Raw genomic sequence first — 57,671 nt, forward strand, 5'->3', positions numbered from 1 at the left:
GCTGATCGTGCCGCTCAGCAGGCCGTGTGCTCACCGAAGCGGTCCAGGGCGGCCCGCACGCGGGTGAGTTGTGCCGGGAGATCGGCTGTGGCGTCCGTCGACGTAGTGCCTCCGCCACCGCGGGCCGTGTTCCCGAGGCCCCGCTGCGCGTCCCCGCGCTGATCGTGCCGCTCAGCAGGCCGTGTGCTCACCGAAGCGGTCCAGGGCGGCCCGCACGCGGGTGAGTTGTGCCGGGAGATCGGCTGTGGCGTCCATGGTCATGCCCGGCTCGTCCGGTTCCAGCGGCTCCAGCGTCTCGAACTGCGAGTCGACCAGCCGGGCGGGCATGAAGTGACCGGTGCGACGGGACAGGCGGTCCCATGCGGTGTCCCGGTCCAGGGCGAGGTACAGGCACCACAGCCGTGCGCCCGCGGCCGTACGAAGCCCGTCGCGGTAGGCGCGCTTGAGGGCCGAGCAGGCCACGACCAGCCCCTCGCCGGCGTCGACGGAGTGACGGATACGGTCGGCGAGGGCCCGCAACCAGGGCTCGCGGTCGGCGTCGTCCAGTGCGCGGCCGGCGCTCATCTTGGCGACATTCGCGGCGGGTTGGAAGTCGTCGCCCTCGACGAAGGGCAGTCCGACCAGCTCGGCGAGCGCCTTGCCGACTGTGGTCTTCCCGGAGCCGGACACACCCAGGACCAGCACGATCGGCGGTCCTTGGGCGGCCCTGGCCCCGGTCACGGACGCTCGGGTTCCCGGCCGGCCGCCGTCTGCCGCAGATCCGCCTCGGTGAGGGGCTGGAGGATCCCGCGGGTGTCCAGCCGGTAGAGGAGGACGAGGAACGGTCCGACGAGTACCACCGCGATGACCGTGACCAGCATCAGCCAGCGCAGCGTCGTCGACGCGCCGGCCGCCTGGGACACGGTCAGCGAGGTCGGGATGAGATAGGGCCGCTGGGCGAGCCCCCACGCCACGACGACGGCGGCCACGCTCCCGACCGCGGTGATCCTCGCCCATCCCGTCGCCGTGCGGTACAGCAGCCCTGCGGTGATCACCGCGCAGGCGACGGCGACCAGGACCAGAACGAGACCGATTCCGCTGGTCAGCCCGTCGTAGACGTAACGCGCGTCGTCGTGGGTCACGGCGAGCCCGACGATCGCCAGCACCGCGACGGCGACGAGGCCGCACCACGCCCGCAGCCGGAAGTAGCCGACGAGGTCGGCGGCATCGAAGCGGCGGGCGTCGGCGGTGAGGAACACCGCTCCGAGGAACGCGGTCGCGGCGATGGTCAGCAGCCCGGCGATCACGGAGGTCCCGTTGGACCAGGCCTCGGCGGACGCCTTCGTACCGGGAGCCACCCGGCCCGTGGCGAGCCCCCCGACCGCCGCTCCGAGGAAGAAGGGCGTCACCAGCGAGGAGATGGCGAAGACAGCGCCGTAGACCCTGCGCCGGGCGAGACGCCGCGTGGGCTTGCGCAGGGCGAAACCGGCGCCGCGCAGGACGAGTCCCACGGCCGCGAGGGCCAGCGGGAGCCACATGGCCGAGAAGATCGTCTGGAACAGGACCGGGAAGCCGGTCCACATGATGACCAGGATGAAGATGAGCCAGACGTTGTTGGTCTCCCACACCGGTGCCATGGCGTGGTCGATGAGCCACCGGGGCCGCTTGCCGCGTTCGGCTCCGCCCGCGAGGAGGTCCCAGAACCCGGCGCCGTAGTCCGTGCCGCCGGCGCAGGCGTAGGCGGCCACTGCTGCCAGCAGCACCCAGGCGACGACGTCCTCGATCATCCGTGGCCCCCCTCGCCGTCTCCGGTCGTGGACAACGGGCGGGGCCCGTAGGGCGTGTCGCCCTCCAGGTCCTCGGCGGCGCGTCCCGCGAGAGCGTCCTCGTCGGCCCGCCGCCATCGGCTGCTCATCTTCAGCAGGATGGTCAGGAAGGAACCGAGGACGAGTACGTAGACCACCACGACGATGCCGAACATCGTCCACAGGGACGCCGCACGGGTGTCCGTCACCGCCTCCGAGACCCGCATGTGCTGGTAGACGATCCACGGCTGCCGGCCCACTTCGGCGGTGATCCAGCCGCACTCCACGGTCAGCAGACAGGCGGCGCCGGCAAGCGCGGCGCACCGGAAGAACCACGGCGATCTGGGCAGGCCACGGCGGCGCAGCCAGCACCAGCCGTACCAGAGCGCGAGCAGGATCAGCAGGCTTCCGATGGTCACCATGATGTCGAACGCCCAGTGCGCGATGGTGGCCTGAGTCGCCGTCGGGCGGTCGCTCGCGGGGACCGACGACAGTCCGGTGACCTTGGTGTTCGGGCTGAACCCCGCCAGGATCGAGTCCAGTTGGGGAATCTTGATCCCGCCGGAGATCGATCCGTCGGGATGCAGGCGCCCGAACATGTACTCCGGCACGTGGGTGTCGGTCTTCCAGACGATCTCGGTGGCCGCGAACTTGATCGGCTGCTTGTGGAAGACGGAGCGGGCGATCGAGTCGCCGAGCACGAACTGCACGGGCGTGAGAATCGCGGCGACCGAGAACGGCACGGTGAAGCCGAGCCGGTGGTAGCGGTCCCGGCGGCCCCGCAGCCAGCCGACCGCGTACACCCCGGCGACGACGTACCCGGCGGTCAGGATCACGCCGACCACGAAGTGCCAGTACTCGGGGCCGAACATCGGCGTGAAGACCGCCTGCCGCACGTCGACGTCCACGGGGTTGCCGGACTCGTCGAGCGTGAAGCCGCGCGGGGTGTTCATCCAGGCGTTCGCTGCCACGATGCCGAACGCCCCCATCAGGGCGGCCAGCGGCAGGGGCAGACCGAGCCAGAAGTGCGTCCACGGCTTGAGCCGGCGCCAGCCGTACAGGTAGATGGCGATGAGGATCGCTTCGAGGAAGAACGCCCACGCCTCGACACCGAAGCCGAGGCCGAAGACATCGCCCCACCGGCCCATCAGGCCCGGCCACAGCAGACCGAACTCGAAGGAGAGCACCGTGCCGGTGACGATCCCGATGGCGAACTGGACGGCCATCACCGCCGACCAGCGCCGCGCGAGCAGCAGGGCGACGGGATCGCCCTTGCGCAGCCCGCGGTAGTGCATCAGGAGAGTGATGGCGGGCAGGGCCACGCCGAAGGGCACGAGCAGGATGTGGGCGCCCAGGGTGAAGGCCATCAGCTCCCGGGCCGGCAGAAGCTGTGCGGGGCCGCCCGCCAGAAGGTCGTGGATCGCGCTGTTCACATGGGCCTCGGAGGCTCGTACCGGACGGCTGCGGGGAAGGCGGGTTCAGCCACCCGTGGCGAAACCGGGGAACAGCGTCATGCCGCCGTCCACGTAGAGCGTGGTCCCCACGACGTAGTCGAAGAGGTCGGATGCCAGCGCGGCCACCGCGTTCGCGATGTCGTCCGGGTCCCCGACACGGCGGTAGGGCACGAGTCGCAGAAGATCGGCCTCGGCCTCGGGGGTGTCCCAGGCGCTGCGGTTGATGGGGGTGCGAATCGCTCCCGGGGCGACGGCGTTGACCCGGATCCCGTGCGGCGCGAGTTCCTGGGCGAGGGTCGTCATCAGCATCTGCACCCCGCCCTTGGACGCGGCGTAGTTCGCGTGGCCCGACCAGGGAATGAGCTGGTGGACCGAACTCATGCAGATGACTTTCCCGGCGGAACGGGAGACCTCCGGGACGACACCACGCCGCATGAACTCCTTGGCCGCCTCGCGGGCGCACAGGAACTGTCCGGTCAGATTGACGTCCAGCACCTTCTGCCACTGGTCCACGGTCATCTCGGTGATGGCGGCATCGCGCTGGAGCCCCGCGTTCGCCACCATGACGTCGATGGTCCCGAACTCCTTGACCATGCGGGACACCATGTCGACGACCTGGTCCTCCTGCGACACGTCCGCCTCGTGTGCGTAGGCACGGACGCCGAAGGCCTCGATCTCGCGCACCGCCTCCTCCGCGGCGTCCCGCCCCGCCACGTAGTTCACCACCACATCGGCGCCCACCCGCCCCAGGGCGATCGCGGTGGCCTTGCCGATACCGGAATTCGCGCCCGTCACCAGCGCCTTCTGTCCTTTGAGGAGCGGGTAGGCAGGGGGCTGGCGACCGTCACTGCCGCTGGTTTCCACTCGTGTCTCCCTCTGAGTGCCGGTGCGGAAATCGAGTTATCCGCCCGACCACGAAAACACGGGTGAGCCAATACGGCTCGGTGGCGCGTCCCGGGTCAGCCGCCCGGGGCGCTGTCCCGCGCCGAACGGCGGAATACCCCTTCGCCGGGTTGCCCTGAACGGCGCGGTCGACTAATTAGGCGCGAGCCTCCCGGCCCTTTCCGACGCACAGCGCCCAGATGACGAAGGCATCCACGGCGATCAGCACGATGGACCAGACGGGTTGGTACGGCAGCCACATGAAGTTGGCGATCATCGCCAGGCCTGCCAGGGCGATTCCGACCACCCGGGCCCACGTCTGCCCACCGAACAGGGCGGCGCCCGCGAGGACCACCAGGACGCCGAGGACGAGGTGGATCCAGCCCCAGCTCGTCAGGTTGAAGTTGTAGGCGTATTCGTTGGTGGTGACGAAGACGTCGTCATGGGCTATGGCGGCGATTCCCTGGAATATCGCCATCAGCCCACCGAAGATCATCATGACCCCGGCGAAGCCGGTCCAGCCGGCCACCCACGCCCCTTCACCGATACTCCTTGCACCGTGTTCGTGCATTCCAGTCGTGGTCATTTCGGCTCCTCCCACGTAGACCTCGCCACTGTGATGTGGCCGCGGCCGATGGCCCATATATCAGCTTGGCATGAGAATCGCAGTCCGGCAGCACGCCGATATCCGCGCAGGGCTGCGCCGAGGCCGAGATGCGGGGAAATTCATTCGGTGATCCAATGGAAGGGACCGGTGTGCCCGAAATCGCGCGCCGGCCCGGGGAGCTGTTTGTTTTTTATGCCTTGTACGAGAAGGGAACCGCCGTGCCAGGTCTTATCCGCGGGGTCGCCCGCACAGCCGTGGTGGCCGGTACAGCGACCGCCGTGTCGAACCGTGTGTCCCGCCGCCAGCAGGGGCGCTGGGCCCAGCAGGACTACCAGGAGGCCCCGCCGCGGTCGGAGCCCCCTCCCGCCCAGCCACCCGCCGACATGACCAGCAAGATCGATCAGCTGAAGCAACTCGGGGAGCTCAAGAAGCAGGGTGTTCTCACCGAGGCCGAGTTCGAGGACCAGAAGAGCAGGATCCTCGGCTCCTGAGCCAGGGCTTCTGAGCCGGGGCTCCTGAACCGGGGATCCTGAGCCGGCGCCATGCGCTTCACGCCAGGCCGTTGACCAGCCCGGTGAACAGGGAGGGCAGGCGCGCCGCGGTGGGGACGATCAGGTGGGCGAGTCGGGGGCGGGCGCGCAGGCGTACCAGGGTGTCGGTGAGCAGGCGGTGGCGGCGTGAGGCCCTGCGCCAGGCCTGCTCGTAGTCCAGGGGCCGGTCGTCGCGGACGCAGCGAACCAGTTGGGCGGCACCGGCCAGGGCGAGGGAGATGCCTTCGCCGGTGAGCGCGTCGACGTATCCGGCGGCATCGCCGACCAGCAGGACCCGGCCCGCCACCCGGCCGCGGACGCGTTGTCGCAGGGGTCCGGCGCCGCGTACGGCCGAGGAGGCGCGGGTGGGCAGGCGGGCGGCCAGCGCTGGAAAGCCGGTGAGCTGCACGTCGAACGGTGCCCGCTCGCCGGTCAGGATGGCCACGCCGAGCAACTCGGGCCCCAGCGGGGTGACGTAGGCCTCGGCTCGCGCGGACCAGTGGACCTCGACGTGGTCGGTCCAGGGCGCGACGGTGAAGTGTCTGCGCAGCCCGTAGCGGGGTGGGCGCGGGTCGGGCAGGTCCAGGCCGAGGTGTCGGCGGACGGGCGAGTGCAGACCGTCGGCGGCGACGAGGTAACGGGCCGTCAGCCCGGCTGCGGTGACGCTGCCCGCGTCCTGCCGGACCGTCACCGCGTCGACCTTGACCGGATGCACCGGGACGCCCAGCTCCACCGCCCGCCGGGCAAGCGCCGCGTGCAGGTCCGTACGCCGTACGCCCAGGCCCGGTCCGTGGCGGAAGCCGGCCTCGGCGTGCCGGGTATCGCCCTTGGCGTCGAGGTACCGGATGCCGCGCAGCGGGTGCCCGGGCGGGGCGACGCCCAGTTCGGCGAGGGCCCGCACCGCGCCCGGCATCAGCCCTTCGCCGCAGGCCTTGTCGACCGGCGTCGGCCGGGGTTCGGCCACGGCCACGTCGAGTCCGGCGCGCGTGGCGTGGATCGCGGTGGCGAGTCCGGCCGGCCCGCCGCCGACGATCAGCAGGTCGAGCATGGCGAGGTCGCGGAGGCCTCAGGCGGGGCGGACCGGGCCAGTGCCGCGTCCTCGCAGCGGAGCCGGACGGCCAGCAGGGGCAGGTTGAGCAGGGTGAAGCAGGTCGCGGTCAGCCATGCCCCGTGGACCAGCGGCAGGGCGAGTCCCTCCACGACCACGGCGAGGTAGTTGGGGTGGCGCAGCAGCCGGTAGGGACCGGCGCTGACCAACGGCAGGCCGGGCACGACGATGACACGGGTGTTCCAGCGCGGTCCGAGGGTGCTGATGCACCACCAGCGCAGCGCCTGCGCCCCGAGCGTGAGGGCCAGCATCGGCCAGCCGAGCAGCGGCTGGAAGGGCCGCGGGGCGAGCTGGGTCTCGACGAGGCAGCCGACCAGCAGTCCGGTGTGCAGGGCGACCATCACCGGGTAGTGGCCGTCGCCGTACGACACGCCGCCGTGCGCGCGGCTCCAGGAGGCGTTGCGGCGCGCGACGACGAGCTCGGCGACCCGCTCGGCGGCCACCAGCAGGATCAGTACGGTGTAACCGGTCATTCCTCACCTACCAGCGCAGGAGCACGAGTTCGGAGCTGAAGCCCGGCCCGAGCGCCAGCATCAGGCCGGGGGTGCCGACCGGGGGCGGGCGCAAGGTCAGGGTGTCGCGCAGGATGTGCAGCACGGAGGCGGAGGAGAGGTTGCCGACCTCGGCGAGGGAGCGCCAGGTCAGCTCCAGCGGGTCGGGCCCGAGGCCGAGTGTCTCCTGGAGCGCCTCCAGCACCTTGGGGCCGCCGGGGTGACAGACCCAGCCGGTGATGTCGTCCGACTTGAGGTCATGTGCGGACAGGAAGGAGCGCACCTCCTCGCCCAGGTGGAGCCGGACCAGTTCCGGCAGGTCGTAGCCGAGCACGATCGTGAAGCCGCTGTCGCGGATGTCCCAGCCGAGGGCGTCCTCGGTACCCGGATACAGGCGGCTGCGCGTGGCGACGACCTGGGGTCCGGCGTACTCCTCGCGGCGGGGATGGTTCCGGCCGACGGCGACCAGAGCGGCGGCGCCGTCACCGAAGAGCGCACCGGCCACCATGTTCTGCGCGGAGGTGTCGCCGCGCTGCAGGGTGAGGGAGCACAGCTCGACCGAGAGCAGCACCGCGACCTGGTCGGGGTGGCCCCGCAGGTAGTCGTGGACCCTGGCCAGCCCGGCGGCACCGGCCGCGCAGCCCAGCCCGAAGACCGGTACGCGCTTCACGTCCGGCCGCAGTCCCAGGCGTCCGGCCAGCCGTGCCTCCAGTGAGGGGGCGGCGATACCGGTGACCGAGGTGGCGAAGACGAGGTCCACCTCGTGCGGGGCGAGCCCGGCCTGGTCCAGGGCGGCTCGCAGTGCCTCCTCGGCCAGCCGCAGGCCCTCCTTGATGAACAGGTCGTTGGCCTGGCCGAAGCCGTCCAGCTGGGCGTACCGCTCCAGCGGCAGGGCGAGATGGCGGGTGCGGACACCGGCCGAGGCGTGCACCCGGTCCAGCACACCGCGGTCCCGCTCCGGGGCCCCGGCTCCGGGCAGGCACCTCGCTGCGAGTGCGTCGGTGATCTCGCGCTGGTGGTATCGGTGGGCCGGCAGCACTCCATGGACAGCGGCGATACACGTCATTCGGCAAATATAGGGATGACCATGACGAAACCTCGCTCAGCGCGCATCGTCGGTATTTCGCGTGTGTGGCAGCGGAGGGAGCGAGCCGACCGCGCCTGGGGCCTGGCCGGCCGATCATGCGCAGACGCGGGGTGTGGCACGCACATCTGCCGCGTTGTCGTCGGTCGCCGACTCCCCCACGCTCGACTGCGCTCGAGCGGGGGACCCCCATCACCCCGCTCACCGGCACTTCGCAGGCACCGCCGCCTTCCTGCGACTTGATCGGCCGGGCAGGCCCTAGCATTCAGCGCGTGCGCAGCGTCGGAACCTCGGTGGCCGCCCCAGCCATGGCAGAGCCTCGCCGCGGTTGGCCCGGGCGGGCCGTCGGCCTGCTGCTGGCCGCTCACCCCGCGCCCTCGGCTGTCGTGACCGCGGTGGTCGCCGCGCTGGCCGCCGCGTCCGGGCGGGGCGGCGCCGGTACGGTGCTGATCGCGGCGGCGGTCCTCACCGGGCAGCTGTCGGTGGGCTGGAGCAACGACCTGATCGACGCCGACCGGGACGTGGCCGCGACCCGCCACGACAAGCCCCTGGCGACCGGAGCGGTATCCGCGCGTGCGGTGACGAGCGCGACGGGCTGCGCCCTCGCGGCATGTGTGCCGCTCTCCCTCGCGAACGGGTGGCAGGCGGGAGGCGCACACCTGTTGGGCGTGGCCGCGGCCTGGTGCTACAACCTCGGCGTGAAGCGCACCGCCTGGTCGTGGCTGCCGTATGCCGTCGCCTTCGGGCTGCTGCCCGCGTTCGTCACCCTGTCCCTGCCGGGTACCCCGTGGCCGCACTGGTGGGCGTCGGCCGGCGCCGCGCTGCTGGGGGTGGGCGCCCACGCCGCGAACGTCCTGCCGGACATCGACGACGACCTCGCGGCGAACGTCCGCGGCCTGCCCCAGCGCGGTGGCCACCGCGGCGCCCGGACGTTGGCGGCGGCGGCGCTGGCAGCGGGCTCGGCCGTGCTGGTCCTGGGCCCGGCCGGCCCCGTCGGCGTCCCCGCGCGAGCCGGGCTCGCGGCGGCCTGCGCGCTCTCGCTCACCGTCGCCCTGTGGCCGGCCGGGCGGAGCCGGGCGCCCTTCCTCATCTGCCTGGGTCTGGCCGCCTCCGGCGTCGCCCTGCTGCTTCTCAGCGGTGCGCGTCTCGCGTAGGCCTGTCCGGAGCTTGGCGGCGCTTGCGCCGGAGGAGGGCCAGGAACAGCCCCGCGGCGGCGGTGAACGTCGCCGTCGCCTCGGCGAGAGCGGACGCGGTCTTCTCCGGATACCAGAGCGGGTCGTACATGTCGGGCAGCGGCCCCAGGGTGCCGACGTCTACGTACCGGTAGAGCAGCACCGCGCCGAGGCCGGCCGCGGCCACCAGCAGCGCGTACGCCCATACGAGGGGCCGCGTGCCGAGAACGACCAGCAGCAGGGCCGCCAGTGCCGCGGCGCCGGCCTCGACGCGGAACAGGTCGCCCTGGCCGATCGTCCGGTTGACCTGGTCGTAGGTCGCGGCGAGGTCTGCGTGCACGTAGGCGTCCACCGCGAGACCGGCGGCTGTGAGCAGACGAAGAAGCCACAGGCAGGCGCTCAGGGCGGGTGTCCGCCGCGCCTGGGGCGGCACGTCCGTTTCGGATCCGATGACTGTCATCGATGCCTCCTCTGTCACCCCCCAAGGAGGGGTACGTGTCAGGACATCCCCTTGTTCATTCGCGTTTCGACCTTTTTGAACAGGTCTCGCTCACCGGGGCCGGAGTTCGACGAGGAGCCGGCCAGAGCTGGTGACGACGTCCATGCGGGCGATGTCCCGCACGCTGAGCGAGGACGATCCCGGGACACTGACCGCGGTGGCGTAGCCGGACGTCCAGCCGGCGGCCGTCTCGGTGTGGCCGTCGCGGGCGTGCACCACCAGGTGACAGACGGCCGGGGGCAGCCCTGTCAGACGGAGCCGGATCGACGTGCCCGTGGGGTCCGGGGTGAGCACAGCGGACGCGGTCACATGTGTGGCCGGGTCGGCGGCGGAGACCCTGACCGCCGAGGGGACTGCCGCCGGTCGCGGGTCCTGCGCGCTCAGGTAGATGCCGACACCCGAGACGGCGGCCGCGACCGCGAGCACACAGGCCACCAAGGCCCGGCGGACCCTTGTGCGCCGCACCACCCGGGACACGGCCCGAGCCACGCCGACCGACTCGGACGCCGCGGCCGGGGCGGTCCGGGCGGGAGGGGCGTGCGAGGTCTGCCCGGCCTGCGAGGTCTGCGAGGTCTCCGTGACCTGCGAGGTCTCCGCGGCCTGCGCCATCCGCCGCGGCTCCTCGAAACGCAGCTGCGGCAGGAGCCCGACCAGCGGCGCCAGCTCCATCAGCTGGGCACGACAGTCCGCGCAGTGGGCCAGGTGCCGCTCCACCGCCGGGCGCTCCGCCGACTCGAGCGCCCCCAGCAGGTAGGCGCCAAGAGCGAGGCTCTCGCGACACGCCATCGCGTCGTCACCCCATCTCCACCCCCCGCCCAAACAAATATGCGGACATACGTGAACCAATTGACACTAATCAACGTATCGAACTACAGACCCGTCCAACGACGGGCCGGTGGACCAGCCCTCCGCACACCTAGCGGCAGGGGGTTCCAGCGGAAAGAAGGACGTCATGAACCGCGCCGCCATCATCGCCGCGACCGCGACCGCCGTCGCCGCCTTCGCCGCCGGATGCGGAAGCTCCGGCACCACCAACTCATCACCTCCGCCCAGCAGTTCGGCGTCCGCCACCGCCGGATCCGCCGCGCTGCGGGCACACAGCTCTCCCCTCGGCAAGATCCTCGTCGACGGATCCGGCCGCACCCTGTACCTGTTCAAGGCCGACAGCGGCACCACCTCGCACTGCTACGGCGCCTGCGCCCAGGCATGGCCGCCCGACACCACCACCGGACGCCCCAGCGCCCAGGGCCTGAACGCCGGCATGGTCGGCACCACTGCCCGCAGCGACCACACCACCCAGGTCACGTACAACGGCCACCCCCTCTACCGCTTCGCCGAGGACGCCAAGCCCGGCGACATCACGGGCCAGGACAGCACGGCCTTCGGAGGCGAGTGGTACGTGGTCAGCCCCAGCGGCACCCCGATCACCGCCGCCGCACCCAGCCCCTCCTCGACAGACTCGGGAGGCGGCTACCACTACTGACCGCCGTAGGACCGAACCGTCACACAAAAGCCGTGAAGCCTTGGATTCAGGGCTCGAGGGCCCTGTTGACATGAGGGCGGTGCAACCTTCTGTTGAAAATTGTCTGGGACATTGTCCGACTGCGTTAGCTCCTGTAGCACTGTGCGCGGAGGCGTTCCCTCCATCCCCCCGTAGCACCGGGAGAGCGCATGCCCCAGTCCGTTCGGCACCGTGCACCCAGGCTGGGTCGCGTGGTCCTCACCGCATTCGTGCTGCTGTTGTCCGCCACGGCGAAGGCCGGGGCCAACGAGGTCGGCGCCGCCGACACCGCCACCACCGTCACCGTGGACGACTCCGTCCAGGGAAGTGGCCGGGACCAGTTCGACTACCACGGTTCCGGCTGGGGCCACGCGAGCGGCGAGGGCGCGCCCGCCAATCCCTACGAGGGCACCAACAGCTGGACCGAGACCACCGGCGACTCGGTCGACTTCGCCTTCACCGGCACCCAGCTCACCTTCCGCGCGGTCACCGACCCCGGCCATGGCATCGGCGCCGTCTCCATCGACGGCGGCACCCCCGTCGACGTCGACCTCTACAGCGCCGGCCGCACCGGCGACGTCCCCGTGTGGACCAGCCCCACGCTGTCTGACGGCCCGCACACCTTCACGCTCACGTCGACCGGCCGGAAGAACGCCGCCTCCAGTGGCACCGCGCTGACCGTCGACCGGATCGACTTCGTCGGTGAGGCACCCGTTCCGGGCAAGACCGACGTCGCGGTGGACGGCTCCGGCACCGGGCGCACCTTCGACGGCATCGGCGCCATCAGCGGCGGCGGAGGCAACTCACGGCTGCTCATCAACTACCCCGAGCCGCAGCGCAGTCAGATCCTGGACTACCTCTTCAAGCCGGGCTACGGCGCCGCCCTGCAGATGCTCAAGGTGGAGATCGGCGGCGACACCAACTCCACCGACGGGTCCGAGCCCAGCATCGAGCACACCAAGGGAACGGTGCACTGCGACAGCGGCTACGAGTGGTGGCTGATGGAGCAGGCCAAGAAGCGCAACCCGCACATCAAACTGTACGGCCTCGCCTGGGGCGCCCCCGGCTGGATCGGCAACACGAGCAACTCCTCCGGGGGCGGCGACTTCTGGTCCCAGGACATGATCGACTACCTGACCACCTGGCTGGGCTGCGCCCGCCAACACGGCCTGGACATCGACTACCTGGGCGGCTGGAACGAGCGCGGCTACGACATCGCCTGGTACGAGAAGCTGCACGCGACGCTCGCCGCCAAGCACCTCCCGGTGCAGATCGTCGGGGCGGACTCGGGCCTGGACGTCGCGGACGACATCGTCAAAGACCCGGACTTCGCCAAGTCGGTCGACGTCGTCGGCGTCCACTACCCCTGCGAGGGCGGCGACGGCGGCAGCGCCAACACCTGCGGCAGCTCGGCCAACGCGCAGGCCACCGGCAAACCCCTGTGGGCCAGCGAGAACGGCTCCCTGGACGAGAACACCGGCGCCGGCGCCCTGATCCGCTCCATCACCCGCGGCTACCTCGACGGCAAGTTCACCGCCTACCTCAACTGGCCGCTGCTGGCCGCGATCTACCCCAACCTGCCCTACAACACGGTCGGCCTCGCGGTGGCGAACCAACCGTGGTCCGGGGCGTACGACATCGGCACCAGCCTGTGGACGACAGCCCAGGTCACCCAAGTCACCCAGCCGGGCTGGAAGTTCGTCGACAAGGCGAGCGGCTACCTCGACGGTGACCGCACCAACGGCAGCTACGTCACCCTCAAGTCGCCGGACAACTCGGCGTACAGCACCATCCTGGAGACCTCCACCGCGAGCAGCGACCAGACCGCCGACTTCAACGTCACCGGCGGACTGCCGACCGGCACGGTGCACATCTGGGCCACCGACCTCAAGTCCGGTGGCACCTCCGGCGGTTTCGTGCACACCGACGACGTGACCCCCCAGAACGGGCACTTCTCCGTCACCCTCAAACCCGGTCAGGTCTACTCCCTGACCACCACCACCGGCCAGAGCAGGGGCAAGGCCGTCAGCCCGCCGCAGGGCCACCTCGCGCTCCCCTACAAGGACTCCTTCGAGCAGAAGACCCCCGGGCGGGAGGCCAAGTACCTCTCCGACATGCAGGGTTCCTTCGAGACAGCGCCGTGCGGAGGCGGACGCTCGGGCCAGTGTGTCCGGCAGATGGCCGCGCAGCAGCCCATCGAGTGGCAGGACGACAGCGACGCGTTCGCCCTCCTCGGTGACACCGACTGGAAGAACTACACGGTCAGTTCGGACGTCTACCTGGAGCAGCCCGGCACGGTCGAACTCCTCGGCCGGGCGGGCGAACAGCAGCGGCCGCAGTCCCACCAGGCGGGCTACTTCCTGCGGGTCGGCGACACCGGTAAGTGGTCGGTGGTCAAGAGCGACACCGGCGGCCGGCTGACCACACTCGCCGACGGCACCACCCGGGCGCTCGGCACCCGCAGCTGGCACAAGCTCGGCCTGAGCTTCAGCGGCACCACGATCACCGCGAGCGTCGACGGCAAGCAGGTCGGCGCGGTGGACGACTCCGCGTACGCCTCCGGGCAGGTCGGCATCGGCGTGGTCGGCTACCAGACCGACGAGTTCGACAACCTGAGCGTCACCCCCGTACGGCAGGCTGTCGAACCCCCGGCCACAGTCGCCGCGGACCTGCCGTCGACCATCCACCGGGGTGAGTCGGCCACCCTCAAGGCCACCTTCACCGTCCCGGCGTCGAGCGACGCGGCCACCGGCCTCACCCTGCGGCCCGGTGCCCCGGACGGCTGGACGGTCGCCGCCACCACACCGACGACGTTCTCGAAGGTCGCACCGGGCCACTCGGTCACAGCGAGCTGGACCGTCACCGCCCCTACGGCCGCGACCACCCCCGTGTCCGTCACCTTCTCGCCACTCGCCACCTACGTCCGCGGCGGCGTGCAGCACTGGACGTACGGCACCGCGAAGACCGAGGTGCCGATCCCGGCGCCCACCGGGAGCCCCTATCTGAGCGACCTGTCGTTCGTCTCCAGCAGCAACGGCTGGGGTCCGGTGGAACGGAACACCTCCAACGGCGAGCAGGCGGCGGGCGACGGACTGCCGATCACGATCCGCGGCACCGTCCACGACAAGGGTCTCGGTACCCACGCCAACAGCGACGTGGCGTTCTTCCTCGGCGGCGACTGCAGCCGGTTCACCGCCACCGTCGGCATCGATGACGAGGTCGCCCCGTACGGCTCGGTCACCTTCTCGGTGACCGCGGACGGCCGGACGCTGACCACGACCCCCGTCCTCACCGGCACCTCACAGCCCGCGCCCCTGGACGTCGACGTGTCCGGTGCCCAGCAGTTGCACCTGGCGGTCTCGGACAGCGGCGACGGCAACGCCCACGACCACGCGGACTGGGCCGACGCCCGGATCACCTGCGCGGGGTAGGGCGGGACAGCACGGCCCCGAGCGGGCGGCGGCCTTCACGGCGCCGCCCGCTCAGTGGTCGGGCACGGGGCGGACGGTGAGGATCTGCTGCGCGTGTCCGACCGGGCCGTTGATGTCGTGCAGGACGGTGCGGGTGAGGCCCTGGTCGGTGGGGCCGAACGTGACCGTGGTGTCCAGGCCGGTCCAGTGGCCTTCGGGCTGACGATGGAGGTGGACGCTCAGGTCCACGTTGGGGAACATCCAGGCGGTCGGCGGCTGTCGTACGGCGATGCCGTTGGCGGTGTCGACGAGGGCGATGTAGGACGCGAGCGGGCTACCGCACTCGCCGGCGACCAGGTCGAGGCGGGTGGAGATCCAGGCGGTCGTTCGACCCGGCTGGGGTGGCACGAGCGGGCGGACGTCCAGGGAGGCGATGTACCCCCAGGGCCACACCGGCGCCATCGACCACGGGGTGCGGCCGGGGCGGACGGTCTCTCGGGACCACCCTCCGAGGGTGCCCCGCGGGCCCTACGTCCGTTCGTTCCGGTCCGGGCGTACCAGGAGTCCGCGTTCCAGGGCCACGACCACCGCGTGCGTACGGTCGCTGACGTCGAGCTTGGCGAAGACGCGCAGGAGGTGGGTCTTCACCGTGGCCTCCCCGATGATCAGGCGCTTGCCGATCTCGGCGTTGGAGAGGCCGTCGGCGACCGCGTTCAGGACGTCCAGTTCCCGGCCGGTCAGGGACACGGGGGCGGGCCGCCGGATGCGTGCGACGAGGCGTTCGGCCACCTTCGGGGCCAGCACCGTCTCGCCCCGGGCGGCGGATCTGATGGCGTCGACGAGTTGCTCGCGGGTGGTGTCCTTGAGGAGGTAGCCGATGGCGCCGGCCTCGACGGCGCGCTCGATCTCCACATCCGTGTCGTACGTGGTGAGGATCAGCACCCGGGTCGGCGCCCTGCCTGCGACGATCTCCGCGGTCGCGGCGACGCCGTCGAGGACGGGCATGCGCAGGTCGATGAGCGCCAGGTCGGGAGCGAGGGTCTCGACGAGTTCGACGGCCTCCCTGCCGTTGCCCGCCTCCCCCACGATGGCGACGCCGGGTTCGGATGCCAGGAGGGCGACGACGCCCGCGCGCATCACCGTGTGGTCGTCCACCACGATCACGCGAATTCTGTCCTGCTCCGCCACGGCCGTCTCATCGGCTGTGGCCTGGTCGGTCGCATCGGCCATGTCAGTCCTGACTGTTCGTGGGGATCATCGCGAGGACGCGGGTTCCGTCCCCGAGGGAACTGGTGACGGCCAGGTCACCGTCGAGTTCGGCCAGCCGTTTGCGCATTCCGACGAGGCCGAAGCCGTCGGCTTCGTCGACCACGAAGCCCCGGCCGTCGTCGGTGATTTCCAGTTCGATGCCGTGCGGATACCGGGTCAGGACGACTCCCACCGTGGTGGCGGCCGCGTGCTTGCGCACATTGGCGAGGGATTCCTGGGTGCAGCGCAGCAGCGCGATGCGGGTCGTCTGGTCGCAAGTGACGTCCGCCAGTTCGGTGGTGACGGTGAGCCCGGTGTCCTGGACGAACCGGTCCAGGGTCCTGCGCAAGGTCATGGCCACCGAGCCCGCGGCGACACCACTCCGCGGAGCCGATCCGACCAGCACACGCGCCTCGGCGAAGTTCTCGCGTGCGGTCCGCGCGATCGACAGCAGCTGCTGGTCACACTTCTCGGCGTCCGTGGCGATGGCGGAGCGGGCCGCTTCCGCGAGGACGATGATGGAGGCGAATCCCTGGGCGAGCGTGTCGTGGATCTCGCGGGCGATGCGTTCGCGTTCGGCCACCGCCCCCTGCCGCTGGTGGGCCTCCGCCAACTCCCGCTGCGTGTCCTCCAGTTCGGTGGCCAGCTGCTCGGTGCGTGCGTTGTTCTGTGCGATGAAGCGGTGCAGCCAGAGGCCGAGGGCAACGGCCGCCGCATAGGCGAGAGCCGTGAACACGTTGTTCCCGCTGAGGAATTGATGGCTCCAGCCCTGTCGCAGGGTGCCCCCGAACACGGTGGTCGCCGCGCCGACGCCGCTCAGGACGATCGAGAGACGCGGGCCGCGCGCGAAGACCCAGAAGTGCGGAAGGGAAACGACGTAGAACGCGGCGGAACCTCCCAGCAGGTAGGAGATGCCTCCCATGACGAGCGAGAGCAGTACGAGGAACACCTCGGGGCGCAGTACGGGGTTGCGCGGCAGGGTGAGGACGATGGCGTAGCAGAGAGCGATCAGGGACAGCAGGCCCAACGACCAGTATTTCTTGGCCTCTTGTGCGTCCAGTACGGCGCCGGCCGTGGGCAGCAGGCCGAGAAGGACCCAGGAGATGGTGTTCCAGAGATGGAACATGCCGGAGGCGTGACGGTCGTCGGGCTGCGGCCGCTGATTCATTGACTCAGCTTACTTTTTGCAGGGAACGGGAGGCCTGGATGGTGCTCTGAGCCCGGTGAATCCCGTGTGACGGCCACCAGTTGGCCTCTCCGAGCAGCAGCATGAGCGCGGGCAGGATCAGCATCCGGATGACGAACGCGTCGAGCAGTACGGCGACCGACAGGCTGAAGCCGATCTGCTTCATCTCGATCAGGTGCAGGGCGGCGAAGCTGGCGAACACGGTCACCATCACGACCGCCGCGCTGGTGACCACGCCGGCCGAGCTGCCGATGCCCTCGATCACGGCCTTGCGGGTGGGCACCCCGTTCATGGCGGCCTCCCGCACCCGGCTGATCACGAACACCTGGTAGTCCATGGACAGGCCGAAGAGGATGACGAAGAGGAACAGCGGGACGCGGGACCCGATCGAGCCGGTGGAGTCGAAGTCGAGCAGCCCCTCGGCCCACGTGTGCTGGAAGACAAGGACCAGCACACCGAGCGAGGAGGCGGCCGAGAGCAGGTTGAGCAGAATGCCGACCACGCCGAGGACCAGCGAGCGGAACGCCCATACCGTCATGACGAAGGTGACCAGCAGCAGGGCCCCGATGATCAGCGGCAGCTTCTGCTCCTGGTGCGCGGGGTAGTCGGCGTAGCGGGCGACATCTCCGGCCACCGCGGTCTCTACGCCGGCGACCTCGCCGACGGTCTCGGGTACGAACCTGTCGCGGATGTCCTTGAGGGACGACTGGGCCTCATCGGTGCTCACGTAGTACGGCACTTGAAGCTGGAGCATGCTGATCCGCTGGTCCGGCGAGGTCGACAGCTGGGGGGTTCCGCTCAGCCGCGGGTCGTTCTCGACGTTCGCGGCGAGTTCGCGCAGGGCGGCGGTCACCTCGGGCGAGCGGTCGGCGTCCGCCCGTACGACGATCTGGTGCATGGACTTCAGCTCGGGGAAGGCCGCGTTGAGACGGTCGTACGTCTGCATGGCGACGATGGCGCGCGAGTGTGTCTCACGGCCCATGTCGGTCAGATTCAGGCCGAGCACCGGGGCCGCCAGGGCGAGCATGGCGAGGACGGTGCCGGTCAGGATGGCGGCGGGGTGCTTGCTGACGGGGCGCAGTATCGCGGTGGTGAGGCGGCCGGGACCGGTCTTGGGCTGCTTCCGGGGCCGTACGGCCTGGCCGCGCTTCGCCGCCCGGGCCTCCCCCCGTACCGCGCGGCGCTCCGCTCGTCGGCCGAGCTTGGCGAGCAGGGCCGGCAGTACGGTCAGCGAACTGAGCACGGCGACCAGGGTGACGACGATCGCGCCGGTGGCGATCGAGGAGAAGATCACGTCGTCCGCGAGGAACAGGGTGGCGCTGGAGACGGCGACGGCGAGGCCGGAGAGCACGACCGCGCGTCCCGAGGTGGCGGCGGCCAGCTCCACGACGGCCTGCGGGCTGAGGCGGCCGCCCGACCTGGCCCGCTCCTCCCGTTCCCGCTTGAGGTAGAAGAGGGTGTAGTCGACGCCGACGGCCAGACCGATCAGCAGGATCACATTGGTGCCGATGCCCGCGTCCGGGAAGACGTGCGACGCCAGCATCGACAGGCCGATGGCCGCGGCGATCGAGGAGAGCGCGAGCAGCAGCGGTACGAGCGCCATCACGACGGAGCTGAAGACCAGCAGCAGGGTGATCAGCGTGACCGGCAGCGCGATCACCTCGGTGCGGGACAGGTCGTCACCGCGCAGCTTTTCGACGCCCTTGCTGATCGAAGGGGATCCGGTCTCCTCCACCCGCAGTCCCGGGTTGGCCTTTCGCACCTCGGCGGTCTGCGCGAGCAGCGCGTCGACGTGCTTCTTGCCTTCCAACTCCGGGCCCTTCATGGTGACGTCGACCCGTACGGCGGTTCCGTTCGCCGCACGCACCGGGGTGGCCACCGAGCGCACCTCGGGCAGCCCCCGCATCCGGTCGGCGACGTCCTTGGCGGCGGCGTCGGCCGCGGTCAGGTCGAGCCGGCCGGTCCCGGGTCGCGCGGTGATCAGGACGCGTTCGACGGGGCGCGGCTGCAGTCCGCCCTCGGCGGCCATCGCCTCCGCCCGGCCCGCCTCACCCACGCCGAAGTCCTCCGCGGTGGCCGGGTTGCCTCCGACCGTGATGCCCACGCCCAGGCAGAGGACCACGAACAGGAGCCAGCAGACGATCGCGCGCCACGGGTGTCCGGCGCTCCAACGAGCCATGCGTACAGGGAGATTCTTCATGGCATTCATGCTGGTCGTCGGGTGTTCGCGCCGACAGCCTCGACAGGTTGAACCTGAGGTCCACCAACTGGTGGACCCGGCCGGATCGGCGCACCGAACTGCGGCACGATAATTCGAACGGACTTAACATGTCCGGGCTTTGCCCAATTCTGGCTCATTGCTTGTTTACTGCCCAGGCTATTTGTGATCCGGCGATCCGGTGATCGAAAAGACGCGGGGCATAGTTGCAGGTCAGTAGCGCGGCGACGGCCGGATCTTCTCCCGTTCCCCCAACGTTCAATTCGGCGTTCCTGCTTGCGCTTTATGCATTCCCTAAGGTCCCTGAAGGCTGTGAAAGAAGGGACCCATGGACACACTCCTTTCAGTCCGGGCGCGCGGGATCACCAAATGTTTCGGCGACGTCGTCGCACTCGACGGCATCGACCTGGATGTGACCCAGGGTCAGATACACGGTTTGGTGGGGCCGAACGGCGCCGGCAAGACGACGTTGCTCGGCCTCCTGCTGGGCCTGGCCGTCGCCGACAGCGGTCGTCTCGAGATCCTGGGTACGCCAGTCGGACGGGCGCTCGACGCTCCCTTCGGTGTCGCCGGTTTCGTGGACGGGCCCGGACTCTATCCCTCGCTCACCGCGAGGCAGAATCTCGCCGCGCTGGCCGATCTGCGCGGTGGCGACCCACGGACAGCGGGGATCGACGACGTGCTCGACCAGGTCGGGCTCACCGAAGTCGCCGACGACCGGGCCCGCGGCTTCTCCCTCGGGATGCGCCAGCGGCTCGGGCTCGCCGCCGCCCTGCTGACCAAGCCCCGGCTGCTGGTGCTCGACGAACCTGCCAACGGCCTCGACCCGGCGGGGAAAAGGCACGTTCACGGTGTCCTCGGCCAACTCGCGGCGGACGGCACCAGCGTCGTGCTCTCAAGTCACCGCATGGACGACCTGGAGGCGCTGTGCTCCGAGGTCACCATCCTCGCGACCGGACGAGTCGTCTTCTCCGGACCGCTCGACAAGCTGGCCACCGAGAACCGTGAACTCGACTACCGGTTGCTCACCTCCGACGCGCGGGCCGCCCGCCGGGAGGCCGCCGGCACGGCCGGGATCCATGTCGTGGACGGCGCCGGGGCACGGCACGGCGCCGGCGAGGGCCTCGTCGTACGGGCACTGCTGCCCGCTCTCGACGAACTGGTCAAGCGGCTCGTGCACGCGGACATCGCGGTGCGCGAGCTCACCCCCGTGGTGTCGCCGCTCGAGGCCGCGTTCCTCGCCCTCACCGAACAGCAGGAGACCGGCAGATGACCGCGACCGTAGTCAAGGACCGGGTCAACGAGCGTGCTGCCGTTGCCAGTCGCGTCACCGTACGGCGCGGCTACCGCTTCGAGCTGGTCAAGCTGGTGTCGCAATGGCGGATCCGCCTGCTCGTCCTCGCCTGCTGGATCGCGCCGGCGTTCTTCGTCGCCGCGGTGAGCCGGCAGAGCACGCTCCCCACCGACACCCTCTTCGGTCGCTGGATGCACGCCACGGGGTGGGCCGGGCCGTTGGTGATGCTCGGTTTCGCGGGCACCTGGGCGCTGCCGCTGCTGACCTCGGTGGTCGCGGGTGACGTGTTCGCCTCCGAGGACCGGCTCGGCACCTGGCGTCATCTGCTCGTGGCGGTCCGGTCGCCTCGACGGATCTTCGTGGCGAAGGCACTGGCCAGCCTCAGCGTCATCCTGCTGCTCGTGGCCGGGCTGGCCTGTTCCAGCGCGGTCGGCGGGGTCGTCGCGGTCGGCAACCAGCCGTTGGTGGGCCTGGACGGCCACCTGCTGGCGCCGGCGGACGCCGCCGGAAAGGTCCTCCTCGCCTGGGTCTGCGTGCTCGCCCCGACCCTGGCGCTGGCCGCGATCGGACTACTCGGGTCGGTCGCGCTGGGACGGTCCCCGATGGGACTGCTGCTGCCGGCGCTCGTCGCGCTCGCGATGCAGATCGCCCAGATGCTGCCGCTGCCCGTCGCGGTCCGCCTCGCCCTGCCCGGCTACGCGTTCATCGCCTGGAAGGGCCTGTTCACCAGCCCGGCACAGCTCGGCCCGCTCCTCATCGGCATCGTTGTCAGCCTGGTGTGGGCCGGGCTCGCGACCGCGCTGGCCTATCTGCTCTTCCTGCGGCGCGACTTCACCGACCTGACCTACGACGGCTCGGGGCGCCGCGCGATCACCACCGGACTGCTGCCACTGGTCGCACTGGTCGCCCTCACGGTCACGGTCGTCGCCGTGGCGACCCCGTCGGCGGGTTCCGGGATCCGGCAGAACAAGGTGCAGCGGTCGGTCGCCACGGCTTTCGCCCACCTCTACCGCCTGCAGACCGAGCAGCTGGACCGCCCGGACGTGACCGAGGCGCAGCTGCGGGCCACGGCGGCGTGCAACAAGAGCGCCGGCCACGTCACCGCCGAGGGACCGGGCAACGACTGGCGCTGCGTCGTCTCCTGGCATCTCCCCGACGTCGAGGCCGTCGGCACGGCCGTCTACCAGCTCGACGTCACCTCCGACGGGCGGTTCGTCGCCGACGGCGACGGGCCGAAGGAAGTGAACGGCTACTTCCTGGTGCGGACCCCGATCGGGGACGCACCCAACCCGCTCTGGCAGTTCGACGGCAACGTCGAACTGCTCGCCACCACCCCGAAGGGATAACTCCATGCAGGTCACACGCCGTCGCAGGCGTGCCGAGAAGGAACGTTTCAGCCTTCTCGGCAGACGCCTCGGCCGCCGGATACCCCTGCTGACGACGGGCACCACCGCTGTCGCCCTGGTCGCCGCCGGCACCGCTTTCGCCCAGACGAACCAGTTCGGCACCGACCAGGTCGGCCAGGTCACCGATCGCGGCCAGGTCATCTCCAGCAACCAGTACATCGCTCCGTACGGCGATCGCCTCGTCGTCAACAACGGCAAGATCATGTCGTCCTCGGTCAGCCCGGACGGCACCCACCTCGCGGCCGCGGTCACCGACGGTGGGGCGGCGTTGTCCATCGTGGACCTGAAGAGCTGGAAGGTGCAGCAGCTGGTCAGCGCCTCCGCGTCTTCGAACCCGCGCATCAGCAACACCAGCGTGGGCCAGGAGGGCCCCACCTACTCGCCCGACGGTACGCAGCTGTGGCTGGGGCAGACCGACGGCTACACCAGGTTCACGGTGAACCCCGACGGCAGCGTCGCCAACCCGACGTCCGTCAGCATTCCGGCGGACGGGGCCAAGCACGCTCTGGTGGGCGAGGCGGTGTTCTCGCCCGACGGCTCCACCGTGTACTCCGCCGTCAACGGCCAGAACCGCGTGGTCGCCATCGACGCCTCGACCGGGACCGTCCAGCGGAGTTGGGCCGTGGGCAACGCCCCGCGTGACATGGTCAAGGTCGGCGACAAGCTCTACGTCAGCAACGAGGGCGGCCGTCCGGCGAAGCCCGGCGACACCACCATCAACTCGTACGGCACCCAGGTGCCGGCCGACCCGAAGACGGCGGCCACCACCACGGGCACGGTCAGTGTCATCGACCTGGCGAACCTGTCCGCCGCCGTCGGAAGCATCAACGTCGGTCTGCACCCGACCGCGTTGTACGCCAAGAAGGGCGCACTGTTCGTCACCAACACGGCCACCAACGACGTGTCGGTCATCAACACCGCGAGCGACAAGGTCGTCCAGACCATCGCCACCCAGCCGTGGCCTGAGGCGTCCGTGGGCTACGAGCCCGACGCGGTGACACTCACCGACGACGGTCATCTGCTGGTGACGCTGGGCCGTGCCAACGCGGTCGCCGTCTACCGGTACACGAGCCCGCAGGAGCCGGTCAGTTACGTCGGTCTGCTCCCGACGGACTACTTCCCCGCGGAGATCGCCACCGTCGGCAACCAGGTCGTCGTCTCCAACACCCGTGGCATCGACGCCCGCCGTCCCACCACCAGCGCCGGGCACGCCACGCACGACACCACGTCCAGCCTGCAGCGGTTCACGCTGCCGAGCGACAGCGTCATCAAGTCCCAGACGGCCAAGGTCTTCCAGCAGAACGGCTGGACCGGCGGCTCGGTCACGCGGGCCGAGGGCACGAGCCACGCGAAGCCGGTTCCGGTCCCCCAGCGGCTCGGCGACCCGTCGACGATCAAGCACGTCTTCCTGATCGTCAAGGAGAACCGGACCTACGACCAGGTCTTCGGTGACGTCCCGCAGGGCAACGGCGACCCGTCGCTGGCGGAGTTCGGCGAGAACGTGACGCCGAACCAGCACGCGCTGGCCGAGCAGTTCGGGCTGTACGACAACACGTACGACATCGGCACCAACTCCGCCGAGGGCCACAACTGGCTGATGCAGGCCGACGACCCGGAGTACACCGAGTCCTCGGCCGGTGAGTACCAGCGCAGCTACGACACCGAGGACGACGCTCTCGGCCACCAGCGGACCGGCTTCCTGTGGACCGGCGCGCAGGCCGCCGGGAAGTCCGTACGGGACTTCGGTGAGTTCCAGCAGTTCCTGACCAAGCCGGCGGACGCGAGTTGGCAGAACCTGTACTGCGACTCCAAGAACATGGCGGCGACCGGGCAGGGCACCGCCTACCCGCTGAACTCGTCCTCGCCGATCCCGTCGCTCAACAGCGTGTCGGTGCCCGGCTTCCCGAAGTTCGACACCAGCGTCCCGGACATCTACCGGTCCGAGATCTGGAAGCAGGACTTCGAGAAGAACGGGCCGGCGAACCTGAACATGTTCTGGCTCTCCAGCGACCACACCGGCGGCCCGGCGAACGCGCCCGCCCAGGTCGCGGACAACGACCTCGCGACCGGCAAGATCGTCGACGAGATCTCACACAGCTCGTACTGGAAGGACTCGGCGATCTTCGTCGTCGAGGACGACTCCCAGGCCGGCCTCGACCACGTCGACGGCCACCGTGCCCCGATCCAGATCATCAGCCCCTGGGCCCAGCACGGCACGGTCGACAACCACTACTACTCGCAGATCACCATGATCCGGACCATCGAGCAGATCCTCGGGGTCCACCCGATGAACCAGAAGGACAGCGCGGCCACCCCGATGCGTGGGGCGTTCACCCCGCGCCCGGACTACACGCCGTTCAAGGCGCTGCCCAACCGGACCTCGCTGACCGCGGGCCTGTCGACCCCGCCCGCCTGCGGCGTGGACACCCCGGCGCCGCAGGACCCGAACGCGGCCGCCGTGCCGTCGGCGAAGGTGCCGGCGGACAAGCAGGCGCTCGCGGCGCAGTGGGAGACGTGGAAGTCGAAGCAGCGGCTGACCGGTCCGAGCGCCGTGCCCGACTTCGCGAACCCCGCGCAGATGAACCACTTCACGTGGTACGAGACACACGGCTGGAAGAAGCCGTACCCGGGCGAGGACAAGATCTTCGCCCCGAAGGACGTGCCCGGCGCCTACATCCCGTCGTCGGAGTCCGACGGCTGACGCACGCTGATCACCACAAGGTCCCTTGGCCGGCGGTGACGCCGGCCAAGGGACCTGGGAGAAGAGAGCTCAGTCGTCCCGTCCGATGTTCTCGCTCGGCAGGAACGTCTGGCGGGCCCACAGGCCCAGCAGTGCCGTCCCGCCGACCAACAGCGGCACCGGGTCGCCGGCATGAGGTGCCAACGCGTATCCCAGCGCCGTGACCGTGCAGACGGTCAGGGGAATGAAGGCCGCGGCTCCCTCTATCCCCGAGCGCAGCGCGGGCCGACCCGCGGCCAGCACACTCGCCCCACCCGGCACCCATGGACTGACAGCAGCCACCAACAGCCCCGCGGTGACGCAGACGTCGGCCAGTTGGGAGGACATCGCCTCAGGCCCAGGTGCGCCGGCCGTCCACAGTCGCAGGCTGTCGCCGATCAACGTCAGGGAAAGTCCGGCGACGCCCACCCACAACGTGGCCCGCTGGTCGCCCCGTACGAGACGTAGCAGTGCGAGCAGAAAACTGAGGAACACGACTTCCGACGTCCACAGGACGCCGACCATTCCCGTCTCCAGCCGCCAGCCGTCACCGGCTCTCCCCAGGAGTACCCATCCCGCCAGGAACACGGCCCCGGCCGTGACGGCCCCGTCAAGCACACGCCGAAGCCACGCGTGCGGACCCGTACCGGCATCGGCCGCGACTACCAGACCGGCCGCCCCCAGGCCGACCGCCATGGTCACCCCGGTGAGCACCACCAAACCGACCGATCCCCGCACGTCCGGTTCCCGCGCCGGTTGAGCCGACAGCACGGCGATCGCCGTCCGGTAGGCACCCCCGGCGGCCGCGGAACCCGCCAACAGCAGCAGCCGCGTCCGCACCCGCCCCCGCGCGCCCCGGACGCGGAACAGGAGCGAGACCGTCAGCAGCCAGCAGCCGACCGACATCCCGAGAGCCATCATCCGTGCCGCCCGACTCTCGACGGCCCACCGTCCGCGCACCACACACCCGTACTGGTCCAACGGCAGCGACTCGTGTGGATCCTGCACACGTCCGGAACCCTCCCCAAGCCCAACATCAGGTGCGCCTTCAACCGCCCGCGCCCGCGATGCCTCCCGTACGGCCGCCGGAGCCGTGCACGACCGTATGAGACTCACCACCTGCACAAAGCAGAAAAGTCAGCTGATTCACTCGTGTTGCGTAAGTGGGTTTAGGGGTGCCGGTGCCGACATCGCGTCCACCGCCCGGCACATCGCAGTGATCTGCATCATCACAGCCTGTTTCCCGTGATGTCGGTCGGTCGGGGCGCGCTGGACAGGTCGGGCCGCGCTGGGCGCGTCGGCCGCGGTCGCCTTCGCCGCCCCGGACGTTCGTCGGTCGGCGGCGCGGGCCTGTCGGGCTCGACGTACTACACCAAGGGCGCCATCACCGCGCACTGGACGACCACCACGCCGGGCTCGCTGATCTCCAGGTTCGAGCTGCTGGTGGACGGGAAGGTCGCCGCCACCGCCTCCGGTACGGCCGCCTCGGTCGGCGCCGCCCTGCCCCTGGGCGGCCACACCGTCGCCGTACGGGCCGTGCACCAGTCCGGCAGGACCGCGACCACCGCCGCGCTGAGCGTGGTGGCGGAGACGACCGCGCCGACCTTCACCACCACGCCCAAGCTCTCCCTGCGGACCGGCACCGTGAACACGACCGCCGTCCCGGTGACCCTCGGATGGAGGGCCACCGACGACAAGGCGCTGAAGTCCGTGCAGTTGCTGTCCCCGACGACGGCCACCTTCGGCCCGACCACGACCAGCTCCAGCCGCACCGCCAAGTCCGGTGCCGCCTCCACCTGGTCGATGAAGGCGTCCGACCACGCGGGCAACACCCGCACGTCGTCCCCCTCCTTCACGCCGGTGATCCTGCAGGAGACCTCCGCCGCCAAGTCCGGTACCTGGACCAAGACCTGGTCCGGCAGTGCCAAGCACACCGTCAGGATCGTCGTGGTCGGCACCAGCGGGCGTCCCGCCATCACGACCGACGGCCTCGTCTACCTCAAGTAGCCGTCCTGTTAAGCCCCGTCGGCAGGTTCGATCCAGAGGTTCCTGAAGCGGACCTTGTTCCCGTGGTCCTGGAGCCGGATCGCGCCCGCCGCGGCCGATTCGGCGTCGCCACCGCCGGTCGGGCCGTCCACCGCGACGTTGTCGTGGACTGTCCTGCCGTTCCACACCACGGTGATCCTGGCGTCATCCGTCTTCTGGCCTGCGGCGTCGAAACGGGCCGCACGGAAAACGATGTCGTACGTCTGCCAGGTTTCGGGTGCGGTGGCGGCGTTCAGGTCGGCGGCCTTCTTGGTGTAGATGGCCGCGGCCTCGTTCGAGGCGAGTTTCTCCACCCCGAAGGAGTCCAGGATCTGGATCTCGTACCGCTCCTGGAGATAGATGCCGCTGTTGCCGCGGTCCTGCCCGGTGACGTCGTCCGGCAGCTTCGGCACCCGGAATTCGGCGTGCAGCCTGAAGTCGCCGAAGGACTGTTTGGTGCGGATGTCGCCGCAGCACACCTCGATGGAGTCCTCGGCGCTGTGCGGCCATTGGGCGCTTCGGCCGTCACTGTGCTGCCATGCGGTGGCGAGGCTGCCGCCGGAGAACAGGTCGATACGGCTGACCGGTCGGCGCACGTCGATCATGTCGAGGTTGACATTGCCGGTGTCCTCGGGCCGGTAGGTGTACGTGATGGTGTTGCGTCCCTTGCGGAGGGCGAGCCGCTCGGTCCGGGTGGACCAGCGGTTCCAGGCGCCGGTGGAGGGGAGGCTGGTCTGCCGCGCCTGTCCGCCGTTGACGCTGACGCTGATCGTCTTCGTGCCGGTGAAGGGGTTGGGGCCGTTGGCGTAGCGCAGGCCGATGTCGTAGCCGCCCTTCGCGGGTGCGTCGACCTCGAAGGTGGCGGTGGCGCCCTCGGCGTTGAATCCGTCGACGAAGCCGCCGCCGGTGTAGCCGGCATGCTCGGTGTCGATGTCCGCTCCGCCGGACAGACGTGCCGATTCGGCGTCGTACGAGGTGATGGGCTGCTCGGGACCGGGGCGTGCGTTCAGGGTGTACCAGGCCTCGGTGGACCAGAGTTGCTCACCGTCCACCGAAGCGAAGGGGCGCGGCGAACGCACATGCACCACCCGGTCGGTCTTCAGGCCGGGGATGGTGAGCCGGACCATGCGACGGTCGTCGGATATCCGGGCCGCCGCGACGGGAAGGGCCTCCTCGTCGACCTTGGGGCCCCCGTACGCCGGGGTGGGGGCGTAGCGCCACTGCTCGACCGAGTAGGCGCCGCTCGTCACGGCAGCGGCGGTCTCCTCCGACAGAGGCTCGGTGTAGGTGATTTCGAAGCCGTCACGGGTGGCCCGCATGGTCTTGATGTCGAAGACGCTCTTGCCGTTCGGCGTGAGTTTCTGAAGGCCGAAGCGGAGTTTGCCTTCCTGGCCCCAGTTCCCGTCGGCGCCCAGGCCGCCCGCGTAGATCGCGCCGTCCGGTCCGGTGCTGATGCGGGTGATGCCGGCCTCGAGGCCCTGTGTGTGCCGGAACACCGCGCCCTGGTATTCGCCGTCCACCTTCTCCAGGTCGGCGCGCTGGATTCCGCCGTAGGTGACATCGCCGAAGAGCATCTGCCCGGCGAAGGGCCCCTTCTTCAACAGCATAGGTGTGCTGGGTGAGTTGGCGATCTCGTTCTGCGGCAGCCAGAGCACCGGCTTGGTGACGGTGGCGTTCTCGAACGGGCCGTCCGGGTTGGTGTGGTGGTTGAAGAACCGGCCTGGCTTGATGTGAACCAGTTTGGAGGCGGGCAGCCAGCCGCCCTGGTTGTCGGTGACGAAGAGCTCGCCCTTGGGTCCCCGTCCGATCCCGTTCGGTGTGCGCAGGCCGCCGGCCAGGTAACTGACCTTTCCTGTCTTCTTGTTCACCTTGATGGTGGTGCCGCGGTTGGGGGCGGGCTGCGGATCGGTCGTCGCGCCGCCGTAGTTGATGGCGACGGACAGGTTCAGATAGAAGTTCCCGTCCTCGTAGAGCAGTCCGAAGGCGAACTCGTGGAAGTTCCCTCCGTACGGCCACTCGGCGACCTTGCGGATCTCGCCCGCGGTGTTGTCGCCGTCGGTGTCGGACAGCTCGGTGAGCTGGTGCTTCTCCGAGACGTACAGCTTTCCGTCGACGTACTTGATCCCCATCGGCTCCTTCAGGCCATCGGCGATCTTCTTGTAGGTGACCTTCTCCGGACCGGTGTCACCCGTGACGTTGTCGAGGATGTACACCTCTCCCTGCGTCTGGGTGCTGCCGCCCCACGTGGTCACGGCGAGCCGGCCGCCCGGCATCCAGTCCATCGCCGAGACCTGCGGCTCGAAGCCCTCGGGACGCAGATCGGTGAGGGTGTAACCCGGGTTGACCGAGGTCAACGGGAGGCCGTCGCCGGGGGTGTCATAGGTGCCCTCGCACTCCTTACGGCCGGGGGCGGTGACCCGGACGACACCGGCGTCGGTACTGAGAACGGAGTTCGGGACGAGGGTGAACTCGTCGGCGCCCGGCGGCTTCCACTGGAGGGTGACCTGCTGTCCGCCACCGCGGTCGAAGTGGTCGATGCGCAGGGCATGGTAGCCGGGGGTGAGCGTGACCTCGCCGTCCTTGGGCTCCGCGCCGTGCAGTCCGTCGTGGTCGATGACCTTCTCGTCGCCGAGGAAGAGGCGGGAGCCGTCGTCGCTGATCAGACGGAAGGCGTACGTGCCGTCAGCGGGAACACTGATGTTGCCGATGATCTGCGACACGAAGTTGTCGGTGAAGCCGAAGCCCTCGGTGGAGGACCAGTCGACGGTGGGGATCAGTCTGTCGACGTTGGGCGTCTGGGCGGGCTTGAGGTCGCAGAGCTCGCTCAGCGGGGACTGGAGGTCGAAAACACGGAGGGTGACACCGGGTTCCTGGGGCGGCAGATCCGCGTACGGCTTCTCCCCGGCGCCGGCGACGGGGGCCATGAGGCCGCCCGCGAAAAGGACCGTGAGAAGTAACCCGGCGGTTCTTCGTGCTCTACGGCGGCTACGGCGGTTACGACGGGGGCTCGGGGACTTGCGTGGCGTCACTCTTCCTCCTGCTGGGCGCTGCGAGGCGACGCGCCGGGGTGGCCGCGTCCGCGGAGTGGAGTTCGTGCACGTACGAGTGGTACGGCGGCGTTCCGCGGTGATGCACGCGGACTTCCGCACGAAAGCGACGCCCAGCGTACGAACGGCATACGAAACCGTCCATACTTTGTCCTCAGAAAGGAGAAACTGGTGGAGAGTGGGGAGCAGACGGCCCGGACAGCGCGCCCCGGTTCGCCTGCTCCGGGCCTGCCAGGATCAGGGACTCAGGATGTGGGGCCTCAGGATGTGGGGCCTCACGATGTGGGCCAATCCAGCTGCAGCCTCAGCCGTACCTCGGTCACGCTCACGTCCTGCGGAGCGCCGAACGCCCGAACCATCAAGCCGGCGTTGAGGTCGGTGACCTCCAGAGCCAAGTGCTCGGCCCCTACCCGCAGGTCGATCCTTGCCACGGGCTGGCCCGAGAAGTCCGGCATGCGGTGGATCCGCGCCGCCGGGTAGTTCAGGCTCGTCAGCTTGTTCCGCATCTCCTCGTACGTGGCTGTGTCCGTCCGTAAGAACGCCCCGCTGATGCGCAGTTGGTGCTTCTGGGCGGCGCACACCTCGCTCGAGGTCAGCGGCACCGGGTCGACCAGGATGGGCTGAGTGGTGTCGGGGGTCGGCTGCGCTGCCGTGGTGCCGGCCAGGGAAGTTGACGTCACGTCATCGACGCCGCTGGATACGTCCGGGTCACAGTTCTGCGAGAGGAGGCTCGCCATCTCGAGGAACCGTGCCTCCGCGTCGTCGTAGCTCGCCGCGACGGTGGTGACCTTGGAGGTCTGATCGGCGGTAGCGTTCTGCGCGCCGAAGCCTGCCAGGACGACGACGCCGCCGAGCGCGGCCGCCAGCAAAGGCTTCGGGAGGAAAAATGATCGCATATCCGTACCATGCAGGCTGCTGACGGCCACTCACATGAGTACCCGTACTCAATCCGCCGGAGCATCAGCTCAGCAGCGAGCCTCAGTGGCGGTGGTGGTGGCGGTGGCGGTGGTGGTTGTGGCGGTGGCGGCCCCCACGCGCGCGTCCCCGCGACCGCCGGGCGTCTCCTGGGTGCTGGACACAGCGCTGGATGCAGGCGGGTGATGGGGCGTCAAACGCCGTTGTCAGTGCCTCCCCATAAAATGAAGGCATCACTCGGGGAGCCTCGGAGGGGGAGCACAAACGTGTCCGCAAACAAGATTCAGCACAAGGTGAATCACGTCGCGCTGGTAGTGGACTGTTCGGGTTCAATGCGTCCGCACGAGAGTCAACTCATTCGGGTTGTGGACGAGTTCGTGGCGGGGTTGAAGTCCGAGTCCGACAGCCTCGGCCACGAAACACGGATCAGCCTCTACTCCTTCGACCACAGGGTGGAGAACCTGGTCTGGGACATGGACGTGAAGCATCTGCCGTCCATGCGAGGGCTGTACCAGGTCAACAATGGCGCTACGGCACTCATCGAGGCTTCTCTGAAGTCTCTGGACGACCTGGGCCATATCTGGGAGGAATACGGCGAACACAGCTTCCTCCAGATCGTCGTGACGGACGGTGAGGAGAACGCCTCCGGCGGCGACAGGCGGCACGACGGCGACATGACCATCCTCGGCCCCTGGCTCGACAAGATCACGGCGAAGATGAACGGGCTTCCGGGCCACTGGACTTCCGCGATCCTCGTTCCGAACTCCCTGGCCAAGCGCACCGCCCAGAACTACGGATTCCCAGCCGGGAACATCGCCATCTGGGATGCGGATTCCCAGAAGGGCGTCGAGGAGGCGATCGGCACCGTGCGCGCCGCCGCCACCAGCTTCCTCCGCGGGCGTGAGCAGGGGGTGCGCGGCACGAAGAACCTGTTCGCCGTCGGCCAGGACATATCGGTTGACGAGGTGCGAGCGAACCTCGAACCGATTCCGGCTGACAGGTACCGGCTCCTGAAAGTCGACAAGGAAGTCGAGATTCGCCCCTTCGTCGACTCTCATCCGGGAGTGACGTACGAACGTGGTTCGTGTTACTACCAGCTGGGCGCCCGGGCTCAGGTTCAGCAGAACAAGGAAGTCATCGTGGTCGAGAAAGACACCGACCGCGCCTATACGGGCGACGCGGCACGCAGCCTTTTGTTCGGTACGGGTGTCCAGGGAACCGTCTCCGTGAAGGCGGGGAACAACCCCAAGTTGGAGGTCTACGTTCAGAGTCGTTCGGTGAATAGGAAACTCAAGCCCAAGACGCGTCTGCTCATCATGCTCTGAAATCAATGAGCGAAGAGCGGGGTGGCCCGGCTGGGCGGACCGGCCTGTCGCGGGACGGCCGCGGACACCGCGGAGGCGCCGTGCCGGGCCTCGTCCGCGGCGATGAGCGCGCTCGCGGTCAGGGGCGGGCCGTCGTTGTCGGACGCGGCGGCCATCAGCCGGGCCGCCGGCTCCGCTCCGGTCTCCGGCGGGATGATCAGCAGGTCCCAGCGGCCGGTGCCGTAGGAGAGCAGCAGCAGCTTGTGCGGGTCGATTTCCGGGGTGAACCAGCCGACCTTGACGGTGTGGCCGTCCACGGGAATCTGGCGCGGGATGACCGGCCACCACATCGGGTTGACGGCAATGCGAGTGATGCGCCCCCACAAGGGGTCCAACACGTCGGTCAGCGAGGGCAGTTCGCTCAGCAGGTCTCGGGAGCGGGGCCACCAGGCACCGTCGAGGAGTCCACGGGAGGTGCCGTCGGTCTTCAGGGCGAGACGCGCGGCCGGGGCTGCGACGGGCTCGGGGTGCGGCAGGGGTGAGTGCAAGGTCGCCGACATGGTGCGGACCCGTCTCCGGGCCGCCTCCACGGCGACCCGGGTTTCATCTCTCGCCGAGAACGACCCGGCGTGAAAGCCGGTGTGCGAAATGCCCTCGGTACTGTCGACACTACTCCGTGCTCGGCCGCGACGCGCAGTAGTGGCCGACTAGATGCGGAGCAGTCGCTGGGTGATCTCCCGGTACTGCCTCAGTGTGTTCCGGAGTTCGTCGGACTGTGCGTCGGGGTCCTGGTCCTGCCAGTCGGCGCGCAGGAGACGCCGTCGTTCCGCGAGGGCGTTCACGAGCTGGGCGGTGGCTTCGTCGTAGGCGCTCTCGGCCTCTTCCAGCGCCTCGTGCGGGGTGTCGGCGAAGGTGTTGATGGCGTGCCGGAGACGCTGGACGATCTTGTCCTGTTCGCCCGACGAGAGCAGCGGCTCCGGGCCCGGGCTGCGGCGCCCGGCCGAGCCCGGGGTACGGCCCGCGGACTGCTGGGCGCGCGCCTGGTCGTACATCATCGGGGGCCGCTTCCGTTCCGCCTGAAGGCGGCCTTGGTCTTCTCGACGGCCTGTTCCATGCTTCCGGAAACCCGGTCGACCCTGCCTCGGCGTTGCAGTCGCCTGTTGCCGGTGACCCGGCCTAGCTCTTGCGTGATCCTGCCCTTGATCGTCTGCGCCTGGTTGCTGATGGTCCGTAGCGTCATGCCGGCCTCACTGTTGTCCGGTGGGTGGGTTCTCGCGGGGTCTGGGCGAGGCGGTCGGGGAATGCTTCGCCGTGAGTTCCGGAGTCGCATGGCCCTGCACCGTGCTGCCGGTCCGGGTCCGGCGACGGCCCGTGTCAACGCGGTGGCCACACGATCCGGGCCGCCTCGTCACGGCCGGGGCGGTGACTCCGATGGTCACATCTCCACCGCCAGTCGGCCGAGCTGTTCGGTGCCGGCGTCGTACGACGTGGAGGGGTCGTCGCCCTGTTCCGCCGCCATGAGAGCGGTAGCCGTCGACTGCGGGGCGGTGGTCGCGCTTGCGGCGGCCATCAGCCGGTCGGCCGAGGTGGCGTTGGTCTCCGGCGGAATCACCAGGAGGTCCCAGCGGCCCGACGTTCCGGACAGCAGCAGGATCTTGTGCGGGTCCAGTTCGGTGGTGAACCAACCGACCTTCACCACATGGCCGTTGACGAAGATCTTGCGCGGGATGATGGGCCAGTAGCGGGGGTTGACCGCTATACGGGTGATCCGTCCCCACAGCGGGTCCAGTACGTCGGCCAGCGTGGGGAGTTCGTGGCTCAGGTCACGTGAGCGGGGCCACCAGGCGCCGTCCAGCTCGACCTGTCCCGGGGAGGGGCTCACGGGCTTGAGGGCGAGGCGTGCGGCCGGCTCCCTGAAGGGCACGGCGCGTACCGCCTGATGGTCGGTGATCGCGGACATCATGCGAACCCGTCCCCGGACCTCTGCGCGTGGGCAGCTGTCCGGTGTCGTTGCTCACCAGGAACGACACCGGAATCGGGGCCGGTGCGCGAAGTGCTCCCGATGACCTCACGCTACTCCCCGAAGCGGCCGAACGGGCCCCTCCCGGAGATCCCCTCACTTCCGGCGGCCGTCCTTGCCCAAGCAGCGGCTGGCCTCCAGCCAGGATCGCGCCGGTTCTGCCGCACGGGTGGCGTCCACGGTGAGCTGGAGGCGGGTCCCTCCCCCGTTCCCCTTGGGCACTCATCCGCGGACCGGATCCTTCACCCTGCCCCGGTGTGCCCCCCGGGTCTCCGCGTGTGACCAGCGAGCTTTCCGAGATCAAGGGTGCGGCGAACTCTCCGGCGCGGTGTCCGCCCTGCGGCCGGGCGCGGCAGGCGACCGGCGCCCGCCGCGCGGCGACTCGGGACGGCGGTCGGAGGACGACTGCACGCCGGATGCCCCGCTCGCTACGGTCGCGACGCCGCCCGGGGCGCCTCGTGAGCGTGCGGATACTCCGCGGTGCGGTTCTGGAAGGCGAGCACCTTGAGGTTCTGGACGACGCCCTGGCGGATCTCGATGGCGCGCCGGATCGTCTCGTTGACGTCCCAGGCTTCGGGGCCTTGGAGCACGACGTCCAGATACGGCAGGAGGGCCTCGCTGTTCTCCCAGGTCGCGGAGTTCCACAGGTAGGAGGGGCTGTGGTCCACCCCGTAGTACCTGACCTGGTCGCCGACGGTGAACATCGGGTCGGTGAAGGTGGTGGGCCGGGCCCAGTCGAAGCCCATGCCCTCGTCGCAGGAGACGTCGATGACCAGGGTGCCGGGGGCCAGCTTGGGCAGGTCCTCGTCTATCAGGAACATCAGCGGCGCGTCGGTGTCCTGCAGCACGCAGTTGACGATGATGTCGTGCCCCGCGAGGAACTCGGCCAGCGGCAGCGGGCCGTCCTCGGTGAGGGCGACACTGCGTCGCGGGTCGAGGGTGTCGTCGGCCTTGTCGTGGTCGAAGTGGACGATCCGCGCGGAGTGGATGGGGGAGCTGACGGCGGTGACGCCACGCGCGGTGAGCACGTCGACGTCGTGCACGCCCAGGGCGCCGAGCGCGGTCACCGCGCCGCGGGCGGTCGCGCCGAAGCCGATGACGACCGCGCGCTGCCGCCGCCCGTAGTCACCTGTCACGCCGGTCAGCTGCATGGCGTGCAGGACCGAGGAGTACCCGGCCAGCTCGTTGTTCTTATGGAATACGTGCAGGTTGAAGGAGCCGCCGCGGGTCCAGTGGTTCATCGCTTCGAAGGCGATCAGGGTCAGCCGCCGGTCGATGGCGATCTGGGTGACCTTCTCGTCCTGGACACAGTGCGGCCAGCCCCACAGAACCTGCCCCTCGCGCAGTTCCGCCAGGTCTTGGTGGAGCGGTTTGGCCAGCAGGATGACATCGCAGTCGGCGATGAGTTCCTCACGCGTGCGGATGCCGGCGACGAGCGGGGCGAGCTGACTGTCCGGGACGCCGAAAAACTCTCCGTAGTTTTCCTGGACGTAGATGCGCTTGCGGAGAGCGGCGTCGATGCGGTCGAAATGAGCAGGGTGAACGGGCAGACGATGCTCGTTCTCCTTGCGGGTCTGCGACATGATTCCGAGCGTGAGCTGCTGCAAAATGCCCCTTTGATTACTCCTTTTTTAGCACACCGGGGCAGTCCGGTAGCCGGTCGCGGCGGGCGGGGCCAGGGGCGGCGCACGGGCGGGAGCCGGGTCCGGGCGACCCCGCGTGGCTGGTCAGCTCTGTCGGATGCGCCCTTGGTCGACGCTCGCGCGGGCCTGAAGGCGCTGCGCCCCGAGGGCAGACATGCCGACCGACCCTGGTGATGAGTTTTCGCGCCCGCACCCGTCACACCTACGTCACACCTACGACGGGACACGACGAGGCGGAAGGATGACGTGATGAGTACGGACACGCGGCTGGAGGAGCTGGGCGTGAGCGGGCTGGACGAGGTCGACGAGCCGACGTTCTCGGCGCTGGCCGAGCGCCACCGGCGGGAGCTGCACGTGCACTGCTACCGGATGCTCGGGTCGTTCGAGGACGCCGAGGACACCGTGCAGGAAACGTTCCTCCGTGCCTGGCGGCGGCGGGAGACCTTCGAGGGACGGTCGACGTTCCGGGCCTGGCTGTACCGGATCGCCACCAACGCCTGCCTGGACCTGCTCGCCAAGTGCCGCCCGGAGCCCGCGACCGGCGGCGAGGTGTTGTGGCTGCAGCCCTACCCGGACCGGCTGCTCGACGAGCTGTCCGCGGGCGACGCGGACGAGCCGGAGACCGTCGCCGTCGCGCGGGAGACGATCGAGCTGGCGTACCTGGTCGCAGTCCAGCACCTCGCGCCGCGCCCGCGGGCCGTGCTGATCCTGCGGGACGTGCTCGGCTGGCCGGCGAAGGGCGTCGCGGAGCTCCTCGGGGACTCCGTCCACTCCGTGAACAGCGCGCTGCAGCGGGCCCGCGCCGGCATGCGGGAGCACCTGCCCGCCGAGCGGCAGGACTGGACCGGCGGCGAACAGGACGCCGGGACGCGCGAGCTGGTGCGCCGCTTCACCGAAGCCAGCGTCGCGACCGACGTCGACAGGATCGCGGCCATGCTGCGGGACGACGTCCGGTGCTCGATGCCGCCCACGCCGGGCCTGAACGTCGGCCGCGACGCGGTGGTGAACGACTGGGTCGAGAGCGGCTTCGAGGGCATGAAGGGCCTGCGCGCCGTCCTCACCTCCGTGAACCGGCAGCCCGCCCTTGCCTTCTACCTCTGGCGGAAGCAGGAGGGCGCGTACCTGCCGCTGACGATCGACGTCCTGCGGATCACCGGTGGGGCGATCACCGAGATCGTCATTTTCCACGACGACCAGTTCCCGCGGCTCGGGCTGCCGGAGCGTCTGCCGGCGGACGGCACGGAGTAGTCCCGGTGTGGACGCTCGCGCTTCGCGGTGGCGCGCGTGTCGCGGTGGTCGCGGCGCAGTGGTGCGACGCGTTCGGCATCGTCACCCGCGGGCGGGTGCAGCTGGAGCTGCGCGACGGCGAGCCCGGGCCGGTCCTCGGACGCGGCGCCGGGTTCTGGCTCCGCGGCACCGGCGTCCGCGCCCTGCGGAACCCCGGCCGTCGCACGGCGAGGGTGCGCGTCGTCACCCCCAGGGCCAGGACCGTCACCTGCCGGTCGACACACCCGTACGCCAGTTACCGACTGATGGAGGAACGACATGAGCAGCATGAATGACACCGGGGTCGTCGCAGGCCCGGCATCGGGCCGGACCAGCCGCACCCACCGACTCCGCGGGCTCGCCGGCACCGGCTTCATTGCCGCGCTCGCGGCGATGGTGGCCACCACCCTCGCCGCTGCGCTTGCCCAGGCCGTTGGCGTCGACTTCGAGGTCCCCGATGGTGGCGAGACGATCCCGTTGTCCGGGTTCGCCGTGGTGACCGGCTTCTTCTCGGTCGTGGGCATCGTCATCGCAGTCGCTCTTCTTCGTTGGAGCGCTCGCCCCGTCAGGCGATTCGTGTGGACGGCGGTGTCGCTGACCGCGATCTCGTTGGTCCCGCCCCTCCTCTCCGGGGCAGACACCGCCACCACCACCGCCCTCCTCGGGCTACACCTCGTCCCCGCGACGGTGATGATCCCCGCCCTGGCGCGGAGCCTCCGCACCCGGACCGATTGACGATCCCGCAACGGGACAACGCGCGGCGCAAGGGCGTACGCGAGCGCGGTGATTCGATGAGGTCACGACATGGGTTGCGCTTCGATGACGGCGAATGTTCCGGCGGGAGTCACGAGTTCGACCGGGATGTTGCCGCGACCGGGCGTCGGCCTCAAAGGCAGGGATGGCCTTTCAGCGCGCCCGGCGCAGGAACTCGACGACCAGGTCCGTCGTCGCCTGGGGCTGCTCTTCCGTGATCCAGTGCCCGCAATCCGGGATGACCGCGTCTTCGACGTCGTCGGCGACACACCGCAGCACCTCGCCGATCCCGGGGCCGAAGGTGGCTTCGCCGCCGAAGGCCAGGACCGGCATCCGCAGCTTGCCCTGCGCGAGGAACTTCTTGTTGTCGGCCGCGTCCTGACTGAACGCCAGGAACTGGGCGAAGCTCGCCCGCATGGCGCCGGGTTGCGCGTAGAGCGCCGCATAGTGCTCGCGCTTCGCTTCGTCGAACCGCTCCGGGACCACGGAGAGTTCGTTCCAGAAGCGGTCGAGATAGACGCGCTCGCGGCCGGCGACCAGGCGCTCCATGTCGTGCCCACCGAAGCCGAAGTGCCACATGGCCGGATCCTGTGTGATCTGATCCCAGGGGCCGATGCCGGGCAGCGGCGCGTCGATCGCCACCCATCGGCTCACGCGCTCGGGGTGGGTGGCGACAGCCGCGAAGCCGACCATGATGCCGATGTCGTGCGTCACCAGTTCGATCGTCGGTACGTCCAGGGCGTCCAGGACGCCCCACACGTCCGCCGCCTGGTTCTTCTTGTCGTAGCCGCCGTCAGGCTTCGACGAGAGGCCCAGCCCGCGCAGGTCGGGCGCGATCACCGTGTGGTCTTCGATGAGTGCGTTCGCCAGATGACCCCACATGTCGCCCGTTGTGCCGAAGCCGTGCAGCAGAACGACCGCCGGCCCCTGTCCGCCGACGCGTACGTGGATCGTGGCGCCGTTGGTTTCGATCTCACGCGACTGCATACCGGCCGGGAAGGGTGGATGCCGTCCTGACGACTGTCGTCGTTCATCGCTCTACTCCGGGCTTGAAGGGAACTTGAAAGGAACACCGCTCCGACCGCGAGGACGGCCGGAGGGACAGAGCCGCGGTGGGCCCGGAAGCCCCGCCTGGACGGCAGGGCCCCCTGGCTCTCCGCGCCACACCAGCGAAACTAGCCGACCGGTCATCTATGCACTACCCACGTGCCGGACGCCCTTCCCACGGGGCAGGCCGCTGACCTGCGATGGAAGGAAGGGGCTATCAGCAGGGAGGAAGCTGGTCGTGATGTCGTCCCGCCGGACATCTCCCCGCAGGTGTCATGGAGCGATGCCACCTGGGCGTGGCAGGGCCGGCGCCTCCACCGGAGTTCACTTGCTCATGTTCGCCGCTACTGCTCGTTGGCGGCGAGGTCGGCCACGGGTACGGCTGCCTGGGCCTGCTTCGGCCGGGTGGCCATGGCCCTCAGCGTCTCGAAGGCGGACGCCGTCGGGCTGGCCGGTTCGGCTTGGTAGACGACCAGTTGCTGGTGCGGGGCCCCGTTGACCGTGAAGGCCGCGAATTTGATGTGCAGGTCTCCGACCTGGGGGTGCTTGAGACGCTTGCCTTCCTGGGACTTGCCCTTGACCTCGTGCATCTGCCAGATCTCGGCGAACTCCTCGCTCTGGGCGCTCAGTTGCGCCACGACCTCGGCGATGCGTGCCGATTCGGGATCGTGGCCGTAGGCGGCCCTGATTTCGGCGACACAGGAGTGCGCGGCTCGCTCCCATTCCTGGTAGAAATCGCGCCCTGCCGGGTCGACGAACACCATGCGGGCGAGGTTGTCGAACCGGTCGAACCCGCTATGGAGAGCCGCGGCGAGGGAGTTGCCGGCCATGATGTCGAGGGCCGGGCCGACGACGAAGGCCGGAGTGTGATCCCATCCGTCCATCAGCTGCAACAACTGCCGGCTGACATCCGTCTCGCCCCAGTCGCGCGGGCGCTGCGAGGCGGTGAGGCAGAGGCGGTTGAGATGGTCGGCGGCCTCCGCGTTCAGTTTCAGCGCCTGCGCCACGGCATCGAGGACCTGCGGGGACGGGCTGTTCTCGCGCCCCTGTTCCAGCCTGATGTAGTAGTCGGAGCTGACGCCGGCGAGCAGCGCGACTTCCTCTCTGCGCAGTCCCGGCACCCGGCGTCGCCCGTATTCGGGCAGACCGACGTCGTGTGGCTTCAAGGCTTCTCGGCGGGCTCTGAGGAAATCACCCAAAGGTGTCCCATTGCTCATGCGGCAAGACTAGATGGTTTTCAGCCGACGAGATGTGCCGGTTTCGCACTATGACAACAGGTCGAAGGTCCTTCACACAGGGTGATTCTCTGTCTTGTTTGTTCCCGCCGTCCGGCACGTACGTTCGCCCCCGGCGAAGCCGCGATCCTGGGTGTAACGCACCCACCGTCGGCAGAACTCTTCCCGACGTTTCCCGCCTAGCCTTGGCAGCATGGACAACGACACGCGCCCTGACTCGGTTGGAGGGCTGGGTCAGTTCCTCCGCTCCCGCAGAGAACGCCTCAGCCCCGCCGCGGCAGGACTGTCCGGCGCGGGCCGGCGAAGGGTGCCCGGCCTGCGGCGTGACGAGGTCGCGACACTCGCGGGTGTCAGCCTGAGCTACTACAGCCGACTCGAGCAGAGCCGTGAACTCAGCCCCTCGTTCCGGGTACTGGAGGCCATCGCCCGCGCACTGCAACTCGGAGAGGAGGACAAGGGGGAACTCTTCCGGCTGGTCCAGCCGACAGCCCGCCGCACGAAGTCCCCCTTCCGGGTCGAGCGAGTCCGCCCGCACCTGCGGCAACTGATCGAAAGCTGGACCAGGACGCCGGCCTTCATCATCGGACACGCCCAGGACCTGCTGGCCACCAACGCATTGGCCGACGTTCTCTACCGTGACTTCGCGCAGCACGACAACGTGCTCCGGATGCTCTTCCTGGACCCCGCGGCGAAGACCTTCTACCGGAACGCGGAGCGGGCCCGGCATCGCGCGGTCGCCGACCTTCAGCAGGCCGCCGCGAGCACCCCCGAGGATCCCCGCATCCTGGAGCTCGTCGGCGAACTGTCGGTGCGCAGCGGCGAGTTCCGTTCCCTGTGGGCACGCGAGTACGCCCGGGTCCCACCGTACGACGTCAAGCAGGTGTATCACTCCGTCGTGGGAGACCTGGAGTTGCGGCACGAGGCCCTCACCATCCGCAGCGCCCCTGGACAGCAGCTCATCCTTCTGCAGGCCGAGCCGGGCTCCCTCTCCGCCGACGGACTGGCCCTGCTGGGCTCCATCAGCGCACCCGAAGTACCTCACCAGCAGAATCCCGCACGCGGCGCCTGAACTCCGGCCGGGAATTCACCGGAATGACGCACCAGGCCTCGCCCGCGATGGGTCCTCTTTTCTCCCTGCGGTTGAACTGGCGGGACAGTCGGCTGCGCTTCCCAGCGGGCCTCGACTCCGGGACCACTTGCCCGCGACAGGCTGTCGGCGGACTCCGGCAAAGGTGCCAGGAGGGCGCAGCCCAAGGCCGAAGTGCCCGTACGCTGCCGCGACTTGACTGCCCCTGGCCGCTGAAGCCCGCTGCGCAGCCTTCGGTGCTTCGCCCGGACATACGCCTCGTCTTCCTAGGTGTGGGACTCCCAGGAAAAGCGCAGCCTTCATAGCGCCGTAGCCGACCGGCACACTCGAATTCGTCAACAGGAAATCCCCGAAAAGGGGAAGCGACGAAAGAGGTTTTCCCCATGGCTACATGGTTTGTCACCGGCGCCTCCCGCGGAATCGGTGCGGAAATCGCCCGTGCCGCTCTGGCAGGCGGTAACAATGTCGTGGTCGCCGTACGGAACCCGGAGCGCGTGCCGGACGATCTGAAGAACTCCGACCAGGTCTTCGCGGTTGCCCTGGACGTCACCGACAACGACAGCATCCCGCGGGCGGTCGAGGCCGCAGTGGACCGGTTCGGCGGCATCGACGTCCTGGTCAACAACGCCGGCCGTGGCCTGCTCGGCGCGTTGGAGGAGATCACCGACGCGGAGGCCCGGTCACTGTTCGACCTCAACGTCTTCGGCCTGATCAACGTCACCCGCGCGGTACTGCCCATCATGCGCAAGCAGGGCTCGGGCCGGCTGGTGCACATCGGTTCCCGCTCGGGCTTCGAGGGCGAGCCCGGTGTCAGCCTGTACTGCGCGTCGAAGTTCGCCGTCGCCGGTATCAGCGAGGCGCTCTCCGCCGAGATGGCCCCGTTCGGGATCCAGTCGATGATCGTCGAGCCGGGCGTCTTCCGCACCGACTTCCTCGACGCCAGCTCCCTGTCGGTCGCCGCGAACCGCATCGCCGACTACGACGACACCCCCGCGCACGTGACGCTGGACTGGATCGACCGGGCCAACCACGCCCAGCTCGGCGACCCCGTCAAGGGCGCCGCCCTCATCGTCGAGGTCGCTGCCACCGAGAAGCTGCCCACGCACCTCTACCTCGGGCGCGACACCCTTGAGCGGCTCGACGTCAAGTACCAGCAGGTGCAGGACGACCTCGCCCCGTGGCGCGAGAAGTCCGCCGCCACCGCCCACGACGACGTCGCCTGACATCCCGCCGGGCGCCCTCGCCTTCGGGTGCCCGCGGCCCTCTCAAGCAGCCCGGCCGGGCAGGAGGACCTGGCCGGCCGGGCGTCGTGCCTACCCGACTCCCCCCTCCGCGCATTCCGATCAACGAGATTGAGGTTTTGTGATGTCTGCTGCCCTGCTCACCGGCACTCCCCTGGCCGGCCGTATCGCCGTCGTCTCCGGCGCCTCCAGCGGCATGGGCGCCGTCACCGCCCAACGCCTCGCCGAACTCGGCGCCACCGTGGTCGTACTGGCCCGGCGCAAGGAGCGCCTCGACAACCTGGTCAAGACCGTCGAAGCCGCCGGTGGCACGGCGCTCGCCCTGGCCGTCGACGTCACGGACCGCGACGCCGTCCAGAGGGCCGCCGACCAGGTCGCCGCACGTTTCGGCAAGGCCGACCTCGTGTTCAACAACGCCGGCGTGCAGCTCATCTCCGGCATCGAGGAGCTCAAGGTCGACGACTGGCAGCGCCAGATCGACCTCAACATCAGCGGCCTGATGAACGTCATCGCCGCGTTCCTCCCGCACCTGACGGACTCCGCCGCCCAGGGCAAGCCCGCCGACCTGATCAACACCTCGTCCATCGCGGCCACCCGCATCCTGGCGAAATTCTCCATCTACTCCGGCACCAAGGCGTACATCAGCCACCTCACCCGGCTGCTCCGCGTCGAACTCGGCCCCAAGATGGTCCGCGTGGCCACCATCGAACCCGGCATGGTCGACACCGAACTCCCCGACCACGTCGCCGACCCCGACGCCTCCAAGCTGATGGCCGACCTCATCCAGGACATCGACTGCCTGCAGTCCGCCGACATCGCGGAAACCGTCGCCTTCATGGCCGCCGTCCCGCGCCACGTCAACCTCACCGAGATCACCATCATGCCCACCGCCCAAGCCATCTGAAGTCCTTCCGGTCATGGCGGGGGAGGAACAGCCGGACGCTGTTCCTCCCCCGCCATGACGTGTTGGCGCGGCGCCCCGACGTACGGGGAACCGGGCCCCGGCGTTCTCAGGAGCAGCGTTCCTGGGAGTCCGGACAGGCTGGCACGCCTCGCTCGGCGAAGACCTTCTTGGCGACGAAGGTGGCATTGAGGGACTTGGGCATGCCGCAGTAGACGGCGGCGTGCAGCAACGCCTCGACGATCTCATCAGGCCGCAGGCCGACGTTGAGGGCCGCGTTGATGTGGACGTCGAGTTGCGGCTCGCAGCCGCCCAGGGCCGTCAGCATGCCCAGGGTGACCAATTGGCGGTCCCGCGGGGCCAGTTGTGGGCGGCTGTACATCTCGCCGAACGCCCAGGCAACGACCTGGTGTCCCAGCTCGGGGGAGATGTCGGCAAGCGAGTCGATGACCTTCTGTCCGCTCTCGCCGTCGATGCTCGACAGTACGGTCATGCCGTGGTCGAAACGCTCCTGCCGGTCCTTCGCGCTGTCATGGGTGCTCATGGCTCGCTTCCTCTTCCTGCCGTCGGGGGCCTGTGCGTTGATGTGCGGTCGTGCTGTCCCCTCGGGAGGGGGCGCGGGGGTCATTCGGCGCGGTGGTGGCGGAGCGCGGGCAGGGCCAGGAGGACGCCCACGACGAGTGCGGCGGCGACGACGCGGAGGATGCCGCCGAAGCCCAGGCCGGTCAGAGCTCCGGTGAGCTGGGGGCCCAGGCTGGCGCCGATGAACATGCTGCACCCGTAGAGGGCGACGGCCGCACCGCGTGCGTGCGGAGCGCCCGCGTTGATGGTTTCGACGACGGCGGGCGCCGCTGCCGCGATGGCTGCGACGAACAGCAGCAGGGTGATGGCCAGCGGCACGGTGTGGCCGCCCAGGAAGGAGCCGGCCGCGACGGTGAGGGCGGCCAGCACGAAGGCGAGGACCGTGCGCGGGGGTGCGGCCAGGCGCTGGAGCACGGGTGCGAGCACGGGGACGGCGACCAGGGCGGGGAGCGCGCTGACCCTCAGGGCGAGGATCGCGGAAGAGTTCCCGGCGATGCCGGGCGGTCCTGCGATGGCCACCGCCGTGTAGACGGCGACGAATGCGGACATCAGGGCCACGGTCGACAGGTACAGGGCGACCATGCGCGGCCGGCCCAGCAGCCGTGGCATCGCCGCGAACGCCTGGCGCAGCCCGCCGCCGGTACCGTGGCGGACGGTGGGCCGCAGGACACGGCGCACCGGGATCAGGCTCAGGGCCATGAGGGCGGCGCCGATCCAGAAGACCGCGCGCCAGCCGAGTCCGGCCGCGACGGCCTGGGCGCCGATCTGCAGGAGCACGGCGGCGGCGAACATGCCGCTGGTGATGCAGGTCAGGGCGGTGCCGCGGCGCTGTGGCGCGAGGTGGTGGACGGCGTAGGAGAGCGCGGAGGGCGCGAAGGTCGCGGCGGTGAGTCCCTGCACGCTGCGCAGGGCGATGGCCGTGGGGAGGTCGGGGGCGGCGCTGACCGCCAGGGTGGCGGCCGTGGCGGCCACGAGTCCGACGGTGATCACGGCACGCGATCCGTAGCGGTCCGAGAGGGGGCCGGCGAGGAGGAATCCGGCGGCGTAGGCGAAGCCGAACGCCGTCGCGGTCCAGGTGACCTGCTCCGGCGTGGTGCCGAGCGCGGTGGCCATGGGGTGCAGCAGGGCCAGGACGGTGTACATCTGGCCGACCATCAGGACGCCGAGTGCGGTGAGCAGGGCGATGGTCGGCGCGGCGGGGGCCCAGGTCGGCGGTTGGTCCGGTGTGCCGGCCCCGGCTGCGTGCCGGGGGGAGGTGGCGGAAGCGGGGTGGGACATGGGAACTCCAGGAAGGGGGCGTCTGGTTGCCGCCCCGCGTGTCTGCGCGCGGCACGATCGGCCGATGGGCGCCACCGGGCTGCGGTGGGTGCCCCGGCCGCGGGAGGAGCGGCCGGGGGGGACGATGGAGGGGACTGCTCAGGTGGCGGGACTGCTCAGGCGGCCGGGGTGTTCAGCACGTACTCGCGTGAGGCGTGCACCTTGCCGCGCAGGGAGGCCAGGTCGACGTCGAGGACCTGTCCGTCCCACTTGCGGGGCTCTCCGTTGATGAGGACGGCGCTGATGTTGCGGGCGTCGGAGCCCAGCACGATCGTGCCGATCGGGTCGTTGAGCGGCATGTTGTTGAGGTCCTCGGCCTGGATGACCAGCAGGTCGGCCTTCTTGCCCGGGGTGAGTGAGCCGGTGACGCCGGCCAGGCCGTTGGTGCGGGCGCCCTGGAGGGTGGCGAAGTCGAGGACGTCGTGGGTGGTGATGCGGGAGGGCTGCCGCCCGGTGCCGTAGACCGCGTTGACCGCGCGCATCCGCTGGATGGCGTGCAGGGCCCGCATCTGCGTGAACATGTCGCTGGCCAGGGCGACTTCGACATCGATGCTCAGTCCGGGGCGGATACCGACGGCGAGTGCCTCGTCGACCGCGGGGATCGCGGTCTCCAGGCCGATCTGCGCGTCGGACGTCGGGGCGAGGGCCACGGTGGTGCCGGTCTCCCCCATCGCCTTCCATGCCTCGGAGGTCAGTCCGGTGGAGTGGATGAGGGTGACATCGGGGCTGAGAACGCCGTCCTTGGCCCAGCGCAGCACCGCCTCGGAGGAGGACGTACCGAAGACGGCGTCCACGCTCACTCCGATGCCCAACTCTTCGGCGACACGGGCGAGTTCAGGGCCGTAGGCGAGCGCCGGTCCGGCGATCTCGTCGGTGGCCAGGGTCGCCAGGCGCAGCGTGAGCAACTGGTCGTCGCTGCTGAAGTACTGGTCCTTGACGCGGGTCAGGTCGCCGGGCCACTGCCGGTCCCACTCGCCGAAGTGCGGGCCCATGGAGGCGTGCACGCCGCGGATGCCGGTGTCGACGAGGGCCTCGATGGCGGCGTCGGAGTGCTCGGGGGTACGGGAGTTGTGGGAGAAGTCGAGCATGGTCGTGATGCCGCTGTCGATCGCGGTCAGGGCGGCAAGTCTGGTGCCGATGTACATGTCCTCGGGCCGGTAGACCGTGGCGTAGCCGGCCAGGGTGGCCATCACGTAGCCGCCGAGGTCGTCGACGTCCGGCATGATCCGGCGCAACTGGGCCTCCCAGGCGTGCCGGTGGGTGTCGACGAAGCCGGGGGCGAGCATCGTGCCGGTGGCGTCGACGACCACGGCATCCGCCGCGTCGAGGTCGCGGCCGACGGCGGTGATCGTGTCGCCCTCGACGAGGAGGTCGCCGCCGTCGATGACGCCGAGGTCGGCGTCCATGGTGACGATGGTCGCGCCGGTGAACAGGATGCGCCGCCGGTCGGCGGGCCGGCGCCGAAGCTCTTCGAGGACGGCGGCGCTGGTGGTGTCGTTGACGTTCATGAGAGGTCTTCTTTCGTACGGCGGACAGGGCCGGGAGGATGGGCTGTCCGCTGGAGAGGGCCGGGAGGATGGGCCGTCCGCTGGCGGTTTCCCCAGGTGTCGCGCGCCCAGGATCGGGACCGTGGGGGGCGCCGACCGGGGTAGGTCAGCCGAGCTTCATGACGTAGCCCGCGTGGTGGAGTTCGTCGCCCTGGAACTCTCCGTAGGCCCAGAAGCCGAGGTCGTCCAGGTAGTCGATGCGGTCGCCGTCGATCCAGTACCGGCCCTGGTAGGCGTGCGGTCGCCCGCCCCGGGTCTCGTCGTAGCGGCCGTCGGCGGTGAGCTCCTGGTGCAGGAAGTCGTTCCTGTCGATCCAGACACCGACGCGCGGGCTGCCGGTCAGGTCCGAGGAGGCCGGGATGCCGGCCTCGGGGGCAGTGGCCCGGCCCGGGACATCGGTGCCGCCCCACAGGACCGGCCGGCCGGCCGCGACGAGCGCGCGGACCTGCTCCGGCCGGGTCATGAGGGCGGCCACCGCGCTCGGCACGTCGGCCGCGAACTCGTCGGGCACCACCAGGAAGTCGGGGGTGTTGCCCGGGGTCAGTGTCGCGACGTACTCCGAGCGGTGGCCGCGGCCGCCGGCCGGCGCCACGGTGTCCACGACGGCGGGGGCGATGGTCAAGCCGGTGCAGTCGACGACGATGGCGTTGTCGTCCCCCGCGGCGGTGATGATGCCCGGGCCGACGCCCACGACCAGGGATCCGACGAACAGCAGGTCGGCGCCGGTCATGGTCCCGATCAGCGGGTCCATCGTCAGGATGCGGGCGTTGGTGAAGAGGACGGGACGCCCCTCGTCGTTCGAGAGGATCTCGTCGAGGGCCTCGGGGTTCCAGCGCACGGTGCCGGTGGTGCCGGTGGTGTCGGTGACGCTCATCGCATACTCCTCGGTGGAGTCGCCTCATCGATGTGCCCGCTGCGCGAAATGAGCGCCGATGCGGGTCCGAGGCGGGTCTTCGGCAGCTACGGCAGCTGCCTGACCACCAGGTTCGTCGCGCGGTGGAATCGGAACCAGGCCGCCGTATCCCTAGGTGCGGGGCACCCAGGAACCTCTCTCCTGGGGAGACGGCGGCCTGGTCGTCACCGGCCGCCGGGCCAACAGTAGAGCCATGACCAGCAACGACACGCCTCGCGACCCGCACCCGTACGTCGGGATGTGGGTGACCGCGGACGGATTCATCCGCCAGGAACTGCTGCCCGACGGCCGCTACGACGAGGCCCGCGGCAACCGCCGCAGCGCCTACACCGGCGGCTACACCGTCACCGGCAACCACATCGACTACGTCGACGACACCGGCTTCACCGCCACCGGCGACGTCCGCGACGGCGTTCTCTTCCATGAGCACCTGGTCCTCTACCGCGAGGGCGACGAGCGCACCCGGCAGTGAGCGTCATGCCCTGAGCGGCTGCGTCAGTCCCGCGCGATCACGACCACCTCGTCGCGATCCGTCCAGCGCCGTCGCTCGCTCTTGTCCGGGTTGATACGCACTCCGTGATCGGGAACGGCCGTGGCCCGGTCGTGGCGGCGGTAGCCGATGGCGCATTCGCCCCGCTGCCGTGCCGCTGCGACGACCGTGGCGAAGGACGCCTCACAGCCGGGCAGGACGTACGACGCCGCCGGCCGCAGGTGGACCTGACTGCCGGTGAGGGAGAACAGTTCCTCGAACACGGCGGCCAGGTGCCGGTTCTGGGAGATCTGGGCCATCAGCAGGCCGATGAGTTTCCCACTGATGATCACGTCGGCTCCGGGGCTGATGGGCGCGAGCGTCCGATTGCGGTCGTCGGTCATCTCGGTGACCACCGGCAGCTCCCGTCCGGTCTCCTGTTCCAGCAGGTGCAGAACGAGGAGCGTGACAAGGGTCCGATTGTCGGCCTCGCCGGGCTGCTGTCCCGGGACGGGGTCCGGGGCAAGCACGACGACACTGTCGTACGAGTCGATCTCCAGGCACCGAAGTGTCTCGGGCCGGGTGACGTCTCCAGGCCGGAAGGTGATGGTCAGCCGGGGTGCGAAGTGTGCACCGATCTCCCGGACCTGCTCGGCCGTCACCTCCTTCCGGTCCGCCACCACGGCGATGACCGAGCCGTGCACGGCGTACCGGCCCAACTGGTCGACTATGAGCGAGGCCCGCCGGTTCCAGCCGAGGATCAGGACCCGTTCGGGCCGGGCCTTCACCGGCTTCCAGGGCGTCATCACCGACTCGTCGACCAGCCCGTAGCAGTCGCTGAGCCGCGCGGTGTCGTCGTCCCGCGTGATCACGATCAGCCGGTCGTCGGGTTTGATCAGGGTCTGCGGCGGCGGGTTCAGCAAGGGCCTGCCGTCGCGCAGCAGGCCGACCACGCTGGAGGTGGCGTAGGCCAACAGTGTGTCGCCGAAGGAGCGGCTGGTCAGGGCCGGGTCGAAGGTGAGGTAGAACTCGTCTCCGGCGAAGTCCAGGAGGTCGCGGTACACCAGGGAGAGTCCGGGGCGGCGGGCGGACTGGACGATCAGCCGGGCGGTGATCGCGTCGCTCTCCAGGACGGTGCCGCGTGTTCCCGCGGCGAGGGAGGCCGCCAGCCGGTACCGGTCGTCTCTGACGGCGGCGACGACGGGCGGACCTTCCTCCTCGCCGAGTGCGGACCGCAGGGCCAGCAGCGTCTTGACCACTTCCGGGTCTGCTGACGGATCGTCGTGGGGCAGCACCAGCACCGCGCTCGCCGCGCCGGGGTTGGTCAGGGCGACCAGGGCGGGGTCGGTGGGGGGACCACTGCGGCAGATCAGCCGGGTACGGCCGGTGGTCCCCACCTTGCTGCTGAGGGCCTCCTCCATGGTGGTCTTGTTCCGGTCCGCCATGACGGCCACCGCGCCGTAGCGCTGGTTGGCGTTGGCGGCCACCAGTTCGCTCACCACCGTGAACACCTGCTCGGACCAGCCCAGCACCACCGAGTGCCCCTGCTCGATGACGGTGGAGCGGCCCCGCCGCAGTGCCTCGAGTCGCTCAGTGAGTCCGGTGGTGATCAGACCGACGAGGGTGGAGACGTACACCAGGGCGACCAGGGCGAGCAGTACCGACAACAGCACGCGCAGGACCGGGCCTGTCGCCCCGCCGAGCCGCAGTGTCTCACCGGTGAGGTGCCAGATCGCTGCCAGCCTCCCCGAGCGGGACGCGGGCGCATGTGGGTCCGTCCACACCAGCACGGCGCTCGCCGGGAAGACGATGGCGAGGCAGCCCAGGGCCAGCCAGCCGACGAGCGCGGAGGTGCCGCGGGCCAAAGTGGTGTCGAACCAGTAGCGTGCCCTGCCTTTGAGTGAAGCCGTTCGTGCCACGCCTGCCCCCTGTTCCGCCGAGGTTCCGGCGGCGGCAGCCATGCCGCTCCGGTCTGCCCGGCCGCTCCGGTCTGCCCCGCCGCTCCCCCACCGACCGCGCACGGCCACGCGGCCACGCGGCCACGCGGCCACGCGGCCACCTGGAGTGTGCCGACGCGGCGGCCGTGACACGCGGATCACCGTCTGTCTTTCATCCCTTCGGGGACGTCGCCGAAGGCGCCGCTCCGCGGACGTCCGACCGGGCGTCAGCGGTTTGACCTCGGCATCGCTCGTTCGGGGCAACGCCGCGACGCGGGTGGGCGGGTCGGGTCGGCCGACCGGTACAAGTGCGTCATGACTGAAGATCACGAAGCCGTCATGGCAGGTTCAGGCCTGTCCAGGCGCAGCTTCACAACGGCAGCGGGAACGGCTGCGGCGGCCACCGCTCTGGCCAGTGGCACGCCTGCCACGCCTGCCATGGCGATGCCCGTACAGGCCGTCCCGGCCGCACCGGCGCCCACCCGGGGCGCGGACTTCGACAGGTGCCTGGCTGTGGCCCGGGCCCTGCTGGTCGTGGACGACCACGACCGCCCCTTGGTCCCACGCTACGAGCGCGTACTCAAGGACGGACTGCCCGCTCAGCGAACGGCCGCGCCCAAGAAGGTGCTCGTCGTCGGGGCCGGCCCGGCCGGTCTGGTGACGGCGCTACTGCTGAAGCGGGCGGGCCACCACGTGACCGTTCTCGAGGCGAACGGCAACCGGGCGGGCGGACGCGTCAAGACCTTCCGCCGCGGCGGCCACGAAGAGGCAGCGCAGCCCTTCGCCGACCCCCGCCAGTACGCCGAGGCGGGCGCCATGCGACTGCCCGGCAGCCACCCGCTGGTGATGGGTCTGATCGACCAACTGGACCTGAGGAAGCGGCGTTTCCACTACGTCGACGTCGACGGTGACGGCCGGCCCGCCAACCGCACCTGGATCTACGTCAACGGCATCCGGATGCGGCGCGAGGAGTACGCCCGTACGCCTCGCCGTATCAACCGGTCCTTCGGCGTGCCGCGCGCCCGCTGGGACACTCCCGCCGGGGCCATCCTCCGGTCGGTGCTGGATCCGGTGCGCGACGAGTTCAGCACCGTGGACGCCGGCGGCAAGCGGGTCGACAAGCCGCTGCCGGAACGGGTGCAGGGCTGGGCCAGGGTCATCCAGCGGTTCGGCGACTGGTCGATGTTCCGCTTCCTGACCGAGCACGCGGGGCTGGACGAGCGCACGGTCGACCTGATCGGCACCCTGGAGAACCTCACGTCACGCCTGCCCCTGTCGTTCATCCACAGCTTCATCGGCTCCTCCCTCATCAGCCCCGACACCGCCTTCTGGGAGCTGGAGGGCGGCACGGCGGTGCTGCCGGACGCGCTGCTGGAGCAGGTGCGCGACACGGTCCGGTTCGACCGCCGGGTCACCCGCGTCGAGTACCACGATCCCGACCGTCCTTCCTCCGACACCCGGCACGTCGGCCGCAAGGGCCCTCAGGTGTGGGTGGACACGGTCTCCGAAGGGCGCGACGGCCCGGTGGTACGCGAGCAGTTCACCGCGGACGCCGCCGTGGTCACCGTGCCCTTCTCCGGTCTACGGCACGTACAGATCAGCCCCCTGATGTCGTACCGCAAGCGCCGCGCGGTCACCGAACTGCACTACGACAGCGCCACGAAGGTGCTGCTGGAGTTCAGCCGCCGCTGGTGGGAGTTCACGGAGGCCGACTGGAAGCGCGAGCTGGGCCGGATCGACCCGAAGCTGTACGACGCCTACCGCACCGGCCGCGCACCCGCCGACGGCAGCCTGCTCGGCGCCCATTCCTCCGTGCCGGGCGGCCACATCACCCCGGGCCAGCGCACCCACTACGCCGCCAACCGTGCCGTCTCCCGCGACCAGCCCGAGGCCGCGCACGTCGTCGGCGGCGGCTCGGTGTCGGACAGCGCCAACCGGTTCATGTACCACCCCTCCCACCCGGTCCCCGGCAGCTCCGGCGGAGTGGTGCTGGCCTCCTACAGCTGGGCGGACGACGCACTCCGCTGGGACTCCTTGGACGACGAGGCCCGCTACCCGCACGCGCTGTGCGGACTGCAGCAGGTCTACGGCCAGCGTGTCGAGGTCTTCTACACCGGCGCCGGACGCACCCAGAGTTGGCTGCGCGACCCCTACGCCTACGGAGAGGCGTCCGTACTGCTGCCCGGCCAGCACACCGAGTTGCTGCCCTCCATCCCGGTGCCCGAGGGCCCGCTGCACTTCGCGGGTGACCACACCTCCCTCAAGCCGGCCTGGATCGAGGGCGCACTGGAGTCGGCGGTCCGCGCCGCCCTGGAGGTCCACACCTCGCGACCTGTTCCTCGGCCCGCCTAAGGGCTCGCGGAAAAACTCTGAGACGCCGTCGAGCCCGAAGGGCCTCCAAGCAGGCTTCGCCGGAGGAGACTCGACGGCGTCTCCACTGGGGCATTCAGCCGGGCCCGAACTTGACTTTGTCTCAAGGGAGTTGGCAAGTGGAGAGGTAGTATCCGGTCGACCGGGTGGGTTGTCGGCGGCGCAGGTGCCAGAGGCGGGCCCGGGGAACCGCGTGACGTGAAAGTGGCATCGGTACAAGCATGCGACAGCCGGTCAGCGCGGTGTCCGTCGCGCAGGACGTGGCAAGGGAGTGCGGAGAAAGAACTCAAGGGGAGATCGAGGGCAAGGGGGAGTCGTGGCGTACGCGAGAACAGTGCGTGTCTGCGGGGTTCTCGCGGCGTGCGGGAGCTTACTGCTCGGGTGCACCGGCGGCGGTGACGGCGGAGGCGGTGACGAAGACACGGCCGAGGCGGCGACGCCGAAGGCCGGCCGGAGCACCGATGCGGACGCGGGAGCAGGGGGCGGGACGGGAGCGGACGGAGGGACGGGGGCGCCGCCGACACCGAGCTTCGACGCGGCGAAGCAGCCGAAGACCCGGGAGCAGGCGCGGGAGTTGATCCAGAAGGTGATTCCCGGTCCGGAGCAGTTCGGGCCGGGCGTGGTACGGGCGACGCCGCACGAGGGTGACCCCGCCCGCTGGGCGGTGCTGGGCGAGGACTGCGTGTGGCAGCAGCAGGAGCTGCCGAAGAACGTCCTGGCCTCACTGACCCGGCACTTCGAGTTACCCGCGGCGGGCGGCAAGGGGGCGATGCGGCTGTCGGCCACGGTCACCGTGCACCGTACGCCCATGGACGCCGCCTGGGAGCAGGCCCGGTTCCTGGAGGAGGCCCTCGGCTGCGAGGAGCAGCTGCTGCGGCCGGGCGAGCGCCTGACGAATCTGTATTCGTTGGGAAGCGTCTTCGGCGAGAGCGCCAACACGGACTACGACGACCGGGTGACCGAGAACGGCAAGTGCCGAAGTGACACCCGGGGCGGCCCGTATCCCTACACCTGGCATCAGGTGACGCTCGGACCGGTGGTGGTATCCGTCTCCGGGTGCGGGGGACGTGGGCACACTGCTGCGGACGTGTTGGACCCGATCGTCGAGGCGCATACCAAGGCGACGACGCGGGTGGATGGGGCGATCGGATGGGATGCCTCGGCGCCCTCCGACTCGCCGGAGGCGAAGGTCTCACCGGAGGCGAAGGTCTCGCCGAGCAAGTCGGTGCCGGGCACGACGGGGGGTGCGTGATGGAGCGGCTGGTTCCGTCCGATCCGTCGCGCCTGGGCGGCCACCGGCTGCTGGGACGGCTGGGCGCGGGCGGCATGGGCGTGGTCTACCTGGCCCGCACCGGGGCCGGGGAGCTGGCCGCGGTGAAGGTGATCCAGCCCGAGTTCGCCGAGCAGCCCGAGTTCCGGGCCCGGTTCCGCCGTGAGGCGGCCTGCGCCGGACGGGTCGACAGTCCCTGGGTGGTGCCGGTGCTGGGCGCCGACGCGGAGGCCGAGGCGCCGTGGCTGGCGACGGCGTTCGTGCCGGGGCCGTCGCTGGCCGAGGCGGTCGCGGCGTGCGGGCCGCTGCCGGTGCGCGCGGTGCGGGTGCTGGGCAAGATGCTGGCTCAGGCCCTGTCCGCGGTGAACGACTCGGGCCTGGTGCACCGCGACGTCAAGCCCGGCAACATCCTGCTCGCCCTCGACGGGCCCCGGCTGATCGACTTCGGCATCGCGCGGCCCACGGCCGCCGAGGCGACGGAGCTGACCACGGACAACATGGTGGTGGGCACGCCCGGGTTCCTCTCCCCCGAGCAGGCACGGGCCCAGCGGGTGGGCCCGCAGAGCGATGTGTTCTCCCTGGGCTGCGTCCTGGCGTACGCCGCCACCGGACGGCTGCCGTTCGGCACCGGTGCCGTGGACGCGCTGCTGTACCGCACGGTCCACGACGCACCGGAACTGAACGGTGTCGAGGACGACGGGCTGCGGGCGCTGCTGGTGCGCTGCCTGGCCAAGGAGCCCGGACGCCGGCCCACGGCAGCGGAGATGGACGCGGAGCTGGTGGAGGACGCCCCGGAGAGTTCCATCGACTGGCTGCCGGACGCCGTGGTGCGGATGGTCGCCGACCGGTCGGCCGAGCTCCTCGCACTGCCCGGTATCGAGCCCACCGAGGTCCCAGGCGAGGCCCAAGTACCGGGCCGCCGACGGATCCTGGCCCTGGCCGCGGGCGGTGCGGCCGTGCTCGCGGCGGGCGGCGGCGCGGCGCTGTGGGCGGCGCTGCGGGACGATGAGGAGACTCCGGCGGCACAGTCCACGGGTCCGCGCCGGGTCATCGGGGTCCAGGCGGATCTGAGCGGCCCGCAGAAGGAGGCGGGAAGGGCGCAGGAACGGGCCACCCGGCTGGCCGTGGAACAGTTCAACGCCCGCAAGGACAAGCCGTTCACGCTGACGCTCAAGGTGGTGGACGACCGGGGTGAGACCGCACGGGCCCAGCAAGCGGCCCGGCGCCTGACGCGTGACCAAGAGGTACTCGCCGTCCTCGGCCCCACCGGATACACCTCCGTCACGGCCTCCTTGGAGATCTACGAGCGCGTCGGGATGCCGCTGCTGACCGTCTCCGAACTCTCACCGTACGCGGCGCTGGCGGTCCTGCTGACCGACTCACGGGTCTACTTCCATGCCACGCCGACAGCGGACTACGCCGCCATGCGCGCGGTCACCGCGCTCGCTGTGTCGGGGTCCCGCCGCCCAGGTCTGCTGGCCGACCGCGCGGGCGGGGCCGTCGGCTTGGAGTCCGCCAACCTCGTCCCCGGCACGGCGGAGAGCCGGCGGCTGGACCTGTACACGCGGGTCGTCCCGGCCAGCGCGCCCGACCTGTCTCCCGTGGTCGCCGACATGCTCGGCCACGGCATCGACGGCCTCTACTACATGGGCACCCCGGAGCGCGCCGCAGCTGTCGCCCGGGCCTTGGCCGAGCGGGGCTTCGACGGTCCGCGGTTCCTCGAATCCTCCCTGGCCACGGCGTCGTTCATCGCCGCGGCGGGCAGCGCGGCCGAGGGCTGGCAGGTCCTGGCCTCGCACATCGCTCCGGAGGCGGAGCCCCTGCGGGATTTCGCGGCCGCCCATCGCAAGCGGTACGGCGGCGCTCCGGCCGTCTGGGGGGCCGAGGCGTACGACGTCACACGCCTGCTCATCGACCGGCTCACCGCACTCGCCGCGAAGAGCGGCCGACGCCCCAGCCGTGCGCAGGTCACCGAGGCCCTCACGAAGGCCGAGTTCAAGGGGCTGGTCGCCACATACGCGTTCGACGAAAACAGAAAGCTCAGGACGCCGCGGTTCCACCACCACCGAGTGGACGGCGGCCGGTTCGCCTACGTCCGCTCGGTGGACTTCTGAGAGCTTCCGAGGACAAAGACGACGGATGATGAGGTCGCTGCGGGCGGAGGACCCCGATGCCTTGGGCGGGCACCGGCTGCTGGCCCGGCTGGGGGCGGGCGGCATGGGCGTGGTCTACCTGGCCCGTACGGAGGCCGGGGCCCTGGTGGCACTGAAGATGATCCGCGCCGAGCATGCCGCCGATCCCTCCTTCCGGGCCCGGTTCCGGCGCGAGGTACGGCTGGCGACCGGGCTCACCGGCCGCTGGGTGGTGCCGGTGACGGCCGCCGACGCCGAGGCGCGCGAGCCGTGGCTGGCGAGCACCTTCGTGCCCGGCCCGTCGCTGGCCGAGGCGGTGGACGGCCACGGGCCGCTGCCCACGCACACCGTCATCACGCTGGGCCGCCTGCTGGCGCGGGCACTGGCGGAGGTACATGCGGCGGGGCTGGTGCACCGGGACGTCAAGCCCGGCAACGTTCTGCTCGCCCTCGACGGACCGCGACTGATCGACTTCGGTATCGCGCAGGACGGCGGCGCGACGGCGCTGACCGCCCCCGACGCGGTCATCGGCACGCCCGGCTACCTCTCCCCGGAGCAGACCCGGACGGGCGGGGGTGATGTGGGCCCGGCGAGCGACGTGTTCTCCCTCGGCTGTGTGCTGGCCTACGCGGCCACCGGACGACGGCCCTTCGGCACCGGCGACCCCGCGGCCGTTCTCTACCGCACTGTCCATGAAGAACCCGACCTCGGCGGCCTCGACCGGCTCCTGCCGCCGCCGGTACGCGCGGCGGTCACCGACTGTCTGGCCAAGGACCCCGGGCACAGGCCCACGGCGGCCGGCCTGCACCAACGGCTCGAGGCAGCCGCCGACGCACCCGCCGCCCCCACCGGCCGGGGCGACTGGCTGACACCCGGGGTGCTGCGTCTGGTGGCCGAGGGGTCCGCCCGGGCACTCGACCCGCCGCCCCGCCTGGCCGCCAGCACACCGCCGGAACGATCCGGCACGGACACGGCACACCCACCCTCACGCCGCCGACTCCTCACCGTCGTCGGTTCGGCCGCCGCGGTACTCGCCGCGTCCGGCACCGGCGCCGCCGTCCTGCTCACCCGCGAGGACAGCACGGCCGGCGGCACGCCGCGCACCCTGCCGACCCACACCATCGGCCTCCAACTCGACCTGACAGGACCGCAGAAAACCCTGGGGACAACGCAGGAGCGTGGGGCCCGGCTCGCCGTCACCGTCCACAACACCCGAGCCGACGCACGCTTCAAGCTCGCCCTGAAGACCTTCGACTACAGGGGCGAGACAGCCAGGGCACAGGAAACCGCACGCCGCCTCACCGCGGACCCGGCGGTCCTGGCAGTGATCGGCCCCACGACCGCGGCCGCCGTGCGCGCTGCGGCACCCCTGTACACGGACGCGTCCATGCCGCTCGTCCTCGTGTCGTTGGCACCCGAGACCGTGGGACTGCCCGACCCCGATCTGTCGACCGTCTGTTCGATCACGGCCTCCGAGATGTCCCGCAGAATGCCGGCTCTCGACTACCTGACCCGAGTACGCCCCACACGCCGGACCGCCGTCATCGAGGACCGTGCGGCGGGAGAGACATCCTGGGACATCGCCGGCGAGCTGCGCGAGAGCCCGCCCGACGAGGGGACGGCCACGGTCCACTCCGTGGCGGCGAACGAGAACGACTTCCGCCCCGCAGTCGACACCGCTCTGGCTGCCCGGGCGCAGGCTGTCGTCTACACGGGTACCTCGCCGATCCGGGCCGCGCTCTGCGCCCGCGCGCTGGCCGCTGTGGGCTTCGTGGGGCCGCGGATGGGATTCGAGCCCGTGATGCGCCCGGCTTTCCTGAAGGAGGCGGGCGAGGCAGCCGAGGGCTGGTTGTTCGAAGCCCCCTACACCGATCCTGCCGCGACCGGCACCAAGGCCTCCAAGGCGTTCACCGCCGCCTACCGCGAACGCTACGGCGAGCCCCCCGGCCGCTGGGCCGCCGAGGCGTACGACGCCGTCGGTCTGCTCGCCGGCACCCTGGACTCGCTCGGCACGGGCACGGGGATCGAACCCGGCGAGGTCGCCGAACGCCTCTTCC

At 70.1% G+C, this 57,671-nt stretch carries 47 protein-coding genes and 2 pseudogenes (1 of these 49 cut by a window edge); 20 read left to right on the forward strand and 29 right to left on the reverse strand.

The annotated features are described in order from the left end of the window. Positions 1-171 precede the first annotated feature (171 nt). The 5 genes from AB0H86_RS13040 to AB0H86_RS13060 all read right to left on the reverse strand — a co-directional run bounded on the left by AB0H86_RS13040 (position 172) and on the right by AB0H86_RS13060 (position 4,706). Positions 172-720, reverse strand: coding sequence for a gluconokinase (locus AB0H86_RS13040; protein ID WP_362436577.1), 549 nt, complete (start codon positions 718-720; stop codon positions 172-174). After that, positions 717-1,766: a cytochrome d ubiquinol oxidase subunit II gene (locus AB0H86_RS13045; protein ID WP_362436579.1), complete on the reverse strand. Its 1,050-nt coding sequence runs from the start codon at positions 1,764-1,766 to the stop codon at positions 717-719. Before AB0H86_RS13045 ends, AB0H86_RS13040 begins: the two co-directional genes overlap by 4 nt. Further along, positions 1,763-3,217 carry a cytochrome ubiquinol oxidase subunit I gene (locus tag AB0H86_RS13050; RefSeq protein WP_362436581.1) on the reverse strand — a complete coding sequence of 485 codons (1,455 nt, stop codon included), beginning with the start codon at positions 3,215-3,217 and terminating at the stop codon, positions 1,763-1,765. The genes AB0H86_RS13045 and AB0H86_RS13050 overlap by 4 nt, the downstream gene beginning before the upstream one ends. A gap of 45 nt (positions 3,218-3,262) precedes the next feature. Then, entirely contained in the window at positions 3,263-4,102 is an 840-nt protein-coding gene (locus AB0H86_RS13055; protein WP_362436583.1) for an SDR family oxidoreductase, read from the reverse strand. 175 nt (positions 4,103-4,277) lie between these two features. Further along, positions 4,278-4,706 (reverse strand): hypothetical protein, encoded by a 429-nt coding sequence (locus AB0H86_RS13060; RefSeq protein WP_362436585.1) that lies wholly within the window; start codon positions 4,704-4,706, stop codon positions 4,278-4,280. A 239-nt stretch (positions 4,707-4,945) separates the two neighbouring features. Between AB0H86_RS13060 and AB0H86_RS13065 the strand changes: the two genes are divergently transcribed. Further along, complete coding sequence (locus AB0H86_RS13065) at positions 4,946-5,218, forward strand: SHOCT domain-containing protein (protein ID WP_362436587.1); 273 nt, start codon at positions 4,946-4,948, stop codon at positions 5,216-5,218. Positions 5,219-5,276: 58 nt separating this feature from the next. Here AB0H86_RS13065 and AB0H86_RS13070 read toward each other — a convergent pair whose 3' ends face one another. The 3 genes from AB0H86_RS13070 to AB0H86_RS13080 are packed head-to-tail and all read right to left on the reverse strand — an operon-like array spanning position 5,277 to position 7,922. Beyond that, complete coding sequence (locus AB0H86_RS13070; protein WP_362436589.1) at positions 5,277-6,305, reverse strand: NAD(P)/FAD-dependent oxidoreductase; 1,029 nt, start codon at positions 6,303-6,305, stop codon at positions 5,277-5,279. Next, the gene (locus tag AB0H86_RS13075; protein ID WP_362436591.1) at positions 6,290-6,838 is read right to left on the reverse strand and encodes an isoprenylcysteine carboxyl methyltransferase family protein; all 549 of its coding nucleotides are present in this window, start codon (positions 6,836-6,838) and stop codon (positions 6,290-6,292) included. Before AB0H86_RS13075 ends, AB0H86_RS13070 begins: the two co-directional genes overlap by 16 nt. Positions 6,839-6,845: 7 nt before the next feature. After that, on the reverse strand, positions 6,846-7,922 hold the full coding sequence (locus tag AB0H86_RS13080) for a 3-oxoacyl-[acyl-carrier-protein] synthase III C-terminal domain-containing protein (protein WP_362436593.1): 1,077 nt from the start codon (positions 7,920-7,922) through the stop codon (positions 6,846-6,848). A 290-nt stretch (positions 7,923-8,212) separates the two neighbouring features. Here AB0H86_RS13080 and AB0H86_RS13085 point away from each other — a divergent pair, with 290 nt between their 5' ends. Continuing rightward, positions 8,213-9,094, forward strand: a complete 882-nt coding sequence (locus tag AB0H86_RS13085; RefSeq protein WP_362436595.1) for a UbiA family prenyltransferase — start codon at positions 8,213-8,215, stop codon at positions 9,092-9,094. On the opposite strand, the gene AB0H86_RS13090 is transcribed toward AB0H86_RS13085, so the two are convergent. Then, entirely contained in the window at positions 9,072-9,572 is a 501-nt protein-coding gene (locus tag AB0H86_RS13090) for a hypothetical protein (protein ID WP_362436597.1), read from the reverse strand. The genes AB0H86_RS13085 and AB0H86_RS13090 overlap by 23 nt on opposite strands. Positions 9,573-9,662: 90 nt before the next feature. Then, positions 9,663-10,397: a zf-HC2 domain-containing protein gene (locus tag AB0H86_RS13095; protein WP_362436599.1), complete on the reverse strand. Its 735-nt coding sequence runs from the start codon at positions 10,395-10,397 to the stop codon at positions 9,663-9,665. Between the two features lie 166 nt (positions 10,398-10,563). Here AB0H86_RS13095 and AB0H86_RS13100 point away from each other — a divergent pair, with 166 nt between their 5' ends. Both AB0H86_RS13100 and AB0H86_RS13105 read left to right on the forward strand, forming a co-directional pair. Then, positions 10,564-11,094 (forward strand): hypothetical protein, encoded by a 531-nt coding sequence (locus AB0H86_RS13100; RefSeq protein WP_362436601.1) that lies wholly within the window; start codon positions 10,564-10,566, stop codon positions 11,092-11,094. Between the two features lie 755 nt (positions 11,095-11,849). Further along, positions 11,850-14,543 (forward strand): NPCBM/NEW2 domain-containing protein, encoded by a 2,694-nt coding sequence (locus AB0H86_RS13105; protein ID WP_362437336.1) that lies wholly within the window; start codon positions 11,850-11,852, stop codon positions 14,541-14,543. Positions 14,544-14,594: 51 nt separating this feature from the next. Here the strand turns inward: AB0H86_RS13105 and AB0H86_RS13110 are convergent. From AB0H86_RS13110 to AB0H86_RS13125, 4 genes and pseudogenes are all read right to left on the reverse strand, one after another. Then, positions 14,595-14,993 (reverse strand): annotated as a pseudogene (locus AB0H86_RS13110) (thioesterase family protein); the annotation flags it as partial. Positions 14,994-15,050: 57 nt separating this feature from the next. Continuing rightward, positions 15,051-15,752 carry a response regulator transcription factor gene (locus AB0H86_RS13115; RefSeq protein WP_362436603.1) on the reverse strand — a complete coding sequence of 234 codons (702 nt, stop codon included), beginning with the start codon at positions 15,750-15,752 and terminating at the stop codon, positions 15,051-15,053. A gap of 1 nt (position 15,753) precedes the next feature. Then, a complete protein-coding gene (locus AB0H86_RS13120) occupies positions 15,754-16,938 on the reverse strand; it encodes a sensor histidine kinase (protein WP_362436605.1) in 1,185 nt (394 codons plus the stop codon). Positions 16,939-16,942: 4 nt separating this feature from the next. After that, positions 16,943-19,156, reverse strand: coding sequence for an MMPL family transporter (locus AB0H86_RS13125; protein WP_362436607.1), 2,214 nt, complete (start codon positions 19,154-19,156; stop codon positions 16,943-16,945). 346 nt (positions 19,157-19,502) lie between these two features. Here AB0H86_RS13125 and AB0H86_RS13130 point away from each other — a divergent pair, with 346 nt between their 5' ends. From AB0H86_RS13130 to AB0H86_RS13140, 3 genes are read left to right on the forward strand one after another with little or no spacing between them, the layout of a single operon-like run. Continuing rightward, complete coding sequence (locus AB0H86_RS13130; protein WP_362436609.1) at positions 19,503-20,447, forward strand: ABC transporter ATP-binding protein; 945 nt, start codon at positions 19,503-19,505, stop codon at positions 20,445-20,447. Next, positions 20,444-21,814 (forward strand): ABC transporter permease, encoded by a 1,371-nt coding sequence (locus tag AB0H86_RS13135; RefSeq protein ID WP_362436611.1) that lies wholly within the window; start codon positions 20,444-20,446, stop codon positions 21,812-21,814. Before AB0H86_RS13130 ends, AB0H86_RS13135 begins: the two co-directional genes overlap by 4 nt. A gap of 4 nt (positions 21,815-21,818) precedes the next feature. Continuing rightward, positions 21,819-24,575: an alkaline phosphatase family protein gene (locus AB0H86_RS13140; protein ID WP_362436613.1), complete on the forward strand. Its 2,757-nt coding sequence runs from the start codon at positions 21,819-21,821 to the stop codon at positions 24,573-24,575. A gap of 69 nt (positions 24,576-24,644) precedes the next feature. Here AB0H86_RS13140 and AB0H86_RS13145 read toward each other — a convergent pair whose 3' ends face one another. After that, positions 24,645-25,601 (reverse strand): hypothetical protein, encoded by a 957-nt coding sequence (locus AB0H86_RS13145; protein WP_362436615.1) that lies wholly within the window; start codon positions 25,599-25,601, stop codon positions 24,645-24,647. 321 nt (positions 25,602-25,922) lie between these two features. Here AB0H86_RS13145 and AB0H86_RS13150 point away from each other — a divergent pair. Then, positions 25,923-26,600, forward strand: a pseudogene (locus AB0H86_RS13150) (hypothetical protein); the annotation flags it as partial. An 8-nt stretch (positions 26,601-26,608) separates the two neighbouring features. Here AB0H86_RS13150 and AB0H86_RS13155 read toward each other — a convergent pair. Both AB0H86_RS13155 and AB0H86_RS13160 read right to left on the reverse strand, forming a co-directional pair. Beyond that, positions 26,609-29,542 (reverse strand): family 16 glycoside hydrolase, encoded by a 2,934-nt coding sequence (locus AB0H86_RS13155; protein ID WP_362436617.1) that lies wholly within the window; start codon positions 29,540-29,542, stop codon positions 26,609-26,611. A gap of 398 nt (positions 29,543-29,940) precedes the next feature. Next, a complete protein-coding gene (locus AB0H86_RS13160; protein WP_362436619.1) occupies positions 29,941-30,591 on the reverse strand; it encodes a hypothetical protein in 651 nt (216 codons plus the stop codon). Positions 30,592-30,846: 255 nt separating this feature from the next. Here AB0H86_RS13160 and AB0H86_RS13165 point away from each other — a divergent pair, with 255 nt between their 5' ends. Further along, positions 30,847-31,905: a vWA domain-containing protein gene (locus AB0H86_RS13165; protein WP_362436621.1), complete on the forward strand. Its 1,059-nt coding sequence runs from the start codon at positions 30,847-30,849 to the stop codon at positions 31,903-31,905. 2 nt (positions 31,906-31,907) lie between these two features. Here AB0H86_RS13165 and AB0H86_RS13170 read toward each other — a convergent pair whose 3' ends face one another. From AB0H86_RS13170 to AB0H86_RS13190, 5 genes are all read right to left on the reverse strand, one after another. After that, positions 31,908-32,444: a DUF5994 family protein gene (locus tag AB0H86_RS13170; RefSeq protein WP_362436623.1), complete on the reverse strand. Its 537-nt coding sequence runs from the start codon at positions 32,442-32,444 to the stop codon at positions 31,908-31,910. Positions 32,445-32,591: 147 nt separating this feature from the next. Continuing rightward, positions 32,592-32,939, reverse strand: coding sequence for a hypothetical protein (locus tag AB0H86_RS13175; RefSeq protein ID WP_362436625.1), 348 nt, complete (start codon positions 32,937-32,939; stop codon positions 32,592-32,594). Further along, positions 32,936-33,124: a CsbD family protein gene (locus AB0H86_RS13180; RefSeq protein WP_362436627.1), complete on the reverse strand. Its 189-nt coding sequence runs from the start codon at positions 33,122-33,124 to the stop codon at positions 32,936-32,938. Before AB0H86_RS13180 ends, AB0H86_RS13175 begins: the two co-directional genes overlap by 4 nt. 195 nt (positions 33,125-33,319) lie before the next feature. Then, positions 33,320-33,844: a DUF5994 family protein gene (locus tag AB0H86_RS13185; RefSeq protein WP_362437338.1), complete on the reverse strand. Its 525-nt coding sequence runs from the start codon at positions 33,842-33,844 to the stop codon at positions 33,320-33,322. 488 nt (positions 33,845-34,332) lie between these two features. Beyond that, positions 34,333-35,511: a N(5)-(carboxyethyl)ornithine synthase gene (locus AB0H86_RS13190; protein WP_362436629.1), complete on the reverse strand. Its 1,179-nt coding sequence runs from the start codon at positions 35,509-35,511 to the stop codon at positions 34,333-34,335. Positions 35,512-35,796: 285 nt separating this feature from the next. Here AB0H86_RS13190 and AB0H86_RS13195 point away from each other — a divergent pair, with 285 nt between their 5' ends. From AB0H86_RS13195 to AB0H86_RS13205, 3 genes are read left to right on the forward strand one after another with little or no spacing between them, the layout of a single operon-like run. Next, entirely contained in the window at positions 35,797-36,795 is a 999-nt protein-coding gene (locus AB0H86_RS13195; protein WP_362436631.1) for an RNA polymerase subunit sigma-70, read from the forward strand. Between the two features lie 5 nt (positions 36,796-36,800). Further along, positions 36,801-37,109, forward strand: a complete 309-nt coding sequence (locus AB0H86_RS13200) for a hypothetical protein (RefSeq protein ID WP_362436633.1) — start codon at positions 36,801-36,803, stop codon at positions 37,107-37,109. Then, positions 37,093-37,548 (forward strand): DUF6069 family protein, encoded by a 456-nt coding sequence (locus AB0H86_RS13205; protein WP_362436635.1) that lies wholly within the window; start codon positions 37,093-37,095, stop codon positions 37,546-37,548. Before AB0H86_RS13200 ends, AB0H86_RS13205 begins: the two co-directional genes overlap by 17 nt. A 171-nt stretch (positions 37,549-37,719) precedes the next feature. Here AB0H86_RS13205 and AB0H86_RS13210 read toward each other — a convergent pair whose 3' ends face one another. Continuing rightward, entirely contained in the window at positions 37,720-38,553 is an 834-nt protein-coding gene (locus tag AB0H86_RS13210; RefSeq protein WP_362436637.1) for an alpha/beta hydrolase, read from the reverse strand. Positions 38,554-38,957: 404 nt separating this feature from the next. Beyond that, positions 38,958-39,830 (reverse strand): helix-turn-helix transcriptional regulator, encoded by an 873-nt coding sequence (locus AB0H86_RS13215; RefSeq protein ID WP_362436639.1) that lies wholly within the window; start codon positions 39,828-39,830, stop codon positions 38,958-38,960. 211 nt (positions 39,831-40,041) lie between these two features. On the opposite strand from AB0H86_RS13215, the gene AB0H86_RS13220 reads away from it, so the two are divergent. The 3 genes from AB0H86_RS13220 to AB0H86_RS13230 all read left to right on the forward strand — a co-directional run bounded on the left by AB0H86_RS13220 (position 40,042) and on the right by AB0H86_RS13230 (position 43,080). Then, positions 40,042-40,917, forward strand: a complete 876-nt coding sequence (locus AB0H86_RS13220; RefSeq protein WP_362436641.1) for a helix-turn-helix transcriptional regulator — start codon at positions 40,042-40,044, stop codon at positions 40,915-40,917. A 401-nt stretch (positions 40,918-41,318) separates the two neighbouring features. Further along, complete coding sequence (locus AB0H86_RS13225; RefSeq protein WP_362436643.1) at positions 41,319-42,158, forward strand: SDR family NAD(P)-dependent oxidoreductase; 840 nt, start codon at positions 41,319-41,321, stop codon at positions 42,156-42,158. 139 nt (positions 42,159-42,297) lie between these two features. Further along, a complete protein-coding gene (locus AB0H86_RS13230; RefSeq protein WP_362436645.1) occupies positions 42,298-43,080 on the forward strand; it encodes an SDR family oxidoreductase in 783 nt (260 codons plus the stop codon). Between the two features lie 106 nt (positions 43,081-43,186). On the opposite strand, the gene AB0H86_RS13235 is transcribed toward AB0H86_RS13230, so the two are convergent. The 4 genes from AB0H86_RS13235 to AB0H86_RS13250 form a co-directional block, all read right to left on the reverse strand. After that, on the reverse strand, positions 43,187-43,621 hold the full coding sequence (locus tag AB0H86_RS13235; RefSeq protein ID WP_362436647.1) for a carboxymuconolactone decarboxylase family protein: 435 nt from the start codon (positions 43,619-43,621) through the stop codon (positions 43,187-43,189). Between the two features lie 80 nt (positions 43,622-43,701). Further along, positions 43,702-44,937, reverse strand: a complete 1,236-nt coding sequence (locus AB0H86_RS13240; protein WP_362436649.1) for an MFS transporter — start codon at positions 44,935-44,937, stop codon at positions 43,702-43,704. Positions 44,938-45,092: 155 nt separating this feature from the next. After that, the gene (locus AB0H86_RS13245) at positions 45,093-46,484 is read right to left on the reverse strand and encodes an amidohydrolase family protein (RefSeq protein ID WP_362436651.1); all 1,392 of its coding nucleotides are present in this window, start codon (positions 46,482-46,484) and stop codon (positions 45,093-45,095) included. 145 nt (positions 46,485-46,629) lie between these two features. Beyond that, entirely contained in the window at positions 46,630-47,397 is a 768-nt protein-coding gene (locus AB0H86_RS13250; protein ID WP_362436655.1) for an Atu4866 domain-containing protein, read from the reverse strand. Between the two features lie 232 nt (positions 47,398-47,629). On the opposite strand from AB0H86_RS13250, the gene AB0H86_RS13255 reads away from it, so the two are divergent. After that, positions 47,630-47,908, forward strand: a complete 279-nt coding sequence (locus AB0H86_RS13255) for an Atu4866 domain-containing protein (protein WP_362436657.1) — start codon at positions 47,630-47,632, stop codon at positions 47,906-47,908. Between the two features lie 23 nt (positions 47,909-47,931). Here the strand turns inward: AB0H86_RS13255 and AB0H86_RS13260 are convergent, their stop codons facing one another. Beyond that, on the reverse strand, positions 47,932-49,824 hold the full coding sequence (locus AB0H86_RS13260) for an NAD-binding protein (protein ID WP_362436659.1): 1,893 nt from the start codon (positions 49,822-49,824) through the stop codon (positions 47,932-47,934). A 333-nt stretch (positions 49,825-50,157) separates the two neighbouring features. Between AB0H86_RS13260 and AB0H86_RS13265 the strand changes: the two genes are divergently transcribed. The 4 genes from AB0H86_RS13265 to AB0H86_RS13280 all read left to right on the forward strand — a co-directional run. Further along, complete coding sequence (locus AB0H86_RS13265) at positions 50,158-52,194, forward strand: FAD-dependent oxidoreductase (RefSeq protein ID WP_362436661.1); 2,037 nt, start codon at positions 50,158-50,160, stop codon at positions 52,192-52,194. Positions 52,195-52,528: 334 nt separating this feature from the next. Further along, a complete protein-coding gene (locus AB0H86_RS13270) occupies positions 52,529-53,464 on the forward strand; it encodes a hypothetical protein (RefSeq protein WP_362436663.1) in 936 nt (311 codons plus the stop codon). Continuing rightward, positions 53,464-55,596, forward strand: a complete 2,133-nt coding sequence (locus AB0H86_RS13275) for a bifunctional serine/threonine-protein kinase/ABC transporter substrate-binding protein (protein WP_362436665.1) — start codon at positions 53,464-53,466, stop codon at positions 55,594-55,596. The genes AB0H86_RS13270 and AB0H86_RS13275 overlap by 1 nt, the downstream gene beginning before the upstream one ends. A gap of 28 nt (positions 55,597-55,624) precedes the next feature. Continuing rightward, positions 55,625-57,671 carry the 5' portion of a bifunctional serine/threonine-protein kinase/ABC transporter substrate-binding protein gene (locus tag AB0H86_RS13280; protein ID WP_362437340.1) on the forward strand. Its footprint extends 152 nt past the window's final position, so the window shows 2,047 of its 2,199 coding nt (coding positions 1-2,047); its start codon is at positions 55,625-55,627; its stop codon lies off the right edge, out of view.

It is taken from the genome of Streptomyces sp. NPDC050997, assembly GCF_040660135.1.
GTDB lineage: Bacteria > Actinomycetota > Actinomycetes > Streptomycetales > Streptomycetaceae > Streptomyces.

Coding starts and splice junctions, on each gene's coding strand:
- AB0H86_RS13045 (WP_362436579.1), bottom strand. CDS start 1,766: ATGATCGAGGACGTCGTCGCCTGGGTGCTGCTGGCAGCAGTGGCCGCC.
- AB0H86_RS13060 (WP_362436585.1), bottom strand. CDS start 4,706: ATGACCACGACTGGAATGCACGAACACGGTGCAAGGAGTATCGGTGAA.
- AB0H86_RS13070 (WP_362436589.1), bottom strand. CDS start 6,305: ATGCTCGACCTGCTGATCGTCGGCGGCGGGCCGGCCGGACTCGCCACC.
- AB0H86_RS13075 (WP_362436591.1), bottom strand. CDS start 6,838: ATGACCGGTTACACCGTACTGATCCTGCTGGTGGCCGCCGAGCGGGTC.
- AB0H86_RS13080 (WP_362436593.1), bottom strand. CDS start 7,922: ATGACGTGTATCGCCGCTGTCCATGGAGTGCTGCCGGCCCACCGATAC.
- AB0H86_RS13090 (WP_362436597.1), bottom strand. CDS start 9,572: ATGACAGTCATCGGATCCGAAACGGACGTGCCGCCCCAGGCGCGGCGG.
- AB0H86_RS13095 (WP_362436599.1), bottom strand. CDS start 10,397: ATGGCGTGTCGCGAGAGCCTCGCTCTTGGCGCCTACCTGCTGGGGGCG.
- AB0H86_RS13100 (WP_362436601.1), top strand. CDS start 10,564: ATGAACCGCGCCGCCATCATCGCCGCGACCGCGACCGCCGTCGCCGCC.
- AB0H86_RS13115 (WP_362436603.1), bottom strand. CDS start 15,752: ATGGCCGATGCGACCGACCAGGCCACAGCCGATGAGACGGCCGTGGCG.
- AB0H86_RS13120 (WP_362436605.1), bottom strand. CDS start 16,938: ATGAATCAGCGGCCGCAGCCCGACGACCGTCACGCCTCCGGCATGTTC.
- AB0H86_RS13125 (WP_362436607.1), bottom strand. CDS start 19,156: ATGAAGAATCTCCCTGTACGCATGGCTCGTTGGAGCGCCGGACACCCG.
- AB0H86_RS13130 (WP_362436609.1), top strand. CDS start 19,503: ATGGACACACTCCTTTCAGTCCGGGCGCGCGGGATCACCAAATGTTTC.
- AB0H86_RS13135 (WP_362436611.1), top strand. CDS start 20,444: ATGACCGCGACCGTAGTCAAGGACCGGGTCAACGAGCGTGCTGCCGTT.
- AB0H86_RS13140 (WP_362436613.1), top strand. CDS start 21,819: ATGCAGGTCACACGCCGTCGCAGGCGTGCCGAGAAGGAACGTTTCAGC.
- AB0H86_RS13155 (WP_362436617.1), bottom strand. CDS start 29,542: ATGGCCCCCGTCGCCGGCGCCGGGGAGAAGCCGTACGCGGATCTGCCG.
- AB0H86_RS13170 (WP_362436623.1), bottom strand. CDS start 32,444: ATGTCGGCGACCTTGCACTCACCCCTGCCGCACCCCGAGCCCGTCGCA.
- AB0H86_RS13175 (WP_362436625.1), bottom strand. CDS start 32,939: ATGATGTACGACCAGGCGCGCGCCCAGCAGTCCGCGGGCCGTACCCCG.
- AB0H86_RS13180 (WP_362436627.1), bottom strand. CDS start 33,124: ATGACGCTACGGACCATCAGCAACCAGGCGCAGACGATCAAGGGCAGG.
- AB0H86_RS13185 (WP_362437338.1), bottom strand. CDS start 33,844: ATGTCCGCGATCACCGACCATCAGGCGGTACGCGCCGTGCCCTTCAGG.
- AB0H86_RS13195 (WP_362436631.1), top strand. CDS start 35,797: ATGAGTACGGACACGCGGCTGGAGGAGCTGGGCGTGAGCGGGCTGGAC.
- AB0H86_RS13205 (WP_362436635.1), top strand. CDS start 37,093: ATGAGCAGCATGAATGACACCGGGGTCGTCGCAGGCCCGGCATCGGGC.
- AB0H86_RS13210 (WP_362436637.1), bottom strand. CDS start 38,553: ATGCAGTCGCGTGAGATCGAAACCAACGGCGCCACGATCCACGTACGC.
- AB0H86_RS13215 (WP_362436639.1), bottom strand. CDS start 39,830: ATGAGCAATGGGACACCTTTGGGTGATTTCCTCAGAGCCCGCCGAGAA.
- AB0H86_RS13220 (WP_362436641.1), top strand. CDS start 40,042: ATGGACAACGACACGCGCCCTGACTCGGTTGGAGGGCTGGGTCAGTTC.
- AB0H86_RS13225 (WP_362436643.1), top strand. CDS start 41,319: ATGGCTACATGGTTTGTCACCGGCGCCTCCCGCGGAATCGGTGCGGAA.
- AB0H86_RS13235 (WP_362436647.1), bottom strand. CDS start 43,621: ATGAGCACCCATGACAGCGCGAAGGACCGGCAGGAGCGTTTCGACCAC.
- AB0H86_RS13240 (WP_362436649.1), bottom strand. CDS start 44,937: ATGTCCCACCCCGCTTCCGCCACCTCCCCCCGGCACGCAGCCGGGGCC.
- AB0H86_RS13245 (WP_362436651.1), bottom strand. CDS start 46,484: ATGAACGTCAACGACACCACCAGCGCCGCCGTCCTCGAAGAGCTTCGG.
- AB0H86_RS13250 (WP_362436655.1), bottom strand. CDS start 47,397: ATGAGCGTCACCGACACCACCGGCACCACCGGCACCGTGCGCTGGAAC.
- AB0H86_RS13255 (WP_362436657.1), top strand. CDS start 47,630: ATGACCAGCAACGACACGCCTCGCGACCCGCACCCGTACGTCGGGATG.
- AB0H86_RS13265 (WP_362436661.1), top strand. CDS start 50,158: ATGACTGAAGATCACGAAGCCGTCATGGCAGGTTCAGGCCTGTCCAGG.
- AB0H86_RS13275 (WP_362436665.1), top strand. CDS start 53,464: ATGGAGCGGCTGGTTCCGTCCGATCCGTCGCGCCTGGGCGGCCACCGG.